Origin of the sequence: Paraburkholderia tagetis, assembly GCF_022213065.1 — a bacterium.
GTDB classification, from domain to species: domain Bacteria; phylum Pseudomonadota; class Gammaproteobacteria; order Burkholderiales; family Burkholderiaceae; genus Paraburkholderia; species Paraburkholderia tagetis.
The window spans coordinates 57,451-112,686 of record NZ_JAKLJA010000013.1 but is presented as its reverse complement, the minus strand read 5'-3'; the positions used below and the strand labels follow the sequence as shown (position 1 = coordinate 112,686).

Sequence of the window (55,236 nt, the reverse complement as noted above, 5' to 3'; positions counted from 1 at the left end):
TTAATGAGTCCAATCATACGCCCTGCACACGCATACTGCTCGCAGACGGTTGTATTCCTTCACTTCAACCGACAACCCGGCAACCCTCGAGGAGATCGACATGCCCCGCGTCAACATCGAAACTCAATTCGCCCCTTCCGCCAGCCAGCCCTTGCTTGCGCAAATCCAGCAAGCCTTCAGCGCAACGCCCAACATGTTCAAGGCGGTGGCGAACTCGCCGGCCGCCTTGCAGAGCATGTGGGCGGCCTTCGGCGCCCTGGGCAACGGCACCCTTGGCGCGAGACTCGGCGAACAGATCGCAGTGGCGATCGCCAACCGCAACCGCTGCGAATATTGCCTCGCGGCCCACACCGCGCTCGGCCGCAACGCAGGCGCCACTTCTGCCGAGATGGCGGCCGCTCAGGTGGGCGAATCCGCCGACGCCAGGACCGCCGCAGCCTTGGCCTTCGCGTTGAAAGTGGTCGATCAGCGGGCACAGATCAGTGATGCCGATGTTATTAATCTTCGGCAAGCAGGCTTCGGTGACGAGCAGATCGTCGAGATCATGGCTCATGTTGCCTTGAATCTCTTCACCAACTATATCAACGTCGCTCTGGACGTTCCGGTGGATTTTCCCAAGGTCGCTTTGAAGTGAAGCGGGGCGGGCCGGCTGTTGTGTATGCCCGGCGCGCATTAAAGGCCCCGCCGAAGCGGGGCAATGCGGCAAAGCACAGGGATGGTCAATCAATTGAAGTTTGGCTAGTCATCGACAATTGAAGAAAGATCATGCAGGAATTCATTCTGTTGCTTTCTCAAACCGTAGCGGCAACGTGCGGCCATAACATCATAAACCTCAATATGATTACGGTCTGCCCGCTCCTTCTTCGACGGATATGCGAGATTTATAGCAAGATCACAACTTTCCGAGGAATTTTTTTGGATTTTCATATATTTCAATATCCCCAATTTCGTCTCGCGATTTACGTGTGAACTATTTTTAATAGAATCGGCAACCTTGGTGCTATCGGGAATCAGCATTTTTGTATGCCGCTCGTAGCACTCGAAGTCGCCAAAACCCCCGCCGCCAAGATGCCGTAAGCAGTTTGAATCATCTATAGCCTGTGCAAATGTCGGCTGTGCGAGCAACGCTGATGAAACGATAGCTAACAGCGTCAATAGCCTATTCAATTGCAATCCCCTTTCCGTGTTGGGCGGTGTTCACTTTTTCTACCAACGCAGCAATCCCGCCGCGCGCGCCAGCATTAAAGGCGATACTGGCCAGAGCGTACGAATTGATCCGAACCGCCGAAGCGGGGCCGTCAATTCCCTTGCGTATGGTGTCGGGAATCAATTGTCGTTATGCAGCTTTAGCAGGTTATGCAATCGGGTATTTTGTGTTTTGCGCGTTTTGTAGATGCACCCCGCATATATTCCGTCCCACATGTTATAGCTATCTGTTGATGGAGACGGCTCCCAATTCGTACCCGCTTCCTTGTCAAGCAAGCAAAATTTCTCTGCTGCCGTCTGTGTCGTCATATACTCATCAAGCAATTGGCGAAACTTGCTACCGACGGGCATTGAGTTTCGAAGTTTCTCATAGACACGCTCCGAATCTTGCTCGACTTCTTTGGTCAATCCGTCATAGCAATCCACATCATAACTTGTGCCCCCTAGATGCTTTAAGCATTCTGGATTTGCTTTTGAAATCGCAGGAATATTAAAAATAGAAAGAAAAATAGCTAATGAAATGGCGCTAATGAGTCGCATCGTAAACCCCGCTTGCAAACATTTTCGCCTCAGTATAGCGACGGTATTTTAGGCCTCCGCCGGTTTGGAAATTTTTTATAAAGTCAAACATCTTATAGTATTCCCCGGTATTGACTTTCTTCACCAGATCGTCAATGTGACTATACGCGCCATTATTATATGCAAGGCTAACAAGCGCATCAAATTCGTATTGATGTAACGGGACCATAATTCTCCTGTTAATTCCATCAACCGCATCTTTGATATCATGGTTAGCCAATTCAATTGCACGCTGTCTAGTGATGGTTTGACCGACTTTTATGTGATCCCCGGGCTGAATCAAATGCCCCTTGCCGACCGTTGGATGCCCTTTGCTGTCCAGATATGCGGTAAGTATGAGTCCGTCTATTACCATATACCCCTGGAAGTTTATCCCGTTTAATGTGCCAGATTCCCAAACGCCAAGAAAGGAGATTAATTTGTCGGACGGCTTCCACGGCTTACAATATCGCGTGGTATAAACGTTGACGTTCGAGTTTGGGTTCGTATTAGTTATGCATTCGTAAAGAGCGTCAGGCATATGTTCTCCGTAATTTGAATTGCGATGAAGGTGAAAATTTATGCAGATTCGCAGTGTCCAAGGTAAAGACGGATGTACTGCGCTCCGTCCGTTGCGTGCCGCGCCGTGCGGCCCGCGCCGTCCGTTATCCCGTGAATCAGTTTGCTGTCCGCCAGGCACACGGTGTAATACGTCTCCGCGAGCACCCGGCCTTCGCTGTCCCTGAGCGTAAATTGTTCGTCATAGGCAGCGTGCGGCACGGATGCCGAACTGATTGGCGCTCGGACTGCTGATACATCGCCGCTGTAATCTTCATAAGTGCAGCTACGCGCGTACACCGCAACAACGCGCGGGTGTCGCTCGCATTTGCAGAGCACGATATCGCCGCTTACGGCTTCAAACGCTTTCAACCGATCGTCCCAGCCTCGCAGGCTTTCTTTGATTCCCGCACCGGCGAGGATGGGTCCGAAGGTCTTGCAAAGGCCGCACCATGCCTCTTGGCCGAGATGCGTTTGTCTGCGTAGTCGCCCATGCTGATCCTCAATGGTCGAATGATCCGCACCGCCGATAACGCGGCTATCGCTGCCGTTATCGAGCGGATCACCTTCAACAATCGCGTAGTAGACAGTCAATTACTTCTCCCTGTGCCCGAGATAAAGCGCTAGTTGCTGCGTACCATCTGTTTCGTATCGTGCAGTCCTGCCCGATGAATCAGTAACACCGTGGAGAAAATCGCCAGACGGCATGCGCACCGTGTACCACGTATTTGCAAGCGCGTTACCTGTGGCGTCAGTTACCGTGAACCTTTGGTCATAGGCGTGGCTTCGCCCGGGCGCTTCAGCAGCCGGTATGGCCTTGTCTTCGCCCCGGTCATGGATCTTCCATGTGCGCCCATACACTGCAATGATGCGGGGCGGCTCCGCGCACTTGCACAGGACAATATCGTCGCCCACTGCCTGACGCCGCCCGCCGTTGGCAAGATCATTCAGGCGTCTGCGTTCGTTTAACCCCGCGCCGTAAGCAATAAGGCCAACGCTATCGCATCTGGAGCAATATGCCTTGTCTCCGATAAAGGCCAGGCGCCGGCGCTTGCCGTCTTCGCCCTGGATCGTTCCGCATTGCTTGCTTGCATACACGTGACTTCCTGGGCCACTTGTCAATGGATCATCTTCGACTGCTGCGTAATAGATGCCAACCATACCGACCTCCCTTGAACACGAAATAGATTCACGCTCGCTCGATCAAAATCGACAAAATGTCGGTGACTACGACCGGCTAGCTAAACGGGCTTGTCTAGCCTGTTTAGGCGATATTCGTGCGGTATCGCGGAGTGCGATATCGGATTCGTCTTAAAAAAGGGAGCAAGCGCGTGCATGCGATTCATTACGCATGACGCAGGAACATTGGTTTGATACTCGACAGTTTGTCTAATGGCGAATTATTCAAACGGCTGCTGCCGCAAGACGCTTCGCCATGCATTTATCGCTACGATGCCGAACGGCCTTGGAGGCGTGTTCAAGCGCGAACGCCCAGGCCATAAGCGCGTAACGAAAAAGGGCCGCTCGTAATGAGCGGCCTTCCTGTTCGCGACCTCTACGGGCCTACGTTGTGCAGCGAATCAAGCCTCGCGATAAGTGCCCTTGGCCTTGGCCGCGTGCGTGGCCAGCACGTCCATCAGCGCCGGGCTGAGGCAATCGTAGGGCTCGATCCCCTTGTCGCGCAGGGTCTGCCGCACTTGCGCCATCTGCGAGGGCGGCGTGCCGCTCTCGATGATCGACGAAACGAAAGCCGCGAAACCAGGACCGTCCCAACCGGCGTCGCGGGACAGTTCGGTGTGGATGAAATCGAGTCCGTGAAACGGGTGGTCCTTGTTCTCGATGCGGCCGAACAGATGCGTGCCGCAAGCGGTGCAGGCATGGCGCTGGATGGGCGCCTTTTCGTCGACGACCTTCAGTTTTTCGCCGTGCGCGACGACAGTCACTTTCTCGCGCGGAACGACACCCACTACCGAGAACAGTGCGCCCGCCGGCTTCCAGCATTTCGTGCAGCCGCACGCGTGATTGAACAACACCTGTGAAGCGACCTGCACTTCAACTGGGTCATGACTGCACTGACAACGCAGCGTGCCGCCCGCGAAATTCTCGATGCCCTTTTTGATGCCTTGATCGACGCTCGGATGAAGTGCAATGGTCATGGTGTGTCTCCGTGATGGCGTGTTAGCAGTGAACAACCGTTGGAATCGACGTGCCGTTTTTCGGCTGACGAAAGCGGCAGCGCCAGATACTGGGGATGAGTATAGGTTAATACTGCTAGGGAGTATACGGTGAAATGTGTGCCGCAGCACTTCAGGCGGCGCATCGAGCAGCGCATCAAACAGTGTAGAACGTTTAGAAAAACTTAAGCATCGTGCATCGATAAACCCCTGTTCTTCGGCTTTTTGAGTTCATATGCTTGGGCCATCGTCGTTGTCGCCACCCCCACAGGCGACTTTTCCCAAACAGGACTTTCCATGATTGCCATGAACAAGATGCTGGTGTGCCTCGCGCTGTCCGTTGCGGCGTTCTCCGCTCACGCCAAAGCGTTAAACGAGTTGCGATTTGGTGTGGACCCGACCTATGCGCCGTTCGAGTCGAAAGCACCGGACGGCAAGCTCGTGGGATTCGAAATCGACCTCGGCAATGAAATCTGCCGACGTCTCCAGACGAAATGCGTATGGGTGGAAACCGCGTTCGACGGCATCATTCCGGCGCTACAGGGCCGCAAGTTCGACGCGATCATGTCGGCGATGTCGGTCACGCCCAAGCGCGAAGCGCAAGTTGCGTTCTCGACCATGCTATTCCGGACGCCGAGTGGCCTGATCGGGCCGCGAGGCTCCCGGCTGGAGCCGACGATCGCGACGCTGAAGGGAAAGAATATCGGTGTTGCACAAGGGTCCACTCAGGAGGCTTATGCGAAGGCTTATTGGGCGCCGGCCGGGGTTAATGTGGTCTCGTATGCGAATCAGGAACTGGTTTATACCGACCTGCGTGCGGGGCGGCTCGATGCGACTCTGACCGATATGATTTCCGGTAGCGATGGGTTTTTGAAAACACCGCAAGGGCATGATTACGGGTTTCTTGGCGCGCCGGTTAATGATGCGAAGACGTTGGGCGCGGGCGCCGCGATTGGATTCCGGAAGAGCGATACGGCGCTGCGCGCGATGATCGACCAGGCGATTGGCGACATGATCAAGGACGGGACTTATCAAAAGATCGAGCGGCGTTATTTCGAGTTCGATGTTTTGGGTGGTTGAGGGACGAACGTCGATATCAACTCCGTTAGTCGCTCGAAGCTGACGATGTAGCCGGCAACGGCACTCGCTGCAACCGGCTTCTATCCGTTGTCGCGGCCTGTCACGACGAGTGTCAATGGTTCAATTCCTCGAGACGCACGCCATTGGTTTTCGGTCCGAACATGCCGATCGAAACGGCTACTGCGAGCATGCATGCCGTGATGCCCGCAAACACCCCGGACACCCCGAAGTCTCTGAGCAGAAAAGCGATCAAAAAGCCCGACATCATGGCGCCAATTCGACTGGCCGAATACACAATGCCATTGGCCCGGCATCGCACGGCCGTGGGAAACAGTTCTGCCTGGTAAGCATGAAAGCACACGGAGATGGTCTGGCCGGCAAAGCTGATTAATACGCCAAGGACGATAAGCGGGACCACTGCTTTAACGTGCCCGAACAGTAGTCCGCATGCGATCACAATCAGGGCGCCCGCGACGATCAGGTACTTGCGTTGAATCCGGTCGGCAAAGGCCATTGCCAGCATCGGTCCAATGGGCATGGCGAACGCGATGATGAATGAGTAGAGCAGGCTCTTCGTGACCGTTATACCCTGACCGATGAGAAGCGTCGGCACCCAGTTCGCGAAGCCGTAGTAGCCAATCGCCTGGCAGAAGTTGAAGACGATCAGCATCATCAGGCGCGAGCGATACGGCGGCTGCCACAACTCCGCAAGCGAGGCGCGCCGATGCACAGGCTGTTCGATTACGGGCAGGGGCGAGGGCAGCGGTCGGCCGGACTGGCGCTCCACAATGGTCTCGATCGAACGCACGATGCTCTCGCTCGTCTCGATCTTGTCATTCATGGCCAGCCACCGCGGGCTCTCGGGCACCGCGCGCCGGATGAACCAGACGAGCACTGCGCCCGCCGATCCCGCCAGCACGACGATCCGCCATCCGTCGATACCCAGCACGGTTGTCGGGACCAGCCAGTACGAGAGGATCGCAGCGACGGGAGCCGCGGCAAACATGACGCACTGGTTGAAAGCCATCGCGCGTCCACGCATTTGCTGAGGGACGAGTTCGGTCACGTAGCTGTCGATGGTGATGATTTCGACTCCGACACCGATCCCGGTAATGAAGCGCCACAGGATCACGCCTTCGGCCGTCGTCTGAAACGCCATGATTGCCGAGCAGACGGAGTACCACAGCAGCGAGATCGTGAATACGGTACGGCGACCGTAGCGATCGGGCATCCAGCCCAATGCGAAAGTTCCGACGAAGAGACCGGCAAACGTGGCAGCGATAAACCCGGCGATCCCTGTGAAGCCAAAAAATGCATGAGTGGTCGTCTGGAGGAGCCCGCTCTTCACCATGCCTGGCGCAATGTATCCGGTGAAGATGAGGTCGTAGACCTCGAAAAAGCCGCCAAGCGAGATCAGTAAAACCAGCATCCAGAGATGCCGGGTGATCGGCAGCCGATCCATGCGCGCGGCAATCGCAGCACGGGGCGTTGCCTCGACGTCAATGACGGGCGGGACGAGCGGATGCGAATCCGCCGTGGCAGAGGGTTGCATAGGTGTCTCCTGAATACAGCGAATAGCGACGGCGTTTTTGTTTTCGGTATCCGTCTGTTGTCCTAAGGCGGATTCGCCAGGTGGCGGGGTTTTACCGCGGGCCGTAAAGCGTCATGGGAGTGCTCGCTTGCCAAGCCGTGAAAGAATCTCTTGCGTGTGTTCGCCGATACGGGCGAGCGCCTGGCGCACGCCTGGGCGGCGGCCCCCCATGGTCAGCGGAAGGAGCACGACGTCAGTTGTCGTGCCGTCCTCGGTCACCATTGGCGCGAGACCGCCGCTCGCCTTGAGATGAGGATCATCGAGCAGTTGCTCGGGCCGCGCGATAGGTGCATACGGGATGCCGGCCGCTTCCAGCTTCGGGGCGAGTTCGTCAGCGCGATGATCCTTAAGGACTGCTCCAAGAACTTCGAGCAACTCGGGCCGCACGGCCACGCGCAACGCGTTGTTGGCAAAGCGCGGCTCGGCTGCGATATCCGGGCGACCGAGCACGTCGCAAAGGGTGATGAACTGTTTGTCGCTCACCGCGCCGATGAACAACTGTTCATTCCCGGCGAGCGTGAATACGTCATAGACGCTCCACGCCGAGACGCGCGCGGGCATGGGCGGCGGTGCTTCCTTCGTCATCGCGTATTGCTGCATGTGCTGCGCGCTGAGGAACACGCAATTCTCGAAGAGGGCGCTCTGCACTTCCTGGCCGAGCCCGGTGAAGTCGCGTTCGCGCAATGCAGCGAGCACGCCGATCGCGCCGAACATGCCGCCCATGATGTCGTTGACCGAGGTTCCCGCGCGCAGCGGACGCCCCACCGGTCCCGTCATATACGAGAGGCCGCCCATCATCTGCACGACTTCATCGAGTGCCAGGCGCTTCTCATAGGGGCCGGGCAAGAACCCCTTGTGCGACACATAGATGAGGCGCGGATAGCGCTTCGCCAGCGTTTCGTAGTCGAGGCCGAGCTTCTGCATCAGGCCGGGACGGAAGTTTTCCAGCATCACGTCGCAGGTGCCGATCAGCTCGATCGCTGTGTCGATCCCTTCCTGGGTAGTGATGTCCAGCACCACGCTCTTCTTGTTGCGATTGAATGAGCGGAAAAAGCCGATGCCGAGGCCTGGAAGCGTGCGTGTCTTGTCGCCGCCGGGCGGCTCGACCTTGATGACCTCGGCGCCAAGATCGGCGAGGATCATGCCGCACGTGGGGCCCATGACCATGTGCGTGAACTCGACGACGCGCACGCCGTCAAGAGGAAGTCTTGTGTTGCTAGCCATCGTTAATCCCCTCAGGCGCTCAGCGCGCCGCTCGCCGCTTCGCGCGCGAAAGTTTTCGGCAGTCCTGCGCGCCAGAGTGCACCGTGCAGTGTTTCGCCCTCGAGCCAGTGCGCGACCTTGGCGCGCAGCCTCAGCAAGGCGTGAATGTCGATGCCGGTTTCGATGCCCATATCGGCGAGCATGAACGCGAGGTCCTCGCTCGATGCGTTGCCGCTCGCACCGGGCGCGTGCGGGCATCCGCCAATGCCGGCGAGGGTCGCGTCAAAGCGCGCGACGCCGGTTTCGAGGGCGGCGTAGACGTTGGCGAGCGCGAGTCCGCGTGTGTCGTGGAAGTGGCCGCACCAGAAGCGCTCACCAGCAATCCGGCGTGCCTTTTCGAACAGTTCGCGTACCGCGCGCGGGCACGCATAGCCGACGGTATCGGCGATGCTGACGCGGTCGGCGCCCGCATCGAGCAACGCCTGCATGCAGCGCAGGACTTCGCTTTCTTCGACGCGTCCCTGGATGGTGCAGCCGAACGCCGTGCCGATGCCGCCCTCAATGAGCGTTTTTGCCCCGGCGGCGTCACGTGCGGCACGGATCCGCGCCACTTCCGCCACGACCTCGTCCGGTGTCTTGCGAAGGTTGGCAAGGCTATGTTCGCGGCTGGCGGAAAGCGGCACGAGCAGCAGATCGGCACCCGATTCCAGCGCGCGTTCGGCGCCCTTCAGATTGGGCACGAGCACGGAAACGAGGAGACCGGGCAGCGTTTTGGCGAAGGCGACCAGCTCGGCCGTGTCTGCGAGTTGGGGCAACAGCCGCGCCGGTACGAATGACCCGACTTCAATCTCGCGTTGGCCCGCGGACCAGGCGTCGCGTATCCATTCGATCTTGCGTTCGGTGGACAGGGTGCGCTGAATGCTTTGCAGACCGTCGCGCAAGCCGACCTCGCGTATCACGACGTCGGTGGGGAAAAAGGACATGGTGTCTCCGTGAATTCGCCACTCGTTGAGCCGTTGGCGTTGTGATAACTTTAGGGCTTCCAGAAAAACATTAAAGCGGTATTTCGGAAGTACCAGGCTTCCGAACCGGAACGGCTGAGCGGAGACACAGTGCGTGATATCGATCTGAAAACGTTGCGCCTTTTTGCGGCGGTGTGCGATCACCGCAATATCGCGCGGGCGGCTGAGGAGGCTCATATCGAGCCGTCGGCGATCAGCAAGCGCATTGCCCAACTCGAAGCGGATCTGGGCGTGCCGCTCCTGTCGCGTTCGCGGCGCGGCGTGGAGCCCACAGGCGCGGGCCTTGTGCTGCTCGAGCACGTTCGCAGCGTATTGTTCACAGTCGAGCGCATTGAGAGCGACGTCGCAGCGTTTGGCGGCGGACTGAAGGGCCGCGTGAGCATTTTCGCGTCCGCATCGGCGATCGCGGAGGCACTGCTGGACGATATCGCGTCGTTCATGCGCGAGCCAGGGAACGCGAACATTCGGGTGGATATAGAAGAACGTCTGTCCTCGGATCTTGCGCGCCAATTGCGTGAGGGCGAGGCGAGTGTCGGCGTATGCTGGGACAACGTGAACCTGCAAGGCCTGCAGCACGTTCCGTATCGGCGAGACCGGCTGGCGCTCGCGGTGCATCCGGATCATCCCCTGGCGAACGAACCTGTGCTTCGCTTCGATCAAACGCTCGAATACGAGCACGTCGGGCTGTTGCCTACGACCGCCGTGCATATCATGCTCCAGCGGGCGGCGGCGAGTGCCGGCAAGACGCTGTCGTATCGCGTGATCGTGTCGAGCTTCGATGCCGCGTTTCGGGTCGTCGCGGCGGGACTGGGAATTAGCGTGGTCCCGGTCGAAGTGGCCGAAACCTACCAACCCGCGCTCGGCGTAAAGGTCATCAAGCTCACCGACGAGTGGGCGGAACGCCGGTTCGTCGTGTGTTTCAGAAACCGCGAGTCATTGCAGCCGGCTGCGCAAAGGCTTGTCGATTATCTGGCAGGTCGCGCGTAACGACCGATGGAGAGCGATGGATCGTCTGGAAAGATTCGAATAACTAATTACTCAGACGCTATATCCCGAATCGCGCATCAACTGGCGCGCCACCTCGCTGCCTTGGCCTTGCGCGTCGAATTGCGCGCGAAGACTCGCATCTGCGCGGCGAGTCACGCCGCGGTGCATGGCTACAATTAAGGCCAAAAGGGCGACGATAAACATCGGTATGCCATTCATCACTTGCTCCTTTCTCGATTGATCCTGACTGATCCTGATTGATCCCGATTCGATCCCGCGATTCGATCACGATAAGGCGCATAGTCCGCGCCCGAATGCGTTCGAAACTCATGAGTTTCGAACGTTGCTCGAGCGGCGACCTCCAGGTTCGGGGCACACCCGACGAAATGGCGGCGCTTGCCAAACAGCAAGCGATCCAATGGGTTGAGCACAACCGGCGTGGCATTCGCCCCTGGCCGGATGTCGTCATCTGATCAATGCCTTTTTTCCAAGCTCATCCAGCAACTCCGCGATTTCCTCGGGGCGCGCGGGCTTGACGATATGGCGGTCAAATCCCGCCTGCCGCGTTCGCTCGATATCGTCCGGCAGCCCGTACCCCGTCAGCGCGATGAGCACCGGTAGCGTGTTCGCATCGTCCTCACCCTTACGCCCGGAAAGTCGTGTCGCGACTTCGTAGCCGCTGATATCCGGCAAGTCGAGGTCGAGAATGACGACGTGGGGCCGAAGCTCGTCCACCATTTCGAGTGCGTCTTTCCCGCGGTTTGCCGTGTGGACGTCATGTCCATCCAGTACTGCTGCCAGCGAACTCGCGGCGTCGTAGTTGTCGTCCACGATCAGCACGCGAAGACGCGCGCAGGGCCCGTCGTCGGCGGGCCGGGACGGCGCCGTGGTGCCGGTGGCGGGTTTGTCGCAGACGGGCAGCGTGACCACAAACTGGCTGCCTTTGCCGCGCCCCTCGCTGGTTGCGTCGAGCGTTCCACCATGCATCGCCACCAGCGACCTGGCCACCGAAAGGCCGATTCCCAGCCCGGATTTTCCTGCCGTGGTGTCTTCCGTGGCCTGCTCGAACATTTCGAACATCGCAGGGATCGTGTGCGGTTCCATCCCGATGCCGTTGTCCTCCACGCACACGCGTACCTCCCCGTCGGTCTCTTCGAGGCTTAGCCGGATGTGTCCGCCGTCGGCGGTGTACTTGGTGGCGTTGTCCAGCAGGTTTGCCAATACCTGTGTGAGGCGCGTGGGGTCGCCGCGGATGAATATCGGCAGGCTGTGCGCAATTCCGTCGATTTCCAGCCGGTGGCCATGACGGGCCGCTGCCGGTGCGTTGATTTCGATCGCGCGCTCAATGGCGGCCCTGATGTCGAACACTTCCTTGCGCAGGCGGATTTTCCCCGCCGAAATACGCGAAAGATCGAGCAGGTCATCGATCAGCGCGGCCAGGTGCTTCGCCTGGCGCTCGACGACACCCTGCAGCCAGCGCAACTGCAACGCCGAGATGTTGCGCCGCCGGAGAAAGCTCGCCGCGTTCAGGATAGGGGCGAGCGGGTTGCGCAACTCGTGCGCCAGGGTTGCGAGAAATACGTCCTTGCGCCGGTCTGCCTCCTTCAGCTTTTCTTCGACCTGCACGCGGTCGGTAATGTCGGCCAGGGTTCCCACCACCACCTGCCTGGTCCCGGTCGAGTCGGGCAGAAAGCGCGCGGAGATTTCCACATGGCGGTGTTCCCGCGTCCGCAGTTTGCGCATTTCGAAACTGGCATGCATCTCCCGGCGCCCGGCCGACGCCGCATCGAGCGCTTCGTACAACCCCGCCAGATCGTCCGGGTTCACGAGGAGGTCCGAGAACTGTCGTGCGCCGAGCGGCCCGGCCTGGGCGAGTTGACCGGTGATCTCGAACATCCGGTCGTTTTCCCAGACGGCACCGTCGGTTTGGGGGTCCCATTCGAAGATGCCAATACCGGCTGCCTCGGTGGCGATGCGTAGTCGCTCCTCACTGCGGCGCTGCGCGGCGAGGGCCCTGTCACGCTCGCCGAGCGCATCGCGCACGCGCCGATCCGCCTGGGACTGGAATTGCTCGATGACTGTCCGGGTTGCATCGCCGAAAAACGCTTCGATCGCTTCGTGAATGCCGGCCTGCCCCTCGGGCGGCGGTGCGCTCACAAAGTATTCCCTCACCGAAGCCTGAACGCACCGATGCAATAGTTCTAGCTCGACATATAACTCATCGAGCGCAAACCCCTGTCGCCAGCGTTCTTGCGCATGCTGGCGGGCGTCATGTTCGAGCCGTGTCTCCGCAGCGTGCGAAGGTCCGTCCGAGCGCAGCATGACGCACAGTTCTTCGAAGATCTGCGGCAGTTGATCGATCAGGCCGACAACGGCCTCACGGGTGATCGGCTTGACGCGAATCTGTTTGCGAACCGCGCGCAGCCAGTGTCGTGTCAACTGGCCGCGGCGAGCGTTGAGGTACGCCGCCACCCTGATGCCCAAGTCCTGATCGTCGCTCATCGTCAGACCTCCGACGCCCAATACCGCGCCATCCAGTACGAGCATTTGGCGCGCCGGCCGTAAGGGGGCAACTTAGTGAGTGCTATAAGCGACAGACGATGGCGGATTATCGTTCTTCCCGGCGTCGGCCAACTGCGCCGCGATGGCGCGTGAGAGCAGCTTCCTTGCGGTGCGGCTCGATGCATCGACACGCAGAGCGTACGCAGCGTTATCCCTCGCGCAAGTCCACTGTCCTTCGCGTGCGCATAGCCGGGCGTAGGCAAGCAGGTATCCACGCTCGTGTTCTCGCGAAACCAGTTCTGCGCGTATTCGCTGCGCCTTACGATTGCCGGGCTGTGCGGCAAGCGCCGCTGCGATGTGTTTGTGCGCTTGCGAAAGGTTGTGCTTGTCGAGATTCCAGCGCGCATGGCGCAGACTGTCGGCTGCGCGGTTACGCGCGCTTATGCCGGGTGTGGGCGTGTCGCCAGGTGCGCCTTGCAAAGCGGCGTCATGCTCGGCGCCAGGCGCGTGTGCGGCATGGAATTGCTCCGCCAACGGACGGTCATGCAGTATCGCTGCAAGCAGCGGTTGTTCGATGTCGTCCGGCTTGCCGGCAGGGACGGCGAACACGTGCAGCTCCATGGGTACTTGTACGGCCACGACTTTAGGTGCGCTTTCCTCTTCATGGCGCAGCGAAAGCCCCAAAGCGGCAAGCACGAGTGCAAAGGCGGCGGCGCAGGCGAAGGCGTAATACGGCGTGCCCGAGAGATGCGCGGCGGCTTCGTGCAAGCCCGCGGCCAGCGAATTCGCGCCACACGCGGGACAGAATTTCACAGGCCCGTTGAGTTGGGCTCCGCAACGAGGGCACACGGTTGAATCAAGGGCATCTCGGCGCGCTACGTTGGACAAGGGAACGCTCCGAAGGTAGATAGCTGCAACAGCCCGCTCGATGCGCGCATATCGTAGCCAATGATCAGGATCACTAACAGCAGCTATCAAACATATGAAGAACAGTCACGCGTTATAGCCGCCTTTAAAGGGCAGTATAGGAGTCACGCCGCCGACGCACGCTGTCCGTAACGATCAGGTTTCGAACAATTCCTCGGCCGCCCTCTGGTCTGATGAAAGGGGCGCCGACGGCGATCTCGCGGGCTCTACCTGATGGCTATTCGAAGTCGCGAGTTTCGAGCTCCACGGATTGCGCGGAGTTTTTCTCGAGTACCTCACGCGCCGCACGCTCGATTGTCGGGCGGTTGGCGTCGAACGTGCTCACCAGCGCATGAGCCGAGACGCCCGAATTGCCAAAGCGGTCGTTGAGTGCATCGAGCGATACGCTGCACCATACCGCGCGGCCGTCGACCCTGGCTTCGAATGCAACGCGTGAAGCTGAAACGGCGTGACGGCGATTCGTGAATTCAATCCTCATTGCGTTCCTCCCTCATCTTTGTCTGAGCGAACCGGGCCTTGCGGCTCCAGGCTCACGATGACGTCGGTGTGTTTGCCGTCGCGTTCCGGGACATCCACATAGGCGCGCACCTCGACGTGATAGCCGGGCAGCGTGCCAATGCGCGGCACGGTTGCGCTCGGCGTTTCGCATTCAGGCCTCCTATACATGTACACAGTTGCGATATGAATGAGCCGCATCGCGCGTTCCGCGCTTGGGCGCGAGTTGCGGTTCGCAAAGGCGGTTCGCAGAGGCACGCGGCCTGCTGCAATGAGTGGGCGCGGCGCCGCGCTTCGCCCCTGCGCGCAGCGCCCGGCTAACCGCGCCTTGTCAAAGGAGGACAAACATGAACAGCACGCTGGACCCCGACAACGACCCGTCACAACAACCTGCCGCGCCAGGCCACGACACCGAGTCGTTGGGCCCGGGCGACTCGTCCGATTCGGGCAGCGACAGGGTGGGCGCGAAGCGCCACGACTTCGACCGCGACACGGAGCTGGACAATCACGCGCTGGAAGCCGGCCCGGACGAAGCCCAGAGCGATACCGACAGCAGCGGCACCGGTGAGCGCGCGTCCGCCGATGGCGACGAGTCGCTACGCCCCGACAGCGACGTGCTGCCGGACGAAATCGAAGAAGATGTGCAGGAAGGCGCGGACGAAGACGAAGATGCGCAAGAGGGCGCGAACGAGGACGAAGGCCAAGACGAAGACGAAGGCAGGACCTGAGGCCGGACCCAGGCGCGGCTCATCGGCAGCCCAGCAAGGCGTGCGCGATTTCCGTTGCGACCGGTTCGCGCATCTGCTCGATCAACCGCGCCGTTTCGCGCTCGTAGCCGCACGCGAGCACGGCCTGCACGCGGCCAAGACGCGAATAGACGGCGCAGAAGCGTTCATCGGCGAGGGTGCCCGAGACGGTGATGTCGTCCCATTGCGTGGCGAGTCCCAGCGCGTCGATGCGCTTGCCGTAATGCACTGTCCAGAAGTAGGGCACGCCCTCGTAGCGCGCCTCGTGTCCGAGCATGTTCAGCGCGGCCACGCGCGCGTGCTGCTGGGCCATGCGCCAGTGCTCGATGCGCACGGTTCGCGGCACGCCCGAACCGTCGCGCAGCGCAAAGCGCGCGATGTCGCCCGCCGCATAGATGCCGGGCGCGGCGCGCATGGAGGCATCGACGCTCACGCCGCCGTCCGCGTCGAGCGCAAGCCCATCGACGAACTGCGTGGCCGGGCGCACGCCCACGCCGACGATCACCGCCTGCGCGGGCAGCGTCGAGCCGTTGTCGAGCTGCACGGCCTGCACGTCGGACTCGCCCTCGAAGCGCACGGCGGTGGCGCGATGAAACTCCACGCCATGCGCCTCGTGCCAGTCGCGAAACAGCACGCCCATGCGTGCGCCAATCGCGCGGCTCAACGGCACGCCGGTGCGCGAGACGATGCTCACGCGCACGTCGCGTTTGCGTAGCGCCGAGGCGGTTTCGAGCGAGATGAAGCTATCGCCGATCATCACGGCATGCTCGCCTGGCGAGAGCGCATCGAAGATCGCCTGGGCGTCGCGCACGTTGCGCAAGGTAAAGACGCGGCCGAGATCCGCGCCGGGAATTTCGAGGCGTTGCGGCACCGATCCGCTCGCGATCAGGACCGCGTCGAACGATGCTTCGCGGCCGTTCGGGAGCGTGATCTGCCTGAGCTGGGTATCGAGCTTCGCGACCGCCACGTGCTCCATTTGCAGGCGTGGACTGCGCGCCCACAAATCGGGCAGCAGGCCCGGGACTTCGCTGGCCGACATCTCGCCGGCGGGTACGAACTTGCTCAGGCAGGTGCGATCGTAGGGGGCTTCGGATTCCTCAGTATAAATATGCAGTTCGCCGTCAAAGCCGCTTTCGAGCAGTGTCGCGGCCGCCGCCGCGGCCGCTGCGCCGCCCCCCACGATGGCGAAGCGGCGCAGCGCGTTGCGCTCGCGCAGACCGGGCGCGGGCGCCGGGGCCTGCAAATCGACATAGACGTCCGCGCCTTCGGTCTTCACCGGATACGCGCGCAGCCCCGCGAGCGCGGGCGGTTCGAGCACGGCGCCGCCATCGAGCGCGAAGACCGACTTGTGCCACGGGCAGACGATGCGGTCGTTGCAGAGCGCGCCCCGTTCGAGCGGCGCGCCGGCATGGGGGCAATCGGCGGCGAACGCGTACAGGCGTCCGCCAGAACGCGCGAGCACGATGTGGTGGCCTTGCGCGCCCACATGCTCGACGCGCCGCATCCCCGATTCAGGCACTGCCGCGAGCTTCGCGGCCTTGGTCCATTCAGTCATCGTCAGGCTCCCGAGTGGCGCTCCATGCGTTCCATGCGTTCCATGCACTCCATGCACTCCATGCACTCCATGCGCGCCCTGCCCGCCGCGCCGCAAGCCGCGTGCCGCATGCCGTGGGAAGGCCTGGACCGGAAACAGGCGCGGGGAGGCGGCACTATCCTTGCACATTCATTCAGTAACAAGATCAATGGGAGGGCTTCGGAGATGAACGACATGTCAGTGGTTGTCGTGATGAGGGAAGAAAATCCTCGCACCTTTGACGCGCGCGCGATGCTCGACGAGTTGAGTGCCACGCTCGCGCTCTATACCGGGGATGGCGCGCAGTCGCGGTTCCGCATCGAGGACGTGCAGAGCTCGCGCAGCGTATTCGTGGTCGCGCGCACCATCGATGGCCATGCCATTGGCTGTGGGGCCTTGCGGCGGCACTCGTTCGGAATCGCAGAGCTGAAGCGAATCTACCGGCGCCCGGAATGGCCCGGGGCGGGATCGGTCATTCTGCGATTTCTGGAAGGCGTGGCCGTGTCGATGGGTTACCGCCGCGTCATACTGGAAACGCGCCAGGCCAACAGCCGTGCCGCGGCCTTCTACCAGCGGCACGGCTACGAGACGGTCGAGCCGTTCGGCGAGTACATCAGCATGGAGGGCGTGCGCTGCTTCGGCAAAGCGCTCGCGCCAGCACCGAGCGGGTAATGCAGGGCTGTGGATCGCGCCTGCATAAAGGGACAATTACGGGGCAATCGCGGCGCATCGATGCGGTGTTTCGATGCAGCGTTAATGGGGCGTCGAGGCGTCGTCAATGCGGTGTCCAGGCGTCGTCAATGCGGCATGGCCTGCGCAGGCATATGCACCTCACATTGCACGCCGACTCTCGCACCATACTTGGCGAGCCACGTCTCGAAGCGCTCGTGGCTGAGCGCGGGCGGCGGCTGCGTCTGTGGGCCGAGTTGCGCGAGTGCCTGCCCGAAGCGCACGAACGTGGCAAAGTCGCGCGGATAGCGCGCGGGGTCGACACCCGCAAAACGTCCTGTCGTTGCCGCACGTTCGAGCAGCGCGCGCCAGCGCGAGATGGGCGCGAGCCCGATGCTTTGCACGCCGTGCGAAAACAGCATCATGTCGATCTCGTCGAACGCGGGTTCGTCTTCGAGAAAGCGCTGTAACGCGGCTGCCGAGGGTTCGACGCCGAACAGCAGCCAGAACGGCACTGCGTGCAGCCTCAGGGTCGTGAGCGGGTCCATCAGCAAGAACGAATCGACGAGCAGATGGCGCGACTCGATGCCCGCGTCCTCGTACCAGCGCCGGTACACCTGTGCGGCCGCGAAGCTCAACGCCTCGGGCTCGCGGAAGCGGATCGTCACGATGCGCCAGTCCATCCCGGCCGCGAGTCTTTCGAGTTCCGCATACAGCGCGGCGTCGAACCCCCATTCGGCTTCCGGCACGCGCATATCCGCTGGCGGCGGCTCCCAGCGAGTGCGGGCACTGCCGTCGCGCTGGAGGAGCGCGCGCACGCGCTCACCGCCTTGCAGATACTCGTCTTCGGTTGCGCCGCCCGTCGCGCCGAACTGAAAATACGATCGGTCGCTGGTGCGCGTGACGGGCCAGTCGCGCGTGCAATCCACGACGTACAGCGTGGCGCCGCGTTCGAGATTGCCCAGCAGGAACTCGCGGTACGCGAGCGGCAGGCGGCGATGCTTGACGCGGAAATAGCGGATCGAATGCAACATCAGCCGGTCCTGGTTGGGATCGTGCATCTGATGCACGGCAATCCGCCCATCCGCCGCGAGCATTGCGTCCACGATGCGGCGGCTCGCGCTGAAGCTGTGCTCGACGTCGTCGGGGTCGCTAAAGGGGGCGCGCACCGGGCACAGGAAAGTCTGCGGCAGCCAGGGCGCCCCCAGCGCGGCGGCGAGATGGATCATCGCGCCATTGGACGATCCCACGAAGGCGCAGCTCGCGGGCTCGCGCGGATAGAGGCCGGTGATCCATCCGGCAATGCGCTCGATGTCGAGCCGCCCGGCGTCGCCCGGGTCGATCCCCTCGCTCATGCCGCCAACGATGTACGCCCATTCGCGCGGGCGCGTCGGCAGCGCGTTGATGGCGGGCATGAGCCGATCGAGCATCGGCGACTGGCTGGGGCTCGCAAAGGGTTCGCCGTGCAGCGCGCTGGCGAGCGCCTGCGCCATCGCGGCAGCGGAATCGAAACGGGCGATACCTGGCGGCGGTTTGCTCATCGTTGGTTCTCCTGAGGTTGTGTGGCTGCCTTGGCCTCTGCCTGTGCCTCCGCTTGCGCGTTTGCCGGCGCGGCTTTCAGGAACGGCGCAATGGCGAAGGCGAACGCATGCGGCGACGCGTAGTTGAGCGTATGCGTGCCGCCTTCGATCATCGACAGCGTGCCGTGAGGTAGCTGACGCGCGACCTGCGCGGCCCAGTCCGGCGGCGAAACGGGATCGCGCGTTCCGACCACCACGAGGGTGGGCGCCGCAATGTGCGCGAGACGCTCGCTGAACGGGTCGCGCACCAGCATGCGCATCGTCGCGAATGCGCGCCAGAGGCCCGCTTTTGCGTAGTCGATGCGGCCCACGGCGATGGGCGAGTGAGGCTGCTCGCGCCGCCCGTTGACGAAAGCGCGCCATGCCTGCTGGTACAGCGCACGCGCGCGCGGATCGGGCGTGGGCGCCTGAAGCACGAGCCGCGTGACGGCCTGCGGATAACGGCTCGCGAAGTCGGCGAGCACCTGGCAGCCGAACGAATTGCCGACGAATGCCGCGCGCTCGATTCCGCAAGCGCCGAGCCACAGATGCAGCGCGTCGGCGAGCCCGGAGATGCTCAGGACGTCGCGTGCCCGCGCGAGCCGGCTTTCGCCGAAGCCCGGCAGGTCGGGCGCGAACACGTCGAAGTCGCGGGCAAGGATCTGCGCGAGCGGCTCCATGTAATGGCTCGACACGACGAGGCCATGCACGAGAACGACGGGCACGCTTTGCGCGGTGGACCCGGCCGTCGCCCGCGCGAAGCGGAAGAACATCCGGTAGGGGCCCGCCTGCACGTTGGCGCCTTCGAGGCCTCTGCGGCGGCTCGAATCGTTGAGCGCGGGTGTGCGCTTGAGCTTGCGCCACTGCGCGCCCGACCAGACGAGTGCGATGACGCAGGCGAGCGCGCCCACATAGAAAGCGGTCGGCATCGTGGACGTCTCCTGCGAAGGCCATGGAGACGGCCGGCAATGCGAAACGCGCGCGTGAACGCGACCAGGCATTGGGGCCATCACCCTTTTATAGCAAGGTCCGTTCCGCACCCGTGGCGAGCGCGCGGCGCCGACTGCGCGATGACAAAAGCGCTCTGGCGCGCCCCATTTCATGTCTTACATGTAGGCCTTGCAACCGGGCCTGCACGGCTGGAGCCTCGGCGATTCACGGACTTTGGCATAGCCGATGCGCGTTTCATGGTGCAGGCCGATTTCCTCCAACTGAAGAAGGAGCAACCATGACCACGATCGCAGAAGTCATGACACGTGACGCCGAAGTGCTGACACCCGAGGCCTCGCTGCAAGAAGCGGCGCAAGCGATGGATCGCCTCAACGTGGGTGCGCTGCCGGTATGCGACGGCACGCGCCTCGTAGGCATGCTGACCGATCGCGATATCGTCGTGCGTGGCGTTTCGGCGGGCGCGGCCCCCGAAGCGTCCGTGCTGGAAACGCTGAGCGACACCGTCGAATGGTGCTACGAGGACGAGGACGTAAGCGTCGCCGAGCACAAGATGGCCGAGCGCCAGATCCGGCGGTTGCCGGTCGTCGACCGTAACAAGAAGCTGGTCGGTATCGTCTCGCTTGGCGACCTTGCAACGTATGGGGATGGCGGCCTTTCGTCGACGCTGGGCGCGGTGTCCTCGCCTTCGCAGCCCGATCGCGGGCGCTGAGTGTCTGTGCTAGTGAGCGGCTAGTGGCCGCTCATGAGGGCGTGCGCCCGGCGCAGGACTTCCACCATCTGCGCGCGGGCGCGCTCGCGGGCGTCGGGGTCGGGCGCGCGCAGAACGTAAGACGGGTGCCAGGTGGCGAGCACGGCGAGCCCGCCGGCATGCGTGGTGCGCTCCATATGCGCGTTCAGGCGCGCATGCGGATCGTGCAGCACGGCGCGCAACGCCGTGGCGCCGAGCGCGACCACCACCTTCGGCTTGACGTGTGCGAGTTCGCGCTCGAGCCAGTACGCGCATGCCTCGACCTCGCGCTGCGCGGGCGTCTTGTGAAGGCGCCGCTTGCCGCGCAGTTCCCATTTGAAATGCTTGACTGCGTTGGTCACGTAGACCATTTCGCGGCCAATGCCCGCCGCTTCGAGCACGGCGTCGAGCAATTGCCCCGCGGGGCCGACGAACGGCAGGCCGGCCTGATCTTCCTTGTCGCCGGGTTGCTCGCCTACGAGCATCAACCTGGCCGGTGCGCCGCCCGCGCCCGGCACCGGCTGGGTGGCGTTACGCCAGAGGTCGCAGCGCCGGCAGTCGGCGAGCGAGCCGGGTTGCTGGTGCGGATCGGTGTCATCGGCGCCGGATGGAGCCGAGTGAGCCGGTGAATGAGCGGGGCGCTTCGTCATCGGGAGGACTCCATAGCGATTCTTCGATGCCGGACTTGCGGCGCGTCGTGTGCGTGGCGTCACTGCCGCGCCGTATCGACATCGAGCGCGTTCCTCACTGCCGCGACGCCGTCTACGCGGCGCACGACGTTTCCCGCTTCGTCCTTCTGGCGGAGATCGGGAATCGCGCCGCTCAACGTCACGGTGCCAGTTTCGGTGCTCACGTGAACATTGCTGGAGTCCACGCCGCTTGTGCCAACCAGCGCGGCCTTCGCCTTGGCCGTGATGAACGCGTCGTCGATCTTTTGACGAAGCGATTCGGTCGAGCTTGCATGAGTGGTGGTCTGCGTCGTCGTCGCGGTGGACGACGCTGCGCCGGGCGTTGGCGGATGGGCGAGTGTCTGGGCCGCCGCGCTCACCTGGGCAAGCGCCGCGCACGCGGCCAGTACGAAGCTGCAGCGTTTCATTGTGCCTCCCTGGGCCTCGCTGTGCCTGATTGTGGACATGGCGCGTGACCTCCTGACCCTACTGCGCTTGCCTGGCCGGCCACCGCGCAACCCACGATGCGCAATGCCCATACCGCATGCCCAGGCGGCGCGACGATCCGGAACGAGCCACGTGCGATCCAGGGACGTGCCAGGCGCGATCCAGGTATAACGCGTGCAGCCACGACAGTGACCGAGCGAACAGGACGAAGGCCTCCCATGCGCATTGCCCAGGTTGCCCCGCTATACGAACGCGTGCCGCCGCAGGGCTATGGCGCCACCGAGCGCATCGTCCACTATCTGACCGAAGGACTCGTGGAGCGCGGCCATGACGTGACGCTCTTCGCCAGCGCCAACTCACTCACCTCGGCCAGACTGGTGCCGTGCTGTCCGCTGCCGCTGTGGCAGGACCGCGAGGTGGAGGACACGCTCGTGCATCACGTGGCCGAACTGGAGCGCGTGGTCGATTGCGCCGCGCGGTTCGAAGCGCAGATGCGCCCGCTGCTTTCGCGGCATGCGCAGAGCGTGGAGTATTTCGGCGAGGCGGGCGGCTCGCTGCGCACCGATCTGCTGAGCCACGCCGAGGCGCTGCTGATGCCGATCGCCTGGGACGAGCCGTTTGGCCTCGTCATGATCGAAGCGCTGGCGTGCGGCACGCCGGTAATCGCATACCGGCGTGGCGCGGTGCCCGAAGTGCTCGAAGACGGCGTGAGCGGCTATCTCGCGAGCGAACTTGACGAAGCCGTGCGCGCCGTCGAACGCCTGCCGGCGCTATCGCGCTCGCGCTGCCGGGCCGAGTTCGAGCGCCGCTTCACGGCGGCGCGCATGACTGGCGATTACGTGCACGTCTATCGAACGTTGCTGGAGCAACGGCATACAGCAGGACCGAACGCGCCGCTGCCATCGCGCGACCGGGACGGGCGAACTTCGTGACGCCCAGATCCAGCCCATCCAGTCGAGCCAGTCCGCGAGCGCGCGGCGTGTGTCCTCGACGCGCGCATCGACCGCATGATGGGGTATTACGCGCCCTATGCCACCTCGCACGACGCGCTCGATGCCGACGAGCGCTTGCATGAGGAAGTGGCGAACGTCGCCCGCGCCGTGGCGAAAGCGGTGGCGGCGCTGCGGGCTGGAACGCTGCATCGTGCCGATGAAGGCATCGAGCCGCCGCGCGCGAAGTGAGCGTGCGAGTCTTCGGCTTAGCCCTTCGCGAGCCGGTGCAATGGTGTCCGAGGCAGGCCGAACGGCGGTTGTAGAAGGTACGCGTAAGCCGTGAAGCGGCGTGCGGCGGAATGGGGGCGTGCGGCGCTTGCCATGCATGGGTTGAACAAGGGTTGCCGCATCGGTGCCTGACGCTCGTGGGCCTGGCGCTTGCAATAAGCGGGCGTGTCGCTTGCTTGCGGAGGATCGCATGCCGTACCCGCTGTCGCCATGGGTTCACGCGGCCCGCGATGGAGCATTGCCCGCGCCGCGCCACCTGCCGCGTCTCTTCGTGGTCTCGCCGCATCTCGACGATGCCGTGCTCGGCTGCGGCAGCCTGCTCGCGACGTTCGGCGGCTCGGTGGTCTGCACGGTATTCGCGGGCGAGCCAGCCATCGCGAGGCGAACGCCATGGGACGAAGCGAGCGGCTTTCGCGATTCGCACCAGGCCATGCGCGCGCGCTACCGCGAGGACGAATGCGCGCTGGCGTGTTGCGGCGCGCGGCCCATCCGGCTCGCATTTCTGGACGCGCAGTACGGCGCGATGGAGGAGCCGGAAGCCATCGCCGAAGTGCTGGCCGATGCACTCGAACGCATCGGCCGCCAGGGGCATTATCTGCCCGTGTTCCCGCTCGGGCTCTGGCATCACGATCACGAACGCGTGGGCGCGGCTTGCAGGCTGCTGCTGCGCACGCGGTGCATCGCCGAATGCATTGCTTACGAAGATGCCATCTATCGCGCCATGCCGGGCGTGCTCGACGAAGGGCTGGCGCGCATCGAATCGGCGCGACTGCGCGCGAGCCCGTGGCTGCCACGCACGCTTGGCGCGTGGCCTGGGCGGCAGGCTGCGGCGATCAAGCGGCGCGCCATTCGCGCGTACCCGAGCCAGTTGCGCGCGCTCGGACCGTTCCCGGCCGATGTGGCGCGTGCGGAGCGCTACTGGCGCATCGAGATCTAGTTTTGCTCCAGGTCGCAAGACGGCGGGAAAGCATGCATGCGCTCGGCTTCGCCCACGGCCCTGCGCATTCGGAGCACCCGCGCGGCGACCGGGCGGCGCTGGTGCGCGGCCCAGCCGATGCCGAGCAGGAGCGCGCGCAGATCCTCGCTGGGGCGCGCGCCCCGGCATGCGCTCTGCAAAGCGCGCCATGTGGCGGAAATGGCTTCGCCGCGCGGCAGCCGCAGCCAGGCGACGAGCGCGGCGTTACGCGCCAGCAAGCGCCTGCGCAGAGCGCTGTCGCGCGAGAGCGAAGGACGGTGATGGACCTCGAGCGAGGGCGCATAGGCGATGTCGTAGCCGGCCTGGAGCACATCGAGCGCGAGCAGCGCCTCCTCTCCGCCGATAAAAAGCCGCGGCTCATACCCGCCCAGTTCGCGAAAGAGCGCGGTACGAAATACCGCCGCGCCTGCCATGAATCCGGTCAGCCGGCGCAGCGGATGATCGGTGGACCCAAGCGGGCTCGCGGCCATGCGCTCGCAGGTGGGGTCGAGCGTGCGTCCGTCGCCCACCACTACACGCGCCGATAGCACGCCGATGCGCGGATACCGTTCGAGCAGTTCGACCGCTTGCGCGAGGGAGCCGGGCTGCCAGTCGGTGTCGTCGTCGCTGAAGGCTACATAGTTTGTGGCGACGCGCGACACGCCCACATTGCGCCCGGCAGCGCCTAGATTGGCTGCGCTGCGCAGCACGCGCAGTCCGGGGTAGGCATGGGAGAGCAGTTGCGGCGTGCCGTCGGTCGAGCCGTTGTCGATCACAATGATCTGCGGGCGCTCCGGTAGATGCAGCAGCGAGCCCACCGTGCGCATCGCCTCCGTGCGTCGGTTGCGGGTGAGCATTACTATGCTGATGTCGGGGTTCAAGAAGCCGGGCTGCTGCACTCGCGCCTCCGCCGGAATTGCTGGATGTAGGTGGTGAGCAACTGGTATGCCTGGGGCCGCTTTCGCGGTTCCTTGTTTGTCGCGTTTCCTTGTTTTCGTGTCGGTCTGCTAGCGTTGCCCCTGTGCGGGGCGGCACCTACTTTTCTTTGCAGCGGCAAAGAAAAGTAGGCAAAAGAAAGCCGCTCAAACCGCCAGTGTTACGCAGTACACCACTTGCCCATTATCGGAGCGGTTCCGGAGCGTCTGTCACCACGCGCCGTTTTTCGGAGTGACAAAGGGCTCATTCCTCCGGCAGCGCTGCGCGCGCCGTGGGGCATAATCCAAAACAGTCAGGATGCCTGTGGATCGGTGCTGTGCTTGCGCCTTCGAGTGCCCAAGCAGAACCCTTGGTTTCCCCTGCAGACCCGACCGCTGCGCGCGTAGCGAGCAGCGGGATGTGCGGGGCCTTTGTCACTACGTTTAAAGGTGCGAGGTGACGGATGCTCCGGAACCACTTCGATTAAAGGCGAGTGGTGTACTGCGTCACACTAGCGGTGTGAGCCGCTTTCTTTTGCCTACTTTTCTTTGCGGTTGCAAAGAAAAGTAGGTGCCGCCCCGCACAGGGGCAACGCTAATAGACCACCGCGAATACAAGGAAACGCGACAATAGCCACCGCGAATACAAGGAAACGCGACAACAGCCACCACGAACACAAGGAAACGCGAAAAACATCCGCACAACCAAAAATAAATCACAAAGCAACCCCCACCCGCAAACAATCCCCATCAAAACGTTCCCCTAGCCGCCGAAAATAACCGATCGTAGCGCTGAGCCCATCATCGAGCCCGGTACACGGCACCCACCCCAACAGCGCGCGCGCTCTATCTATCGACGGACACCGTCGACACGGATCATCAACAGGCAACGGCATGAACACAACACCCGAGTCCGATTGCGCGAGCGCGATCACGCGCCGGGCGGCATCGAGCATCGATATTTCCTCAGGATTACCAAGGTTCACCGGCCCGTCCGGCACCACATCCAGCGCCATCAACCGCACAAGCCCCTCAACGAGATCATCCACAAAGCAAAAGCAGCGCGTATGCGATCCATCGCCGTAAACACTGAGCGCATCGCCCGCGAGCGCCTGCGTCACGAAGTTCGAGATCACGCGGCCATCGTGCGGACGCATTCGCGGCCCATACGTGTTGAAGATTCTCGCGATGCGCACATTGAGCCCATGCTGGCGGCGGTAATCCATGCACAGCGTCTCGGCGCAACGCTTGCCCTCGTCGTAGCATGCGCGCAATCCCACGGGATTCACGTGCCCCCAATAGTCCTCCGTCTGCGGATGCCGGCGCGCATCGCCATAGACTTCGCTCGTCGAGGCCTGCAGGAGTTTCGCATGCAGGCGCTTGGCGAGTCCCAGCATGTTGATCGCGCCGTGCACGCTGGTCTTGGTGGTCTGCACCGGATCGCGCTGGTAATGAATCGGCGAGGCCGGGCAAGCGAGGTTGTAGATTTCGTCCACTTCGACGTAGAGCGGGAAGGTGATGTCGTGCCGCATGATCTCGAAGTTGGCGTTGTCGAGCAGATGCGCCACGTTGCGCTTCGAGCCCGTGTAGAAGTTATCGACGCACAATACGTCGTGCCCCTGCGCGACGAGGCGCTCGCACAGATGCGAGCCCAGAAAGCCCGCACCTCCGGTCACGAGGATGCGTTTGCTGTTCGATTCCTTCTCCATGTCGGCTCCTTTGCGTGTAGGCCGGACGCGCTCGCGCTTCAAGCACCGGATCACGTCCGGATTCACGCCCCGAATCACGTCCGGATTCACGCCGCGACCTCGCGCAGCGCAAGATCCCAGTCGCGGCTGAAGCGCGCGATGCCAAAGCGCTCGCGCGCGGTGCGGCGCGCGGCGTCGCCAAGCTGGCGCGCCAGCCCGGGTTCGTCGATGAGTGTGCGCATGCACTGAACGAGGCGTTCGACGCGCGTGTCGGCAAAGCCGTTCTCGCCGTCGCGGATCACGCTCGCCAGCTCCGTCGTCGCGAGTCCGACGATGGGCAGTCCCACGGTCATGGCCTCCACGATCGCGAGGCCGAGGCTCGTCCAGCGGATAGGGTTGAAAAAGAAGCGGTAGCGCGCCATGAACGCGGGCAGTTCGGGATTGGCGATTTCGCCCATCCCGCCGAGGCTCTGCGCATCCATGCCCGCCAGATCGAGCGGGACTTCGCGGCGCACGGTGTCGAAGATGTCCGCGCCGAGGCGTCGTCCGCGCTCGCGCAGATGATTGACGACGACAATGCCGCGCGGCGTTCCACCCGTATAGCGCGCCTGCTCCGGCACCAGCACGCCGTGCTCGATCACGCGTGTGGGCGTGGTGCCGCTATCCCACATCAGCTGGTTGAACGAGGTCACGTGCACGAGCAGTGCGTTGGGATCGTCCACCCAGTGGCGCTGCGCAAAGGGCGCTTCCTGCGGCGGGTCGTGCTCGATATAGATCTGCGGCAGACGCCGCTGCGCTTCGCTCAGCAGTTGCAGGCGATCCGCTTCCCAATGGCTGCGCTGCTGGTAGACGATCACGTCGAATTCGCGCGAGGCGACTGCTTCTGCGCTCACCTCGTGAACGTTGTCGCCCCACGGCAGCACGCCCGCGCGCCCCGCATAGCCGGGCGGCCGCCCGGGCCGGGTCACGACGTGGAATTCGTGAGGCGCCTGCGTGAGGTAGTAGAGGTAATTGCCGTGGACGTGCCATGTGAGCACGCGTAGCGGCCTCGCGTGACGCATCAGCATGGCGGGATTCTCCTCTCGGGGCGCGGGCTCGTGGCGTGGCGCTGTGGCGCGTTCGCGCGGCTCCCAGTGCTCCCAGTGCTCTCAGTGCTCTCAGTGCGCTCGCTGCTCTCAGCGCGCTGGCCGTTGCGCTCGCTCATGGGCTCCGCAAAGGCGTCCACCGGATCGCGCGCCGGCCGCTCCAGTTGCGCGAGCGCGATGGCCGCAACGTCGCTGCTCGCGATATTGAGCGCGCAAGAATGGTCATAAGGGCAGCGATGGAACATGCAGGGCCGGCAGGCGGGCCAGTCGGCGATCACGCGGTGAAGTTCGTGGTCGAGCGGCGCCCAGCGCCGCGTGTCGCTGCCCGACGCGATCACCACGCTGGGCGTGTGCAGCGCCGCTGCCACGTGCGAGATGCCCGTGTCGTTGCACACCACGAGCCGCGCGATGCTCACCAGCGCCGCCAGCGCGCCGAGCGAGGTGTTGCCGGCGAGATGCTGCGCCGTCTGCGTCATCGCGCCCAGTACGCTCGCGGTGAGCGTGCGCTCGCGTGAGGTGCCGGTCACGGCGATCTGCCAGCCTTCGAGTGCGAGCGCATCGGCCACGTCGGCGAAGCGATCGGCGGGCCAGCGTCGCGAAGGCATCCGCGCGCCGGGATGGACGAGCACGAGGCGCGCAGGATCGAGCCTGTAGCGGCTCACGATGGCCGCGCACGCGTCGTGGTCTTCGTCGGCGAGCGGAAACCAGAGCGCGTCGTCGCGCAATGTCCGGCCCCTGACGCCTGCCGCGTGCAGCAGCGCGAGATAGCGCTGCGGCTCGGGCAACACGTCTGGCCATGGCAGAAAGCAGCCCGGCGGCGGCGTTTCGCCGGGCTGACTGAAGCCGGCTATCGCGCGGGCGCCGAATGCGTGCACGAGCGCGTTCGCCACGCCGCCGCTGCCATGAAGCTGGATCGCGAGATCGAAATGATGCGCGCGCATCGCATGGACGAACGCGGGCAAGTTGCGCTCGTCCTCGGACTGCTCGGGAAAGCCGCGCGCGCCCGGGAAGACGATGAACTCGTCGAGCAGCGTCGGATAGCGGGCGGCGAACGCACGCGCCCACGGCAGCCCGACGAGCGCGATATGCGCGTGCGGGCAGGCCGCGCGCAAGGCGCGCAGCGCGGGTACGCAGCAGAGCATGTCGCCGAGCTGCAAGGCGCGAAAAACGACGATGCGGCGCGGGCAGAGCGTTTCGATGAAGGTCGTCATTAGAGGAACCACGCACGGTAGCGGACGGCCCCGTGAAGCCGCCAGTAGATGGAAAAGAAAGGAATCCAGAACGATGTCCAGATCATTTCCAGTACGTGTTTCGGATCGCGGCGCGTCGTGCGCAGCCGGCGCGCGCAGAAGACGCCAGTGAGCGCGAGCCACGCGGCGAGGCTGGCGAGCGCGGCGCTGCGCGCGCCCGTTGCGAGCGAGACCAGCAGCGCGAGCACGCAGGCCAGCACGGCGTAGTAGAGCAATGGAGGCCGTGCGCCGATCCGTTCGCGATAGAGCGCGGGATGCTTGCGAAACAGCAGTGCCTCGAAGCGGCTCTTGCGCTGTTGCACGAGACTCACGCCCCAGCGCGCGGGACGCACGGGATGCACGACCACGGCGTCGTCGGCGCGGGCGATCTGTGCGCCGGCACGGATCAGCGCGAAATGCAGATCCGAATCTTCGCGCCAGGCGCTCGTGAAGCGTTCGTCGAAGCCGCCGACCGCAGCCAGCGCATCGCGCCGCACGAAGGCGTTGGCGGTCGCGAACTCGGCGTGCGCGAGGCCGCTCGCATCGCGCTCATAGTCGCTGGGCGACGCGTCGAGCGGCACGACGATGCGGCCCGCAACGGCCTGCGCGTGCGTGCGCGAGAGCGCGGCAAGACCCGCGCGCAGCCAACCGGGCTGGGGCACGGTGTCGTCGTCGGTGAAGGCGAGGCAGGGCGCGCGCGCCACGCGCCATCCCGCGTTACGCGCGGCGGCCGGCCCCTGGGTTTCGCGTACCGCCGCGTAGCGGATCGCAAGGCCGCGCCGCGCGTGCAGTGCGGCCGTGCGCTCGACCGATGCGCGCGTTGCGTCGTCGGGGCCATCGTCGCAAACCACGATCTCATAGTCGGTGGGCTCGAGGTCCTGCGCGCACAGCGCGCCCAAGCACCGTTCGAGCAGCTTCGGGCGCTGGCGGGTCGGCACGACCACTGTGATCTGCACATGCGCGAGCAGCGCGCCGGGATAGCCGTCGAACGCAGGCTCGCCCGCGCCGATGGGCCGCGATTCGCGCAGTTCGACGTCGGCGGGCTTCATGGCCTGGCTCCGGTTTGCGTGGCGGCGCTACCGCCATCCTTGAGCACGAGAAACGGTCCGATCACGAGCGCATCGAGCGGCGAGGTCCAGAACGATTCGAGCGCGTCGCGCGGGGAATTCACCATGGGCTCGCCGCGTGTGTTGAACGAGGTGTTCACGAGCACCGGTACGCCGGTGCGTTTGCCGAATGCCGCGATCAGGTCGTAGTAGAGCGCGTGTTGATCGCGATTCACGGTCTGCACGCGCGCGGTGCCGTCCACGTGGCGCACGGCGGGAATGCGCTCCGCCTTGTCGGGCTGCACGTCGAACACGAACAGCATGAACGGCGCGCGCCGTGCGTTCACGAACCACTGGTCGGCGCACTCTTCGAGCACCACGGGCGCAACCGGGCGGAAGTCCTCGCGGTCCTTGATCTCGTTGAGCTTCGCTTGCATGCCGGCGTCCACGGGCGAGGCGAGAATCGAGCGTGCGCCCAGCGCACGCGGGCCGAATTCCGAGCGGCCCTGATACCAGCCGATCACCTTGCCATCGGCGAGCAGTTGCGCGGCTTGTTCGGCCACGTTGTCGAGGCGCCGGTAGGGCGTTCTCGACCAGCGCAGGAAGTCTTCGATAGTCTGGTCGTCGAAGGCGGGGCCCAGAAACGCATGCTCCATTCGCCAGCGCCGTTCGGCGGGCCCCGTGGTGCGCTCCGTGGTGCGCTCCGTGGTGCGCTGCAAGTCAGCGCTGCGCAGCCGGTAGTCGGTCCACAGCGCGGCGCCGAGCGCGGTGCCCGCGTCGCCGGCGGCGGGCTGCACCCAGACCTCGTCGAACGGGCCATGGTCGCGCAACACCGAATTCATCACGCAGTTGAGCGCCACGCCGCCGGCCATGGAAAGCGCCCGGAGATCCGTCGCGTCGCGCAGCCATTGCGCCATCTTCAGCACGGTCTCTTCGAGTGCGCGCTGTAGCGACGCCGCAATGTCGAAGTGACGCTGTTCCAGCGGACCGCCGCGCTCGCGCGGCGCGCCGAAGCGCTCGACGAGACGCGGGTCGGCCACCGTGTAGTGGCCGTCGCCACGGTACTGGAGGATTTCGCGGAAGTCGTCGAGATAACGTGGCTCGCCGAACGAGGCGAGCGCCATGACCTTGTACTCGTCGGATGAGTGCAGAAAGCCCAGCCAGCCCGTGACCGCCTCGTAGAGCAAGCCGAGCGAATGCGGCAGCTCGACTTGCGTGAGGCGCTTGTAGATGCCGTTGCGAAATTCGCCGAGGCTCGTGGTGACGTTTTCGCCGCGTCCGTCCATGGTGAGCACGGCGGTGTCGTCGAAGGGACACGCGAGAAAGGCGCTCGCTTCGTGCGCGAGATGGTGTTCGACGTAGTGCCAGGCGAAGCCATGTTCCCGGTCCACGCCTGCAAAGCGCTTGCGCAGATGGTGGGGCGCGCCATCGAGCAATTGCGCCTTCGCGTTCGTCACGTAGGCGAGGAACAGCGGGTCCCAGGGCGATGCGTTCGACTCGATCTGCGCGCGCGTGGGGTCGAGCGGCAGCGCGATGGTTTCGGGCGTTCGCGCGGGCATGTCCGGAAAGCACGCGGGGTCATACGAGTAGGCGACGTGATCGACCTGCGCGAGCGTGATGCCGGCTTCTTTCAGGCACGCGTCGATGGCGTCGAAGGGCAGTTGCCATGTCGAGAACGGCACGGGCCGCTTCGCATGCTTGACGTGCGTGAAGCGCTCGTCCTCGGCGGCGGCGATCACGACCCCATCGCGCACCAGCGCGGCGGCACTGTCGTGATAGACGGCGTTGATTCCCAGTGTGTACATGAGGGCTCCCCTGGCGGAATGCGGCGGGTTGGCTAGCGCGGTGCGGGTGGTGAAGACGATGGGGGCGGCGCGGCGCCCGCTGGCCCGAGCAGCTCGCGCGCGGCCTGCGCGACATCGCCGGGCGGCACGCCGCGCAGGCACGCGTGATGGCCTTCGGGGCAGTCGGCGCGATAGCACCAGCGGCATGGCACGTCGCGATAGAGCACGCGGTGCGGCGTCATCCACGGCGTGTGCTGCGGGTTCGTGAGTGCATAGAGATCGACCACCGGCGTGCCCAGCGCGGCGGCCAGATGCACGGGACCGCTGTTATTGGCGATCAAAAGCGATGCCGAATCGAGCAGCGCGATGAATTCGCCCAGCGTGAGCGTGCCCGCGAGATCGACGAGCCGTGTATCCGCAGGCGCGCGCACGAAGCTCGCCACGCTGCGTGTGAGCGCGCATTCGCGCGCGCTGCCACTCAGAAGAACAGGATCGCTAACGAATGGCGCGAGCAATTCGAGCGCTTCGGCATAGAGCGCGGCAGGATAGCGGCGCAGGATAGCGGCGCGACGCGGCGCTCGCGCCCGGATGCACGACCACCGGGTGGCAGGCCGGGTCCACGCCGCGTTGGCGCAGCTTCTCGGCGAGCGTGGCGCGTGCCGAGGGATCCACGCGCACGCGCATACGTGCGTCGTCGTCGTCGATTTCGGCGCCCACGCTGCGCACCAGGGCAAGCTGGCGCTCGACTTCGTGGCGCACGTCGGCAAGCGGCTCGCGCTCGGGCAGCCAGTGCGTGAGGAGCGCGTAGGGATTCTCGCGGCAGTGTGCGAGGCGGCGCTCGATGCCGGCGAGAAAGCACAGCGTCGCGGCGGGCAGCGGATTCTGGCTGTAGACCGTGAAGATGGCCGCCGCGTCGAAGCGGCCGGCGCGCAGTCGCGCGAGCAGCGCGGCGTCGGCGGGCTCGGCCCCGGCCGTGCTGCGCGCGTCGCTCGTCCACGGGGCGTCGTATTCGATCACGTCGTCCACGTCGGGCAGATGGCGCGCGATGGCCGCACCGGTTGGCGACGCGAGCAGCGTGATGTGCCGCGTCATGTGCCGCGCGCCGGTGCCGGAGCGCAGCGCGTGCAACGCCGGCGTGGTCATGAGCACGTCGCCGAGATGGTCCAGACGCACGGCGAGGATGCGCTTCACCTCGCCGTTCCACGGCTCGGATGCGCGGTGTGCGCGAGGGCCGCGGGCGTGCGCGTCGCGCGGCGCAATGGCGAAGGCGGTCCCGTTCATGGTCGCACCGCTTGTGCGTAGCACGCGTGGCGCGCGTGGCGGGTTTCGACTGCGTGACGCTCGACGATGATCTGCGCGGCCTGGTGCAGGTTCGCGACGATCGCGTAGGGCTGTCGCTCGGGCGCGCTGTGCCATTGGTTCTCGTTGCCGCAATCGGCGAGGATCGCGCGGCAGCCGGCGCGGTTGCCGGCCTCCACGTCATCGAGGATGTCGCCGACCATCCAGCTATGTTCGAGATCGATGCGGTACTCGCTGCTCGCGCGCAGCAGCAGACCGGGCTCGGGCTTGTGGCAATCGCACCGGCACGCGTAGGGCGCGACGCTGCCCTCGGGATCGTGCGGGCACCAGTAGGCGGCATCCAGCGTGGCCCCGCACTCGGCGAACATGCGGCGCAGATGCGTTTCCACGCGCAAGAGCGCCGCGCGCGGGAAATGCCCGAGCGCGACACCGCGCTGGTTGCTCACGACGATCAGACGCAAGCGCGTGCGCCCAAGGAGCGCGAGCGCCTCGGCCGCGCCGGGGGCGAAGCGCATGTCTTTCGGATCGACGTTGTAGGGCACGTTTTCGAGCAGCGGGCCGTCCTTGTCGAGAAAGACAGCGGGCCGCAGCGGATGTCGTGAGCGGGCTTGCATGGGCGTCTCCCTTGCCGTTCAGGCCGACGTTGAGCCGATGTTCAGCCGACCGCGCGAAGCGCCACGGCGCGCGCATTCGACTCGGCCTGTTGGTGTTCGCGTTGCTCGCGCTGCTGGTGCTCGTGCTGGTGCTCGTGCTCCCCGGCGGGCACGGCGGCCAACTGCGCGTAAAGCGCTTCGAGTTGCAGGCCGATCTGCCGCCACGTGAAGTGCGCCTGAGCGCGTGCGCGGCCTGCTTCGCCCATCGCGCGCGCTCGCGCGGGATCGGCATGAATGTCGCGCAGACGGTCGGCGAGCGCGGCGGGGTCGCGCGGCGGCACGAGCCAGCCGGTCTCGCCGTGGCGCACCGAGTGGCGGATGCCGCCCACGTCCGCGCCGACCACGGGCCGCGCGCACGCCATCGCTTCCACGGGCGTGATGCCGAACGGCTCATACCACGGTGTGGTGACGAACACGTCGGCGGCGCAATAGAAGTCGCGCAGTTGCGCCCGCTCGCGCCGGCCGACGAAGCTCACGCGCTCCTCGATGCCGCAGCGGTGCGCCACGCCGCGCAGCCGCGCGATCTCGGGCGTGGCGATTTCGTTGGGCGTTTGCGCATCGCCGCCCACCACGTAGAGATGCGCGCGCACGCCGTGACGCGATTCGAGCGCGGCCACGCCCCGCACGACGTTGTCGATGCCCTTGCGCTCGACGAGGCGGCCGAGTTGCAGCACCGCGAATGCATCGTGCGCCCAGCCGAGGTGGCGCCGCGCCTGTGCCTGGTCGAGCGGCGAGAATTCGCCGGGATCGAACCCACAGGCGATGGTGGCGATGCGAGCGGGATCGGCGCGGTAGTGCTCGATGAGATCGTCGTGGTCCGCCGGGCATTCGGCCACGATGCAGTCGGCGCGCCGCACGAGTTCATCCTCGATGGCGAAGCGCTCGGTGGGGAAGCCGTCGCTCGCGCCCTGATGCAGACGGCGCACGCGTCCGAGCGCATGGAACGTCATCACGAGCGGCACTTGTAGCGCGTCCTTGACGGCAAGCGCGGCGAGCCCCGACATGAAAAAGTTCGCATGTATGACGTCATAGGGTTGCAGCTCGTTGCGGCAGAACGCCACGAGAAATTGCGCGAACGCGGGCATGTGAGGCAGCAGCAGCTCCTTGGGCAACTGCATGGGCGGGCCGGCCGGAACATGAATGACGCGCACGCCGTCCATGTGCGAGATGGGCGGCAGGAGCGCACGGTCGCGCCGCGTGAACACGTCGACCTGGTGACCGGCGCGTTGCAACTGGCGCGCGACATGTGCCACGTAGATGTTCTGTCCGCCGGTATCCACGCCGCCTGCCGGCGCGAGCGGCGATGCATGTTCACTGACGAGTGCGATCTTCATGAGGTGTCCTCGCGAGGAGTAGGCAGCCGACGCTTCGCCGACCTGCGCTGCAAATGTTGCAGCGGGTGCAACATGCCATGCATGTGCCGTGCCACTGGTTTCGACTGCGAAGCATCTGGTGCGGTGGTCAGACGTTGATCTGGCGTGCAGGGCTTCGGGGCATGGTCGGGGTCGTGCGAGGCACTACCCGTTGTTGCGAGGCATTGCTACTTTTACAAGCGCATGTAAGGGCGTCTCATCCGATGGCGCGTATTTCATGGGTCCGGCGCTTGTTCAGACGCTTGTCCAGACACGCGTCAGCGCGGCGGGTGAGACGCGAAGTGCCGCAGTTCCGCCGCAGTTTCGCCGCAGTTTCGCGGCTCAAATCGCAGCGAGCGCGAGCCGCGCGTTGATCTTGAGCGGCGCGACGTCGTCGCGCCAGGGCGGCTTGGGCACAAACTCGCGAATCACATCCGGCTGAAAAATCAGACAGTACGTGCTGCCGCCATACTGGAAGAAGCCAAGCTCGTCGCCCTTGGCGACGTGCTGCCCCGTCAACGCGACGATGCGGCACGAGGACACCTCGGCCATGCCCACGAACACGCAGGCGACCATGCCGATGGCGGGCGCGTCCGCCTCGATCACGATCACGGCGCGCGCCGCGACGGCGGTCGTATAGCCCTGCGAATCGTTGAGGCCGCGCGCATCGGTGCCTTCGGCTTCGAGCCCGGAGTAGTAGGTGCCGTCCACGTTGTAGGCCTGCACGATCGTGCCCGCGACCGGCGCGTGCCAGCGGTGATAGTTGAATGCGCTCAAATATCCCTGATAGACGGAGCCGCCGGCGAAGCGCTTGACGCACTCCAGTTCGCTGCCGGCGAGGATTTCGCGCAGCGAATAGGGCTGCGCTTTGACCCAGAAGCGATCATGGAGCTGGCAGTCATCGCGGATGTCGTAGGGCGCCGCTTCGCACGCGTTGACGATTCCCGCAGGATTCCCAGGCTCGTCGACGGGCCGCGCGCCCGCGCGCAGCCGGCGCGTGAAGAAGTCGTTCCATGAGGCGAATCCCCAATGAGGCTGCGAGCGGTCGCAGTAGTAATCGTCGAGGGACATCCTGCGCTGCGCGGCATCGCAGAACCAGCCATGCGGCGCGTCGGTGGTGAGGTGCACGCGCGAATGCGGTCCGCAGAGAAAGCCGCACCAGTACTCGAGCACGCGCCGCAATTGCGCATTGAATGCGGGGTCGCGAAACACGGCATAACCGGACGGCATGCACATCGGCCAGTCGAGCACGAGGTTGAGCGGCGTTGCCACCGGCACCTCCAGATCGAAAGGCGGCGCATAGCTCGCAAGGTAATCGACGACGATCATCAGCTCGTCGATATTGGTGTAGCCGAGCTCGAACCCCGCGCCCAGCGCTTCGTCGATCGCGCGCGAGAGATTCATTCGCAGCACCGTATCGCTCTGGACAAGCTCCGCAAGCTCCCGCACGACCTTGGCTGTGGGTGTGCTGCGCGCGCGTTCGTATGCGGCGGAGGCGATCTGCAGGCGTGCTTGCGCAGCGGCTTCCTCCTTTTGCGGCATCCAGTTGCCCAGACGGCGCTTCGTGGGCGGCCGCGTGGCCGGACTCGTTGGACGGGTCGTGCTCCTTGTGCTCATGGCGGATTCCTCCTGGTGCCTCCTGTTGGACGGGTGGCGGATGGCGGATGGCGGTGGCGCGGGTCACGAACGCGCCCCGTCTCATGCAGCAATGGCGATGCCACGGCATGTCCGCAAGCGAATCCAGGCGGACAGGCCTGAAACAGCACGATTTGCGCGCCGTGGCGAAGATCTGGCACGACTCCCGGCGGGGCGGTCACTGCACGAGGCACGAGCATTGCGGAACAGTGGGCGTGACCATGCAGAGCATGGGTCCGTGCGCAATGGCGGCAGACTTTACCGACCCGTTGCGGCGGCCGTGCCATTCAGGAGCCGACAATGCTTTATTACGCCGTCGTGTTTTTCATCATCGCCGTGATCGCGGCTATCTTCGGGTTTGGTGGCATCGCTGCCGGAGCGGCGAGCATCGCGCAGATCCTGTTCATTATTTTCGTCATCCTCTTCATTGCCAGTCTGCTGTTTGGCGCTCTGCGTCGTTAGCGGCGTTTCTGTCTCGATCAACGATCAACGAACGATCAACGGCGTCGCTGGCGCAGCGCGAGCGCGCCCAGCGCACCAATGGCGGCCACAGCAGCCACGCCCGCAGCGACCTGAGCAACCTGAGCGACCTGAGCGGGCGTCACCTGCGCAGCGGGATCGAGATAGCGCCGCTCGGTTAGGCCGATGGAGGCGTCGGCGCGTCGCTCCAGTGCGAGCGCAACGACCTCGGCGGGATGCATGGCCCGGCGGCCCGTGCCATCGCGAATCTGGTGCCGGCAGCTAAAGCCATCGCTGATCACGAGCGTCTCGGGCGGCGCCTTTCGCACGGCCGGCAGCAGCACCTGTTCGGCGATGGTCTGCGAGACGTCGTAGTGCTCGCGTTCGTAGCCGAACGACCCTGCATGTCCGCGATTAGTATGCATTCCTCTGGTTTTGGATTATGCCCCACGGCGCGCGAAGCGCCGCCGGAGGAATGAGCCCTTAGTCACTCCGTTGTACGGCGCGTGGTGACAGACGCTCCGGAACCGCTCCGATCACGGGCAAGAGGTGTACTGCGTCACACTAGCGGTGTGAGCGGCTTTCTTTTGCCTACTTTTCTTTGCCGCTGCAAAGAAAAGTAGGTGCCGCCCCGCACAGGGGCAACACTAATAGACCGACACGAACACAAGGAAACGCGCCAAACATCAGCAGCGCACCAGCACCAGCACCAGCAATCACATCACAGCATATCGCTGAGCATCAGCGCGACGCAGCACGAGCCCACAACCAGGTCGCGTAAGATCGGGCGCAATCCTGCCGCGCTTCAAGCGCGGCGCCCCATCAAACAGCATCGCCTCGATACGCGCATGATCATGAAACCACTCGATATGCTGCACGCGCCTGGCCGCGCAAGCCGGATGCAGATGCAGCGCGGGAGCGCAGTGCGCCGAGAGCGGCCGATGCCACGCATCGCAGAGCGCATCGGCCTGGAGAAAACCGGAAATACCGCAACAGCGCGACGCATCGGCCTGCAGCACGTCCACCGCATGCGTTTCGAGCAGCGCGCGAAAGTCGTCGGCGGTATAAGCGTATTCGCCCGCAGCCAGCGACATCGCAGGCGGCAGCACCGCACGCAGCGCCGCAAGACCGCGCCGGTCGTCCGATGAAACGGGCTCTTCGAACCATTGCACGCCCTGGGCATCGAACAAGGCCGCAAGCCGCTGCGCTTCCTTGAGTGCATACGCACCGTTGGCGTCGACGAACAGGCCCGCGTCGCCTATCGCGCGCCGCGCCGCCTCCACGCGCCCGGGATCGTCGGCGGGCTGCGAGCCGACTTTCATCTTCACCCACTGGCAACCGTCCTGCTCGATCCAGCCGCGCAACTGGCACGCAAGCGTGTCGAGATCGTAGCTCGTGAAGCCGCCGCTGCCGTATACCGGCACGCTCTCGCGCTGGGCGCCCAGCAGCGCGACCAGCGGTACGTCGAATACCTTGGCCTTGAGGTCCCAGAGCGCTGCATCGACGGCGGAGATCGCACAGGCCGCGCTGCCAGGTCGTCCGATATTGCGCACGGCGCGCTGCATCGCGAGATTGATGCGGCCGATGTCGTGGAGATCGTGCTGGCGGACTTCGTCGGCGAGCACGCCGGCAATGAGCGCGGCTGCGTTCGCATGCGCATAGGTGTAGCCGATGCCGGTTTTACCGAGCGCGTCGATTTCCACGACCACGAGCGTCGTGGCGCGCCATGCGATCGTGCCGTCCGCCTCGGGGCGATCGGTGGGAATGGTGTAGGCCTGCGCGGTGAGACGCGTGACGGGCGAGGGTGTCATGGCGCGCTGCCTTCAGAGCAGTTTGTCCAGCGTGATCGGCAATGCGCGCACGCGTTTGCCCGTGGCGTGCCAGATTGCGTTCGCCACCGCCGCGGCCACGCCCACCACGCCAATCTCGCCCACGCCCTTGGCACCGAGCGGATTCACGAACTCGTCGTGCTCGTCGACAAACAATACGTCGATGTCGCCGATGTCGGCATTCGTGGGCACGAGGTAGTCGGCCAGGTTGTGATTCATGATGCGGCCCAGCGTGTGATCGAACTGCGCGCGCTCGTGCAGCGCCATGCCGATGCCCCAGACCACGCCACCCGCGATCTGGTTTGCCGCCGTCGCGGGGTTGATGATGCGCCCGGCGGCCACGGCGCTCACTACGCGCGCGACGCGCACCTGGCCGAGCGATTCGTCCACGCGGACCTCGGCGAACACGGCGGAATGCGTCGCCATCGAGTAGCGCTCGCGCACGGCGTCGGGCTTGAGCGTGACCTGCTCCTCCAGTGTTTTCATGCCCGCCCGGGCCAGCAGGTCGGCGATGGCGATGCGCGTTGCCGCTCCTGTATCGCGCGCGCCTTGCGTGTTGCCGCTGCGCAGGCATACCTCGCCGTGCTCGATCACGAATGCTTCGCTCAGCGTATCGGCGTCGAGGTTCGCGAAGCCCACGCCGCCATGCTCGACCAGCAACTGGGCGAGCCGCGCGCGCAACTGCTTGCAGGCGACCGATGCCGCGCTGCCCACCGACGCCACCGTCCACGACCCGCCTTCGATCGGCGCGTCCGGCAGCGATGTGTCGCCGAGCGTGAAGCGCACGTCCTCGATTGGCATGTGCAGGATGTCCGCGCCGATCTGCGAGATCGCGGTATAGGTGCCGGTGCCGATATCGGCGGTGGCGCTCGCGAGCGCGAGCACGCCGTCGGCGTCCAGCGTGGCGCGCACGCTGGCGCCGGTTTGCAGGGCCTCCCAGATGCCGGTGGCCATGCCGTAGCCCACCAGTTCGTGGCCCTCGCGCATCGAGCGCGGCGCGGCAACGCGTGCGCCCCAGCCGAAGCGCTCCGCGCCCTGCGCGTAGCAGTCGAGCAGCGCCTTGCTCGAAAACGGCCGCTTTTTCTCGGGGTCTTCGGTCGAGTAATTGCGGATGCGCAGTTCGAGCGGGTCCATGTTCAGCGCGACGGCCAGTTCGTCCATCGCGCATTCGAGTGCGAAAAGCCCTTGCGCTGCGCCGGGCGCGCGCATGTCGATGGGCGTGTAGACGTCGAGGCGCGCGAGCTTGTAGCCGAGTTGCACATGGTCGGCACGATAGAGCTGGCCGGCCCAGTTCACGACCACGTCCGTAAAATCTTCGAACTGCGAAGTTTCGCCTACGGCTTCGTGGATGATCGCTTCGAGTCGTCCGTCACGACGCGCTCCGAGCGCGACATGCTGGATCGAAGCTGGCCGGTGGCCGAAGGTGAACATCTGCGCGCGCGTGAGCGACACGCGCACCGGACGGCGCAAGCTGCGCGCGGCCATCATGGCGAGCGGCAAGTGATACTGGGGCCGCAGGCCCGAGCCGAACGCGCCGCCCACGAAGGGCGAGACCACGCGCACGCGGTCTTGCGGCAGCGCGAACACCTTCATCAGGTATTGCTGCGTGTTGCGCACGCCCTGGGTTTTTTCGTAGACGGTGAAGCGGCCGTCCGCCGAGGGCACGACCGTACAGCCATGCGGCTCCATCGGCTGGTGGAACTCTACGGGCGTGGAGTAGAACGCGTCGGTGCGCGCATCGGCGCGTTCGAGCGCCTGCCAGGCGTCGCCGCGCGGTGCGGGCGGCGGCTCGAAGCCGCCTTTTTCGAGCGAGGGCATGACCGCGTCTTGCAGCACGGGGCCGAGGTCGGTCTGATGCGGCTCGCTGTGATAACGCACGCGCACGAGCGATGCCGCGTGTGCGGCAAGCTCGGGCGTTTCGGCCACCACGAGCGCGACGGGCTGGCCCGCGTAGCGGATGCGCGCATCGCCGAGCGGCCGGAACGGCTGGCCGCCCGGCGCGATCTGGTCTTTCCAGGCGGCGTCGTCTTCGGCCAGCGCCGGGCGGTTTTCGTGCGTCAGCACCAGCAGCACGCCAGGCAGCGCCTGCGCGGCGGAGGCGTCGATGGCGATGATTTTGCCGCGCGCGATTGGCGCGTTCACGACCGCGCCATGCACGAGTCCGGCGGCCGGAAATTCAGCGGCGTAGCGCGCGGAGCCCGTGACCTTGGCGCGGCCATCCACGCGCGGCAGCGGTGCGCCGATGCGTGCCTGGGTGCGTGCCTGCGTAGGTGCGTGGGTAGGTGCCTGGCTTGATGCCTGGCTTGATGCCTGGGTAGGCGGCGCGGAAGTCTTCGCGGCTTGTGCGCCACCGCGGCGGGATTCGAAAGCGGTGCTCATGCTTCGTCCTCCTCGGCGTCTTGCGCCGATTGCGCCGATTGCGCCGCGAGCGCGCGCTCGAAGGCGCGCACGATCGCGCGGCGCGCGAGCTCGACCTTGAAGGCGTTGCCGGGGCGCGGGTCGGCGCGCGCGACGATCATCCCGGCGAAGCGGGCATGCGTACGCGTATCGTGCGCCGCGCCGCCGATGAGCAGCGCTTCCGCTTCACGATCGCGCCACGGCTTGTGCGCGACCCCGCCGAGCGCGCAGCCCAGCGCGCGTATCATGCCGTCCTCCACGCGCAGGCCCAATGCGACCGACACCAGGGCGAACGCATACGACTGGCGGTCGCGCACTTTCAGATACGTGCAGTGCTGCGCATAGCCTTCGGCGGGCAGATCGATGGCGGTGATGAGCGCCTCTTCGGCGAGCGCGGTCTCGCGATGCGGCGTATCGCCGGGCAGGCGGTGCAGCGAGTCGAACGGCAGCACGCGCGCGCCGTCGCGGCCCGCTATCTGGACGCTTGCATCGAGCGCCGCCAGCGCGACGCACATATCGGACGGATGCGTCGCGATGCAGTGCTCGCTCGCGCCGAAGATCGCATGCATGCGGTTCACGCCATCGAGCGCGGCGCAGCCGGAGCCGGGCGCGCGCTTGTTGCAACTGCTGGCCGGATCGTAGAAGTACAGGCAACGGGTGCGCTGGAGCAGATTGCCGCCGACCGTGGCGGCATTGCGAATCTGCGCCGAAGCCCCCGCGAGTATGGCCTGCGCGAGCATCGGATAACGCTCGCGCACACGCGCGTCCCAGGCGAGCGCGCTGTTGCTCACGAGCGCGCCGATGCGCAGGCCGCCGTCCGGCGTCGGCGCGATGCCGCGTAGCGGCAGCCGTGTGATGTCGATGAGCGCGGCGGGCTGCATGACGTTTTCGCGCATCAGATCGACGAGGTTGGTGCCGCCCGCGAGAAACTGGGCATCGTCGGTGAGCGCGTGCAGGCGCACCGCCTCGGCGACACTGTTCGCGCGCATATAAGAGAAGCGGTTCATGGTGCGTCCTCTTGATCCTCTTTGTCCTTTTCGTCCCCTTCGTCCTCTTTGTCCTCTTTGTCCTCTTCGTCCTCTTTGTCCGTCTGCGCGAGGCGCACGGCCTCGACGGCGTTCGTGATGTTGACGTACGCGCCGCAACGGCAGAGATTGCCGCTCATCTGCTCGCGCACGTCGTCGCGGCAATGGGCGTGATCTTCGGCAAGCAGGCCCACCGCGGAGCAGATCTGGCCTGGCGTGCAGTAGCCGCACTGGAACGCATCGTGATCGATGAAGGCCTGCTGCACCGGATGGAGCGTCTCGCCTTGCGCGAGACCTTCCACGGTCATGATGGCCGCGCCGTCGTGGGCAACCGCGAGCGCCAGGCACGCGTTGATGCGCACGCCGTCCACGAGCACCGTGCAGGCGCCGCATTGGCCGTGGTCGCAGCCTTTTTTCGTGCCGGTCAACTGGAAGCGTTCGCGCAGGAGGTCCAGCAGGCTGGTCCATGGCTCCAGCGTCAATGCGTGGCGCACGCCGTTGATCGTCAGGGCCACCGCCACCGTGCCGGGGGTGGGCGAGCTGGCGACGTCGTGCGTTCTGGTACGGGTAGGGGTGTGCATGACTTCCTCGTGACGGTCCGGGTCCAGCCGGTTCCAGGCCGCTTACGGCGACCGCAGCGATCCGGGAGTGGGCGCGACATGCGGCTCATGGGCGGCTCGTGGGCGGCGCATGGGCGGCGCATGGGCGGCTCATGGGCGGCGCATGGGCGGCTCGTGGGCGGCTCACTCGCGCCGCCACGCCCACAGTGCACCGCAGGCGAGACCCAGTCCCACCGCCACGCCCAGCGCCGCGAGCGGGTTCTCCGCAATCGTCTCGCGGGTGGCGTGCGCGGCGTTGTTGGCGAGCCGTTGCGATTTCCCGCACAACGCCTTCACTCTGCCGGAGACCTGCATATCCGCGTTACCGAGCAGATCGCCGGCCATTGCCTGGGCGCCGCCTGCCATCTCGTGAATCATGCCTTTCGCCTCAGTCCGTTCCATGATCGTGCTCCTTGCGGTGTGGGTGGTGTCCTGAAGCAGCAGTCGTCATGCCCGTGTGGTTATGTGGTCATGCCGATGTGGTCGTGCCCGCGTGCCGCGAACGTTCGCCACGCGACCGAAGCCATTGCAGCCCTCGGCGCGCGAAGCAAAAGCAGGCAGGCCATGAAGTCGATGGACGGCACGGTTAACGGCAAACACGGCAAACGCCCCTGGCCCCGCTGGGTGCAGCGGAGCCAGGGGCGTTTTCGAGGATGCCGGATTTCAGACCTGGCGCATCACCTCGCACACAGCCGCGAGGCACATGAACCGGTCATGCGTCTCGCGAGCGGCACGCGCACGCCATCAACGCGCCGGTTCAGCGCTTCGTGGCCTGCACCACCGGTTCGACGACTTGTTTTGCCGATTTCGTCGCGGTGGCGGTCGCTATGTCGATCTGGGTCTGGGCGACTTCGACGGCCTGTTGTCCGGTTTGCTGCAGCGACCCGTATAGCTGGTTAGCGGCAGTGATGGCCGAATCGATCGCGGCCACAATGGGCTCGGAGCCTTGAGGCGCGCTTTTCGCGAAGTCCTTCAGCAACGCCCGGGTGCGCTCGCCGTATTCCTCGACTTGTGCCTGGGTGCAGCGGGCAAAGGTGGCCTGGGTCGCCGCCGCAAGCTCGAGCAGACGGCGGTTGTAGTCCTGAATTTGTCCGGCGGCCGGGGCGATGAATGCATTGTGTAATGTCAGCCATTCAGAAGGACCCTGGGTGGACAGCGCCTGTTGCGAGAACTCGCGCGTGGTGTCCAGGATAGTTCGGGCGGCCTCCATGTTGAGGTGTGCGAGTTTGTCCATGCCGTCGGCGAATGCGTTACCCAGTTCGGTGAACAGCGTGGCGTTGGACTGTTGCGTGGCGGAAATCATCTCCCGGATTTGCATGATGAAACTCCAATGGGCAAGCAACACGGATAAATTGGGCAGGTGCGCAATCAAGCGCAGGCGAAGCGACGGTGGCGGACCGTGCGCGCAACGGGACTCAGTGGTACTCGCGCGTGATGCTCCGAAGCAGCGACTTCCCGTCGACGGTCAGGCAGGGACGAGAGATACCGGAAGCGAGTTGTTCCATTGCAACCAATTGGTGTTCGAGCAGGACGTCGAATTCCTCGCGAGTGAGATCGAGCTGGTCGGGTGCATCCTTGACTAGCATCAGGGTCGCGAATTCGTGGGGGCTGAGCATGTCTGTCTCCAATATGTATTTAATAGGCAAGGGAAGTCGAGATGCTGGATAAGTCTCGTTGCAAGCTTGTGTGCAGCACATTGCATGACGATCAACTGAAAGCGTCTGGCAAGAAACATGAAACTTCGCCAGCGCGGGCAAAGCGGTGAGGCGGTGAGGCGGTGAACGATGAATCACGACCGGACTGAGCGAGGTCGCTTGCGTGAGCGACCAGGCTAACAGGGCTGGAACCGGGGCGGCGTTTCGAACAGGAGATGCATCTTCGTTCCCCTGAAGCAGGCGGTTTGAAGAGGAGCGCACGGGGAGTGTCGCGGAATCATTATGCAACAGCCACAGCGCGTGGCGTCCGTTCATATGTGGACAGATACGGACAGTACAGGGCGCTCAACGATGCGCTTCCTGCACGGTGGATCGGAAGCCGGTTGAATCAATTCCGCTGTCGGGATTGCCGTCGGGATTGAGTCGATGGATAGGTATCCGATGTATTTATTTCCGAAAGATACCCAGGTAGTTTCCCTTACGACCATGCGGTGCGGTTGCTTCTCGAAAACCCCCGTGGGGCCGGTGGGGCCAGATGGACTCGATGGAATTCCACTGAATCACGATCTGCCGCATCTACGCGTTGCTAGATCACCCAAGCACGGTTGACGAAAAAAAATATAAGGTTGACAATCGGCACGCGTAAGGTTGTCAAAGGTGCTATATGACCAGCAAGGTTCGAGAGAAAGGTGAATTGGTGCGCCGATTCATAGTGGAACATGTCGAGGGCCATAACGGCGACATCGCCGCACTGGCTGCGGACAAGTTTGGGATCAGCCGGCAGGCGGTGAACAAGCACCTTACAAGACTGCGCGAGCAAGGCACGATCACGAAGGAAGGAACGGGACGAGCATCGAGATACAAGCTCCTCCCGATTTTTCAGCAGACCTTTTATTTTCAGATTTCAGATTCGCTCGCAGAGGATGTCGTTTGGCGGCAAAACATCAAGGACACGATCTCGCCATTACCCGACAACGTCCTGAATATCTGGCATCACGGATTTACCGAGATGTTCAACAACGCGATCGACCACTCGGGGGGCACAACGATTGCCGTTCAAGTCACAAAAACTGCGAATTCGACGGAAATCGTTGTTTCCGATGACGGTGTGGGAATCTTCAAGAAAATTCAAAGCGAACTCGGTCTGCTAGACGAGCGTCATGCGATCTTCGAGCTCTCGAAAGGGAAGTTGACTACCGATCCTCGTAACCACTCCGGCGAAGGCATCTTCTTCACTTCTCGAATGTTCGACAAATTCGATGTTCTTTCCGGTGGCTTGTACTTCAGTCATGAGCGAGGCAAGCCGGAGGACTGGTTACTCGAACGCTCGAAGGCACACTCCGGCACTGCTGTTTTCATGGAATTGAACAACCACACGGCAAGGACCACGAGGAAGGTTTTCGACGAATTTACAGAGAGCGACGACTACACGTTCGACAAGACGATTGTTCCGGTGAATCTGGCTAGATATGGCGCCGACGAACTTGTGTCCAGATCACAGGCAAAAAGATTGTTGGCGCGAGTTGAGCTTTTCAAACACGTAATTTTTGACTTCGAGGACGTCGACTCTATCGGGCAAGCATTCGCGGACCAGATCTTCCGGGTTTTTGCGGGAGAACATCCGGAGATCAAGCTTGTGCCCGTGAACACCAACGCCGAAGTGAAAGGCATGATCAAGCGCGCGATAGCGGCGAGGGACTAGACAATACCTTGCCGGGACGAACGACGTCGATACGGACAGGCTCTTCAGTGTCGCTCCGATTTCCCGGAGGCATCTTCCGCGGGAAGAACGAACAGGCGTTCATGCCACAGGACGGGCTGCGGTTCGGATACGGCGATCCTTGCAGCGTCCGGATGAGTGGGATTCACGAGGGCATTGGCTTCGGCCCGCGCGACGACCGAAGGCACAATCAGGATTGCGGAGCGGCATTCGTCCAGCCAGCGGTTGCCGAATTCACGTGCGACTTCCATGGATGGGCCGTCCCATCCATCCGGGAGCGTTTTTGCAGTGTGTGTTTCGACCGCTACGCTATCGGGAACCTGCGCCTCGACCCAGACGTGGGTCTTTGGCACCTTGCCGATCCTCGCGTGAACCAGGACCTCCAGCATGGCGCCCGCGAACGTGAGCGCGCCATAGATCACAGGACGGCCGGGGCTGTTGAACCGAGCGCCGACCAGCATGGCGCCGGTGCCGTTCCAGACCGGATGGCGCCTGTCCGCAATACGGAAGATTCTCATCAGGCCGGGAGCCCGTAGAAGAGCTTCCAGAGCAACTCTTCCACGCGACGCGCGCCCAGTTCAGTCAGCGCGACCTCGAGCGGCGCGCGGCCCTCCAGCAGGGGATGCGGTGCCGCAAGGAAGTCTCGCGCATCGGCGGGATCGTCCCAGACATACGCCGCAGTCGCGTAAACCCGTGCAAGCCGCTCGGTCTTTTCCGATTCGTCCGGGGTCAGCCTGTCGCGACGGCGTTTGTAGGTGGCTTCGGGAACAATGCGCGCCTGGAGCGCGCGCCGGGCCTCCGCAGTCAGTGCAATCTGCTCGACGCCGTTTCGCAGCGCGGATTTGGGCAAGCCTTCCGCGACCTGCGCCTCCAACTCGGCAATCGAATGCGGTATGGGGCTGAGGCCCATTACCGCGGCGATTTTCTCGGGAGAAACGAGTTGCATGGCAGGCCCCGTTTTGTTGATCAAATGAGCCACCATTATAGCTCATTTGATCCCGGGTGTTGCTCACTGTCGGGCCCGCCTGTTGCAACGCTTCAACGCGCCTTCCCTGGCACTTCATGGCCGCGCAGCGAGCAACCGCGCGTCTCGATCACGAAGAACAGTGCGACAGCCCCCACCGCGCAAGCGGCCATCATGTAATACGCCGGAACGAGCGCGCTGCCGGTCTTGTCGATGAGCCAGTCGCTCACGATGGGCGCGGTGCCGCCGAACAACGAGGTCGAGAGGTTGTAGGCGATCGCCATCCCGGCATAGCGCACATGAGTCGGGAACATCGCGGGAAACATCGCGGAAATCGTCGCCAGTTGCGGCACATAAAGCAGCCCGAGCACCGCAAAGCCGATCAGCGCACCGGCCACGCCATGATGCATGAGCTGGAACATCGGCACGGCCGCCACGAACAGGCCGACGAGCGAGAACCACCAGAGCGACTTGCGGCCCATGCGATCCGAAAGATGGCCCGCGAATGGCAGCAGCGCCATCATCGTGAGCATGCCGATCAGCGGAATCAGCAGCGACATGTTTTCACTCACGCCGAGTTCCTTGTGCATATAGGTCGGCATGTAGGCGAGCAGCACGTAGTTCACGACATTGAGCGCCACCACGAGGCCGGCGAGCAGCACGAGCGGCACGCGGTGCTCGCGCAGCAGCGTGCGCAGCGAGATGGCAGGCCGTGCGTGCGCCCGCTCTTCGAGTTGCGCTTCCATTTCGCGGAACACCGGCGTGTCTTCGATGCGCGAACGCAGATAGAAGCCCACGAGGCCGAGCGGCGCCGCGACGAGAAACGGCAGACGCCAGCCCCATGAATGCATCGCGTCGCTGCCGAGCAGCAGCGATGCCGAGAGCATGAGCAGGGCGCCCAGCGAGAAGCCGGCGAGCGTGGCGAATTCGAGGAAACTTCCGCAGAAGCCGCGCCGCTTGTCGGGCGCGTATTCGGCCATGAAGGTGGCCGCGCCGCCATATTCGCCGCCCGTCGAGAAACCCTGGATCATGCGCAGCACGATGAGTGCGGCGGGCGCGAGCCAGCCGGCGCGCGCGTAGGTGGGCAACAGGCCGACCAGCAAGGTCGCGCCCGACATCAGCAGCACGGTTAGCGCGAGCACGCGCTTGCGGCCGAGTTTGTCGCCGAGCGGCCCCCAGAAGAGGCCGCCGAGCGGGCGGATCAGGAAGGAAATGGCGAACGTGCCAAGCGCGAACAGCGTGGCGCTGGCGGTGCTGCCGGGAAAGAGCGCTGCCGAGATATAGGCGAGACCGTAGGCGTAAATGCCGTAGTCGAACCACTCGGTTGCATTGCCGAGCGCGGCGGCGGCAATGGCCTGGCGGGGCAGCGTATGACGCTGTCCGGCTTGCGGTTTGGGCTCATGGGACTCCTCGGCGTCCCAGGGGGACGGACCTGTGGAGTGGGTGGGCCAGGATTCGGCGTATCGCATAAGAACGTCCTTAATCTGGAGTCGCGGTCCGAATGGCCCGCAGGAGTGATCAAGGTAGCCCGCCCAAATTGGTTTCCCGATGTCATAGGACGATTTCGTATTGGTGATTTCCCTGCCCCGGCGGGCGGCGGCTTGTCCACGTGCGCCGACGCATCTTTTGGGCCTGGCGTGGGCCTGGCTTGCACCTGGCGTGCACCTGTCGGTATGGACCGGAGATGCGGCCTCAAGCAGTCCTTTGGACTCCTGTGCGCCAATGCAGTGCGCTATACCTCGAGCGTGGCTGGAAACACCAGCGTGACGGCGAATCCGCCGCTTTCAGGAAAGCCGAAATCGACGCGCCCATGGTGCGCCTTCATGACTTCCTGAACGATCGCGAGCCCGAGGCCGGAGCCGCTGCGGCGCGGCGCGCCATCGGGCTCGAAGCGTTCGAACGGGCGCAGAGCAGCCTCCCAGTGCTCGCGCGGAATGCCGTGGCCGTTGTCGGTCACCGTCAGCGTGAGTGCGTCGCCTGCGGTGGCTACGGTGGCCACGCGCACGACGATCTCGTCCGCGTTGCCGTGCAGCAATGCGTTGTGCAGCACGTTCGACAGCGCCTCCTGGAGGCTGATCGGATCGCCGGCGATGGAGGCGTGCGGCGCGTCGCTTTCGAACGCCACCTGCACGTCGCGCTCGCCCGCCAGCGGGATCGTGCGCCCGATCGCCTCGCGCGCGAGCGCGACCAGGTCCACGGGTTGCAGCGGCACCGCTTCGGTGCGATGAATCACCATCGCGTGATTGAGCAATTGCCCCGTGAGCCGCCCAACGTCGGAGCAGGTCGTGCGCAGCGCATCGAGTCCCTGCGCGTAGCGCGCGGGATCGGTCTCGCCGCTGAGCAGCTCGATCTGCGCGTCGAGCCGCGCAATAGGCGTGCGCATCTGATGCGCGGCATCGGCGATGAAGCGCTGCATCGCCGTCATGCGTTCCGCGAGACGGCCAATGAGTCCGTTGATGGCGCCGATGATCGCGTTGATTTCGCTGGGCGTATCGTGCTCGACGGGCCGCAGGTCGGCGGGGTCGCGCGCGGCGATGATCGTCTCGATGCGCGCGAGCGGCCGCAGGCCGCGCCGGATCGCCAGCCCGCTCGCGCCGATTGCGAGCACGCTCATCATCAGAATGAGCGTCCACACCTTCAAGCTCATGTCGTTCGTCAGTTGCTGACGCGCGTTCGTTGTTTGCGCAACGGTCACGATGGCCCAGCCGGGTACGCGCTCTTCGGGCATGTAGCGCGCGATGGTGGCCGTGCGGATGCGCTGGCGCTGGTAGGTGCCGTTCGCGAACTCGGTGCCTTGCCGCCCAGCCGTGATGCTGGCCGGACTGGGGAGGTTGCCGTAGCCCGCCACCACGACGCCGCGCGAATCGACCACCTTGTAGTAGACGAGGTCGTAGCGCGAGAGCGAAGACAGCGCCGCCACGGGCGGATTGAGCGCGAGCACGCCGCCTTGCACATAGAGATTCTCGGCCACCTGAATGGCGGCGCCAGCGAGCAACTGGTCGTAAGCGCGCTCCGAAGCCACGCCTGCGTAGTAGCGCGCGATGACGGCGAGCGCGAGCGCGCCCGAGGCCACTACCAGCGCGATAAAGAGCAGCGTGCGCCCGAGCAGCGTCTTGCGGAACCAGTCAAAGCGCAGCAATTTGATATCCCATGCCGCGCGCCGTGCGGATTTCGACCGAACTGCCTTGCAGCTTCTTGCGCACGCGCGTGACGTATTGTTCGACGGCGTTCGCGCTGGGTTCGTGGCCGAAGCTGAACAACTGGTTCAGCAGATCTTCCTTCGAGTAAATGCGCTGCGGGCGGCTCGCGAGAATTTCGAGCAGCGCGAATTCCTGGCGCGAGAGCGAAAGCGGTTTGCCGTCGAGCTCCGCGAGCCGGCTGCTGCGGTCGATGGCGAGTCCGCCTACTTTGACGAGGTCGTTGGCATGGCCGCTATTGCGGCGCAACAGCGCCTGCACGCGCGCTTCGAGTTCGCGGTAGTCGAAGGGCTTGACGAGGTAGTCGTCGGCGCCGAGCCCGAGGCCGCTCACGCGGTCGTCGATGGCGGAGCGCGCGGTCACGAGCAGCACCGGCGTCGTGGAGCCCGCCGCGCGCAGATTGCGCAGGACCGCGAAACCGTCCATCGAAGGCAGCATCACATCGAGCACGACCAGATCGAAACGCTCGACGCCGAGCAGGCTGTTGGCCATTGCGCCATCCACTTCGAGATCCACGGCGTGCCCGAGTTTCGTTAGCCGGTTGCGCATTGCCGCGCCGATTTGCGCGTCGTCCTCGACTACCAGAATGCGCATGATGCCGTTCCTGCCGTCTTGTTCATGATGGTATTTGCGGGTTTTCCCGAGGGGGCTATCTCAGCATTTTCTCAGACTCGCCCGGTAATCTCACGCTCCATGAACGATGCCGCGACCCAATGATTAACAGAACGCGAGGAGACGACACAATGGGGCAGCGCCCGCGCGCCGCGCGCGAAAGCACGGCGCCTTCGCTGCGCCGGCGCGCGCTCGTCGCGGCGGGCCTGAGCGCCGCGCTCGCGCAGGCTCTTGTGCCGGCGCTTGTGCCTGCTCCTGTGCGGGCTTCCGTGTTATCGAGCCCGCGCACGGTGCGCATTTCGAAGGGCTACGGCCTGCTGTATCTGCCGTTGCTCGTGATGGAGAAGCAGCGTTTGTTCGAGCGGCACGCGGCGCGCCAGGGCCTCGGCAATGTGAGCGTGGACTGGACGCTGCTCGACGGCGGCAACTCGGTGGACGACGCCATGATGGCGGGGACGCTCGATTTCGCGGCCGTGGGCGCGCCCGGCTTCATCGAGTTGTGGGCGAGGGCGCGCGGCATTCCGAACGTCGAGGTGATCGGCGTGAGCGGGCTCTCCACCACGTCGCTCTCGCTGAACACGAACCAGCCGCGCATCGCCACGCTGGGCGACTTCACGAGCACCGACCGCATTGCGGTGCCGGGCATTCGCACCTCGCTCTCGGCGGTGGTGTTGCAGATGGTGGCGAGCAAGCTGCTCGGCCCGAAGCACTTCGCGCAGCTCGATTCGATCACCGTGAGCGTGCCGCATCCGCAGGCGGTGCAGTCGCTGGTCCGGCACGAAAACGGCATTACCGCGCATTTCGCATCGCCGCCGTTTTCCGCGCTCGAATTGAAGCATGCGGGCATTCATCGCGTCGTCAATTCGATCGACGTGCTGGGTTCTCTGACGCTCGATGTGGTGTACGCGCCCAAGCGTCTCGTCGACGCCGAGCCTGCGCTCGTGCGGGCGTTTCTCGGCGCGCTCGACGAGGCGAACCGGCTGATCGCGCAGGACCGGCAAGCGGCAGCGGCCATCTATGTCGCCGCTTCGGGGCTCGACGTTTCGCACGACGGCGTCATGCAGATGCTCGCCGCGCCCGAGACGCGTTTTTCCGTGTGGCCCGAGCAACTGATGCAGTACGTCGATTTTCTTTACATGGTCGGCACGATCAAGTCCAGACCGCGCGCATGGAACGAGATGTTTGCGACCGCGCTGGGCGAATTTCGCCCGTCCTGACAAAACCACAAGGAGTCCATAGTGAACGCCGCTTCAACCCTCGAACTCCAACCCGCGGAGGAACGGCTCATCATGTCGAAGATCGCGCGGCGCCTGATGCCGATCCTCGTCGTGATGTTTCTGATTTCCTTCATCGACCGGCAGAACGTCGGCTTCGCGAAGCTGCAGATGGTGCATAGCCTCCATATGACGGAGACGGCGTTTGGTCTCGCGTCGTCGCTGTTCTTCATCGGCTATCTGCTGTTCGAAGTGCCCAGCACGCTCGCGCTGCATCGCTTCGGCGCGCGCGTGTGGCTCGCGCGCATCATGTTCACGTGGGGCGTCATTACCGTGCTGATGGGCTTCACGACCTCGATGAAGGTGTTCTGCGGCCTGCGCCTCGCGCTTGGCATCGCCGAGGCCGGTTTTTATCCGGGCGTGATCTATTACCTCACGCTGTGGTTTCCGCAAAGCTATCGCGCTCGCGTGCTGGGCGTGTTCACGCTCGGCAGCGCGCTGGCGAACATGCTGGGCTCGCTCGTCGGCGGCTGGCTGCTGAGCCTGAACGGCGTGTGGGGGCTCGCGGGCTGGCAATGGGTGTTCATCGCCACGGGCCTGCCCGCCGTGCTGGTGGCCGTCACGGTGTTCAAGCTGCTGCCGGCTTCGTATCGGGAGGCGGGCTTCCTGAGCGCGCACGAGAAGGACATCGTCGCGGCTGCGCTCGAACGCGAACAGCCCGAGCACGCGGAGCATTCGCAGCCCTGGAAGGCGCTGCTCGATCCGCGCGTGATGCTGTTTGCCGCGACCTATATGCTGATGTCGACATCGCTTTACGGCGTGACCTACTGGCTGCCGACGCTCGTGAAGTCGTTCGGCGTATCGAGCAGCACGAACGGCATGCTGAGCATGCTGCCGTGGGCGCTCTCGGTGTTGCTGCTGCTGTATTTGCCGGGGAAACTGCGCCGCGCGAAAAGCATTTTGCGCGCCATCTCCATTGTTGCCGCGCTGGGTGCGTTGGGCTTTCTGTTGAGCCTCTTGCTGCCTTCCACGTCGTTGCGTTTTATCGCGCTCGTGTTCGGCGGCGCGTGCATTCCGCTGCTTTATCCGTGCTTCTGGTCGATGCCGCCGCGCTATTTCACCGGCGCGCGTGCGGCGGCCAGCGTCGCGGCCATCAACTCGATTGGCAATCTTGGCGGGTTCTTCGGCCAGAATCTGATGCCGATTGCGGGCAAGGTTACCGGGACCGCATTCGGTCCGATGATCGTGCCGATTGTTTGCCTCGCGGTGCTCGGTATGGGGGCGCTCGTTGCGTGGGCTCGGTTCGAGCGTATGTATGGTGGTGGGGCTGGCGCCTCGGTGGGAAGTTAAGGCGCGGCGGCTGTCGGACGTTAGAGGTGCCTGGTTTTTCGCGGTTGCTATTGTCGCGTTTCCTTGTATTCGTGTCGGTCTATTAGCGTTGCCCCTGTGCGGGGCGGCACCTACTTTTCTTTGCAGCGGCAAAGAAAAGTAGGCAAAAGAAAGCCGCTCACACCGCTAGTGTGACGCCGTCCACCCCTTGCCCATTATCGAAGTGGTTCCGGGGCATCCGTCACCTCGCACCTTCAAACTGAGTGACAAAGGACTCATTCATCCCGCTGCTCGCTACGCGCGCAGCGGTCGGGTATGCAAGGGAAACCAGGGGTTCTGCCTGGGCACTCGAATACGCATGCGCTGCATCAATTCGTATGCATTCCTCTGGTTTTGGGTTATGCCCCACGGCGCGCGCAGCGCCGCCGGAGGTATGAGCCCTTAGTCACTCTGTTGTACGGCGCGTGGCGACAGACGCTCCGGAACCGCTCCGATTAAAGGCGAGTGGTGTACTGCGTCACACTAGCGGTGTGAGCCGCTTTCTTTTGCCTACTTTTCTTTGCGGCTGCAAAGAAAAGTAGGTGCCGCCCCGCACAGGGGCAACGCTAATAGACCACCGCGAATGCAAGGAAACGCGAAAAAGCAACACGAAATACAAAAAAAACCACAGTGCAGGCCGCCACGATTCCCCCGCTCCTGGCGGCCAGCACAAACCGACTCTAATAGTGAACGACGGTGCGGATCGACTTGCCTTCGTGCATCAAATCAAACGCTTCGTTGATGCCCGTGAGCGGCTTCGTATGCGTAACGAACGGTGCGAGCTGGATCTTGCCCGCCATGGCATCTTCCACCATGCCCGGCAGTTCCGAGCGGCCCTTTACACCACCGAAGGCCGTGCCCAGCCAGCGGCGGCCCGTCACGAGCTGGAACGGGCGCGTGGAGATCTCCTGGCCCGCGCCGGCCACGCCGATCACCACCGACTGGCCCCAGCCGCGATGCGCACATTCGAGCGCCGCACGCATCACGTTGACGTTACCGATACATTCGAAGCTGTGATCGACGCCCCAGCCCGTCATCTCGACGATCACCTGCTGGATGGGTTTTTCCGAGTCCTTGGGATTGATGCAGTCCGTTGCCCCGAAGGCACGCGCCAGATCGAATTTGCCGGGATTGGTGTCCACGGCAATGATGCGGCCCGCCTTGGCAATCTTGGCGCCCTGGATCACAGCGAGGCCAATGCCGCCGAGGCCGAACACGGCAACCGTGTCGCCTTCCTGCACCTTGGCCGTGTTCTTCACCGCCCCCAGGCCCGTGGTCACGCCGCAGCCCAGCAGGCAGACTTGTTCCGGATTGGCTTGCGGGTTGACCTTGGCGAGCGAGACCTCGGCCACCACGGTGTATTCGCTGAACGTGGAGCAGCCCATGTAGTGATAGATGGGCTGGCCGTTGTAGCTGAATCGGGTGGTGCCGTCGGGCATCACGCCCTTGCCCTGGGTGGCGCGCACGGACACGCACAGGTTGGTCTTGCCGCTCTTGCAGAACAGACACTCGCCGCATTCGGCGGTGTAGAGCGGAATCACATGATCGCCGGGCTTCACGCTGGTCACGCCTTCGCCCACTTCAACGACAATGCCGGCGCCTTCGTGGCCCAGCACGACGGGGAAGAGGCCTTCCGGATCGTCGCCGGAAAGCGTGAAGGCGTCGGTGTGGCAAACGCCCGTATGCGTGATCTT

56 protein-coding genes and 2 pseudogenes (1 of these 58 only partly in view) are annotated in these 55,236 nt (G+C 64.2%); 14 read left to right on the top strand and 44 right to left on the bottom strand.

Annotated features, from left to right (window positions below):
• Positions 1-100 precede the first annotated feature (100 nt).
• Entirely contained in the window at positions 101-634 is a 534-nt protein-coding gene (locus L5014_RS17560) for a carboxymuconolactone decarboxylase family protein (RefSeq protein ID WP_238465004.1), read from the top strand.
• A gap of 104 nt (positions 635-738) precedes the next feature.
• Here the strand turns inward: L5014_RS17560 and L5014_RS17555 are convergent, their stop codons facing one another.
• From L5014_RS17555 to gfa, 7 genes are all read right to left on the bottom strand, one after another.
• Positions 739-1,167 (bottom strand): hypothetical protein, encoded by a 429-nt coding sequence (locus L5014_RS17555; protein WP_238465003.1) that lies wholly within the window; start codon positions 1,165-1,167, stop codon positions 739-741.
• Positions 1,160-1,330 carry a hypothetical protein gene (locus tag L5014_RS17550; RefSeq protein ID WP_238465002.1) on the bottom strand — a complete coding sequence of 57 codons (171 nt, stop codon included), beginning with the start codon at positions 1,328-1,330 and terminating at the stop codon, positions 1,160-1,162. Before L5014_RS17550 ends, L5014_RS17555 begins: the two co-directional genes overlap by 8 nt.
• Complete coding sequence (locus L5014_RS17545) at positions 1,327-1,746, bottom strand: hypothetical protein (RefSeq protein WP_238465001.1); 420 nt, start codon at positions 1,744-1,746, stop codon at positions 1,327-1,329. Before L5014_RS17545 ends, L5014_RS17550 begins: the two co-directional genes overlap by 4 nt.
• Complete coding sequence (locus L5014_RS17540) at positions 1,733-2,305, bottom strand: lysozyme (protein WP_238465000.1); 573 nt, start codon at positions 2,303-2,305, stop codon at positions 1,733-1,735. The genes L5014_RS17545 and L5014_RS17540 overlap by 14 nt, the downstream gene beginning before the upstream one ends.
• A gap of 38 nt (positions 2,306-2,343) precedes the next feature.
• Positions 2,344-2,916, bottom strand: a complete 573-nt coding sequence (locus tag L5014_RS17535) for a PAAR domain-containing protein (RefSeq protein ID WP_238464999.1) — start codon at positions 2,914-2,916, stop codon at positions 2,344-2,346.
• Positions 2,917-3,483 (bottom strand): PAAR domain-containing protein, encoded by a 567-nt coding sequence (locus L5014_RS17530; protein WP_238464998.1) that lies wholly within the window; start codon positions 3,481-3,483, stop codon positions 2,917-2,919.
• A gap of 419 nt (positions 3,484-3,902) precedes the next feature.
• Positions 3,903-4,478, bottom strand: a complete 576-nt coding sequence (gene gfa, locus L5014_RS17525) for an S-(hydroxymethyl)glutathione synthase (protein ID WP_238464997.1) — start codon at positions 4,476-4,478, stop codon at positions 3,903-3,905.
• Between the two features lie 324 nt (positions 4,479-4,802).
• Here gfa and L5014_RS17520 point away from each other — a divergent pair, with 324 nt between their 5' ends.
• Positions 4,803-5,576 carry an ABC transporter substrate-binding protein gene (locus tag L5014_RS17520; protein WP_238465076.1) on the top strand — a complete coding sequence of 258 codons (774 nt, stop codon included), beginning with the start codon at positions 4,803-4,805 and terminating at the stop codon, positions 5,574-5,576.
• Between the two features lie 112 nt (positions 5,577-5,688).
• Here L5014_RS17520 and L5014_RS17515 read toward each other — a convergent pair whose 3' ends face one another.
• The 3 genes from L5014_RS17515 to L5014_RS17505 all read right to left on the bottom strand — a co-directional run bounded on the left by L5014_RS17515 (position 5,689) and on the right by L5014_RS17505 (position 9,353).
• Complete coding sequence (locus L5014_RS17515; protein ID WP_238464996.1) at positions 5,689-7,128, bottom strand: MFS transporter; 1,440 nt, start codon at positions 7,126-7,128, stop codon at positions 5,689-5,691.
• A 111-nt stretch (positions 7,129-7,239) separates the two neighbouring features.
• Positions 7,240-8,391, bottom strand: coding sequence for a CaiB/BaiF CoA transferase family protein (locus L5014_RS17510; protein ID WP_238464995.1), 1,152 nt, complete (start codon positions 8,389-8,391; stop codon positions 7,240-7,242).
• 11 nt (positions 8,392-8,402) lie between these two features.
• Entirely contained in the window at positions 8,403-9,353 is a 951-nt protein-coding gene (locus L5014_RS17505) for a hydroxymethylglutaryl-CoA lyase (protein WP_238464994.1), read from the bottom strand.
• A gap of 129 nt (positions 9,354-9,482) precedes the next feature.
• Here L5014_RS17505 and L5014_RS17500 point away from each other — a divergent pair, with 129 nt between their 5' ends.
• A complete protein-coding gene (locus L5014_RS17500) occupies positions 9,483-10,379 on the top strand; it encodes a LysR family transcriptional regulator (RefSeq protein WP_238464993.1) in 897 nt (298 codons plus the stop codon).
• A 51-nt stretch (positions 10,380-10,430) separates the two neighbouring features.
• Here L5014_RS17500 and L5014_RS17495 read toward each other — a convergent pair whose 3' ends face one another.
• Positions 10,431-10,598, bottom strand: coding sequence for a hypothetical protein (locus L5014_RS17495; protein ID WP_238464992.1), 168 nt, complete (start codon positions 10,596-10,598; stop codon positions 10,431-10,433).
• A gap of 110 nt (positions 10,599-10,708) precedes the next feature.
• Here L5014_RS17495 and L5014_RS17490 point away from each other — a divergent pair, with 110 nt between their 5' ends.
• Entirely contained in the window at positions 10,709-10,852 is a 144-nt protein-coding gene (locus tag L5014_RS17490) for a hypothetical protein (protein WP_238464991.1), read from the top strand.
• On the opposite strand, the gene L5014_RS17485 is transcribed toward L5014_RS17490, so the two are convergent.
• From L5014_RS17485 to L5014_RS17470, 4 genes are all read right to left on the bottom strand, one after another.
• Entirely contained in the window at positions 10,845-12,881 is a 2,037-nt protein-coding gene (locus tag L5014_RS17485; protein WP_238464990.1) for a hybrid sensor histidine kinase/response regulator, read from the bottom strand. The two genes, L5014_RS17490 and L5014_RS17485, sit on opposite strands and share 8 nt — an antisense overlap.
• 72 nt (positions 12,882-12,953) lie before the next feature.
• Positions 12,954-13,730 (bottom strand): zinc ribbon domain-containing protein, encoded by a 777-nt coding sequence (locus tag L5014_RS17480; protein ID WP_420800089.1) that lies wholly within the window; start codon positions 13,728-13,730, stop codon positions 12,954-12,956.
• A 295-nt stretch (positions 13,731-14,025) separates the two neighbouring features.
• Entirely contained in the window at positions 14,026-14,286 is a 261-nt protein-coding gene (locus L5014_RS17475; RefSeq protein WP_238464988.1) for a DUF1488 family protein, read from the bottom strand.
• Positions 14,283-14,474, bottom strand: coding sequence for a hypothetical protein (locus tag L5014_RS17470; RefSeq protein ID WP_238464987.1), 192 nt, complete (start codon positions 14,472-14,474; stop codon positions 14,283-14,285). Before L5014_RS17470 ends, L5014_RS17475 begins: the two co-directional genes overlap by 4 nt.
• Before the next feature lie 176 nt (positions 14,475-14,650).
• Here L5014_RS17470 and L5014_RS17465 point away from each other — a divergent pair, with 176 nt between their 5' ends.
• Positions 14,651-15,031 carry a chemotaxis protein gene (locus L5014_RS17465; RefSeq protein ID WP_238464986.1) on the top strand — a complete coding sequence of 127 codons (381 nt, stop codon included), beginning with the start codon at positions 14,651-14,653 and terminating at the stop codon, positions 15,029-15,031.
• A 19-nt stretch (positions 15,032-15,050) separates the two neighbouring features.
• Here the strand turns inward: L5014_RS17465 and L5014_RS17460 are convergent, their stop codons facing one another.
• Positions 15,051-16,604, bottom strand: coding sequence for an FAD-dependent oxidoreductase (locus tag L5014_RS17460; protein ID WP_238464985.1), 1,554 nt, complete (start codon positions 16,602-16,604; stop codon positions 15,051-15,053).
• Between the two features lie 24 nt (positions 16,605-16,628).
• Here L5014_RS17460 and L5014_RS17455 point away from each other — a divergent pair, with 24 nt between their 5' ends.
• On the top strand, positions 16,629-17,294 hold the full coding sequence (locus tag L5014_RS17455) for a GNAT family N-acetyltransferase (protein ID WP_238464984.1): 666 nt from the start codon (positions 16,629-16,631) through the stop codon (positions 17,292-17,294).
• A 125-nt stretch (positions 17,295-17,419) separates the two neighbouring features.
• Here L5014_RS17455 and L5014_RS17450 read toward each other — a convergent pair whose 3' ends face one another.
• Positions 17,420-18,832: a hypothetical protein gene (locus L5014_RS17450; RefSeq protein ID WP_238464983.1), complete on the bottom strand. Its 1,413-nt coding sequence runs from the start codon at positions 18,830-18,832 to the stop codon at positions 17,420-17,422.
• The gene (locus L5014_RS17445; RefSeq protein WP_238464982.1) at positions 18,829-19,779 is read right to left on the bottom strand and encodes an alpha/beta fold hydrolase; all 951 of its coding nucleotides are present in this window, start codon (positions 19,777-19,779) and stop codon (positions 18,829-18,831) included. Before L5014_RS17445 ends, L5014_RS17450 begins: the two co-directional genes overlap by 4 nt.
• Positions 19,780-20,078: 299 nt before the next feature.
• Here L5014_RS17445 and L5014_RS17440 point away from each other — a divergent pair, with 299 nt between their 5' ends.
• Positions 20,079-20,510, top strand: coding sequence for a CBS domain-containing protein (locus L5014_RS17440; RefSeq protein WP_238464981.1), 432 nt, complete (start codon positions 20,079-20,081; stop codon positions 20,508-20,510).
• A gap of 20 nt (positions 20,511-20,530) precedes the next feature.
• Here the strand turns inward: L5014_RS17440 and L5014_RS17435 are convergent, their stop codons facing one another.
• Both L5014_RS17435 and L5014_RS17430 read right to left on the bottom strand, forming a co-directional pair.
• Positions 20,531-21,178: a UdgX family uracil-DNA binding protein gene (locus L5014_RS17435; RefSeq protein ID WP_238464980.1), complete on the bottom strand. Its 648-nt coding sequence runs from the start codon at positions 21,176-21,178 to the stop codon at positions 20,531-20,533.
• Positions 21,179-21,237: 59 nt separating this feature from the next.
• Positions 21,238-21,624, bottom strand: coding sequence for a BON domain-containing protein (locus L5014_RS17430; RefSeq protein WP_238464979.1), 387 nt, complete (start codon positions 21,622-21,624; stop codon positions 21,238-21,240).
• A gap of 237 nt (positions 21,625-21,861) precedes the next feature.
• Between L5014_RS17430 and L5014_RS17425 the strand changes: the two genes are divergently transcribed.
• The 3 genes from L5014_RS17425 to L5014_RS17415 all read left to right on the top strand — a co-directional run bounded on the left by L5014_RS17425 (position 21,862) and on the right by L5014_RS17415 (position 23,800).
• Positions 21,862-22,575, top strand: coding sequence for a glycosyltransferase (locus tag L5014_RS17425; RefSeq protein WP_238464978.1), 714 nt, complete (start codon positions 21,862-21,864; stop codon positions 22,573-22,575).
• 75 nt (positions 22,576-22,650) lie between these two features.
• Positions 22,651-22,824, top strand: coding sequence for a hypothetical protein (locus L5014_RS17420; protein ID WP_338019299.1), 174 nt, complete (start codon positions 22,651-22,653; stop codon positions 22,822-22,824).
• 229 nt (positions 22,825-23,053) lie between these two features.
• Positions 23,054-23,800 carry a PIG-L deacetylase family protein gene (locus L5014_RS17415; RefSeq protein WP_238464977.1) on the top strand — a complete coding sequence of 249 codons (747 nt, stop codon included), beginning with the start codon at positions 23,054-23,056 and terminating at the stop codon, positions 23,798-23,800.
• Here the strand turns inward: L5014_RS17415 and L5014_RS17410 are convergent.
• The 10 genes and pseudogenes from L5014_RS17410 to L5014_RS17365 form a co-directional block, all read right to left on the bottom strand.
• Positions 23,797-24,717, bottom strand: a complete 921-nt coding sequence (locus L5014_RS17410) for a glycosyltransferase family 2 protein (RefSeq protein ID WP_338019298.1) — start codon at positions 24,715-24,717, stop codon at positions 23,797-23,799. The two genes, L5014_RS17415 and L5014_RS17410, sit on opposite strands and share 4 nt — an antisense overlap.
• A gap of 731 nt (positions 24,718-25,448) precedes the next feature.
• Positions 25,449-26,441: a UDP-glucuronic acid decarboxylase family protein gene (locus tag L5014_RS17405; RefSeq protein ID WP_238464975.1), complete on the bottom strand. Its 993-nt coding sequence runs from the start codon at positions 26,439-26,441 to the stop codon at positions 25,449-25,451.
• Positions 26,442-26,527: 86 nt separating this feature from the next.
• Positions 26,528-27,481, bottom strand: a complete 954-nt coding sequence (locus tag L5014_RS17400) for a glycosyltransferase family 4 protein (RefSeq protein ID WP_420800088.1) — start codon at positions 27,479-27,481, stop codon at positions 26,528-26,530.
• Positions 27,481-28,716 carry a glycosyltransferase family 9 protein gene (locus L5014_RS17395; RefSeq protein WP_238464974.1) on the bottom strand — a complete coding sequence of 412 codons (1,236 nt, stop codon included), beginning with the start codon at positions 28,714-28,716 and terminating at the stop codon, positions 27,481-27,483. The genes L5014_RS17400 and L5014_RS17395 overlap by 1 nt, the downstream gene beginning before the upstream one ends.
• On the bottom strand, positions 28,716-29,783 hold the full coding sequence (locus L5014_RS17390) for a glycosyltransferase family 2 protein (protein WP_238464973.1): 1,068 nt from the start codon (positions 29,781-29,783) through the stop codon (positions 28,716-28,718). Before L5014_RS17390 ends, L5014_RS17395 begins: the two co-directional genes overlap by 1 nt.
• Positions 29,780-31,585 carry a carbamoyltransferase family protein gene (locus L5014_RS17385; protein WP_238464972.1) on the bottom strand — a complete coding sequence of 602 codons (1,806 nt, stop codon included), beginning with the start codon at positions 31,583-31,585 and terminating at the stop codon, positions 29,780-29,782. The genes L5014_RS17390 and L5014_RS17385 overlap by 4 nt, the downstream gene beginning before the upstream one ends.
• A 200-nt stretch (positions 31,586-31,785) precedes the next feature.
• Positions 31,786-32,755, bottom strand: a pseudogene (locus L5014_RS38805) (glycosyltransferase family 9 protein); the annotation flags it as partial.
• Between the two features lie 86 nt (positions 32,756-32,841).
• A complete protein-coding gene (locus L5014_RS17375) occupies positions 32,842-33,477 on the bottom strand; it encodes a D-glycero-alpha-D-manno-heptose-1,7-bisphosphate 7-phosphatase (RefSeq protein ID WP_238464971.1) in 636 nt (211 codons plus the stop codon).
• A 41-nt stretch (positions 33,478-33,518) separates the two neighbouring features.
• Positions 33,519-34,850: a glycosyltransferase gene (locus L5014_RS17370; protein WP_238464970.1), complete on the bottom strand. Its 1,332-nt coding sequence runs from the start codon at positions 34,848-34,850 to the stop codon at positions 33,519-33,521.
• Positions 34,851-35,210: 360 nt separating this feature from the next.
• Positions 35,211-36,485 carry a phosphatidylserine decarboxylase family protein gene (locus L5014_RS17365; protein WP_238464969.1) on the bottom strand — a complete coding sequence of 425 codons (1,275 nt, stop codon included), beginning with the start codon at positions 36,483-36,485 and terminating at the stop codon, positions 35,211-35,213.
• A gap of 318 nt (positions 36,486-36,803) precedes the next feature.
• On the opposite strand from L5014_RS17365, the gene L5014_RS17360 reads away from it, so the two are divergent.
• Positions 36,804-36,965, top strand: a complete 162-nt coding sequence (locus L5014_RS17360) for a DUF1328 family protein (RefSeq protein WP_238464968.1) — start codon at positions 36,804-36,806, stop codon at positions 36,963-36,965.
• Between the two features lie 35 nt (positions 36,966-37,000).
• On the opposite strand, the gene L5014_RS17355 is transcribed toward L5014_RS17360, so the two are convergent.
• The 8 genes and pseudogenes from L5014_RS17355 to L5014_RS17320 form a co-directional block, all read right to left on the bottom strand.
• Positions 37,001-37,387: a hypothetical protein gene (locus L5014_RS17355; RefSeq protein ID WP_238464967.1), complete on the bottom strand. Its 387-nt coding sequence runs from the start codon at positions 37,385-37,387 to the stop codon at positions 37,001-37,003.
• Between the two features lie 291 nt (positions 37,388-37,678).
• Positions 37,679-38,773: an enolase C-terminal domain-like protein gene (locus L5014_RS17350; protein WP_238464966.1), complete on the bottom strand. Its 1,095-nt coding sequence runs from the start codon at positions 38,771-38,773 to the stop codon at positions 37,679-37,681.
• Between the two features lie 12 nt (positions 38,774-38,785).
• Positions 38,786-41,170 (bottom strand): xanthine dehydrogenase family protein molybdopterin-binding subunit, encoded by a 2,385-nt coding sequence (locus tag L5014_RS17345; protein ID WP_238464965.1) that lies wholly within the window; start codon positions 41,168-41,170, stop codon positions 38,786-38,788.
• A gap of 113 nt (positions 41,171-41,283) precedes the next feature.
• Positions 41,284-42,177, bottom strand: a pseudogene (locus L5014_RS17340) (FAD binding domain-containing protein); the annotation flags it as partial.
• Between the two features lie 14 nt (positions 42,178-42,191).
• Positions 42,192-42,794: a (2Fe-2S)-binding protein gene (locus tag L5014_RS17335; RefSeq protein WP_238464963.1), complete on the bottom strand. Its 603-nt coding sequence runs from the start codon at positions 42,792-42,794 to the stop codon at positions 42,192-42,194.
• 162 nt (positions 42,795-42,956) lie between these two features.
• Complete coding sequence (locus L5014_RS17330) at positions 42,957-43,214, bottom strand: CsbD family protein (RefSeq protein WP_238464962.1); 258 nt, start codon at positions 43,212-43,214, stop codon at positions 42,957-42,959.
• A gap of 355 nt (positions 43,215-43,569) precedes the next feature.
• Positions 43,570-44,130 (bottom strand): TIGR01841 family phasin, encoded by a 561-nt coding sequence (gene phaP, locus L5014_RS17325; protein ID WP_238464961.1) that lies wholly within the window; start codon positions 44,128-44,130, stop codon positions 43,570-43,572.
• A 97-nt stretch (positions 44,131-44,227) separates the two neighbouring features.
• Positions 44,228-44,428 (bottom strand): hypothetical protein, encoded by a 201-nt coding sequence (locus tag L5014_RS17320; RefSeq protein WP_238464960.1) that lies wholly within the window; start codon positions 44,426-44,428, stop codon positions 44,228-44,230.
• A 703-nt stretch (positions 44,429-45,131) separates the two neighbouring features.
• Between L5014_RS17320 and L5014_RS17315 the strand changes: the two genes are divergently transcribed.
• Complete coding sequence (locus L5014_RS17315) at positions 45,132-46,169, top strand: STAS-like domain-containing protein (protein ID WP_238464959.1); 1,038 nt, start codon at positions 45,132-45,134, stop codon at positions 46,167-46,169.
• A gap of 44 nt (positions 46,170-46,213) precedes the next feature.
• On the opposite strand, the gene L5014_RS17310 is transcribed toward L5014_RS17315, so the two are convergent.
• From L5014_RS17310 to L5014_RS17290, 5 genes are all read right to left on the bottom strand, one after another.
• Positions 46,214-46,705, bottom strand: a complete 492-nt coding sequence (locus tag L5014_RS17310) for an RES family NAD+ phosphorylase (protein ID WP_238464958.1) — start codon at positions 46,703-46,705, stop codon at positions 46,214-46,216.
• Positions 46,705-47,133, bottom strand: coding sequence for an antitoxin Xre/MbcA/ParS toxin-binding domain-containing protein (locus L5014_RS17305; RefSeq protein WP_238465074.1), 429 nt, complete (start codon positions 47,131-47,133; stop codon positions 46,705-46,707). Before L5014_RS17305 ends, L5014_RS17310 begins: the two co-directional genes overlap by 1 nt.
• 92 nt (positions 47,134-47,225) lie before the next feature.
• Positions 47,226-48,620, bottom strand: coding sequence for an MFS transporter (locus tag L5014_RS17300; RefSeq protein ID WP_238464957.1), 1,395 nt, complete (start codon positions 48,618-48,620; stop codon positions 47,226-47,228).
• 263 nt (positions 48,621-48,883) lie between these two features.
• Positions 48,884-50,290, bottom strand: coding sequence for a sensor histidine kinase (locus L5014_RS17295; protein WP_238464956.1), 1,407 nt, complete (start codon positions 50,288-50,290; stop codon positions 48,884-48,886).
• On the bottom strand, positions 50,277-50,942 hold the full coding sequence (locus L5014_RS17290) for a response regulator transcription factor (protein WP_238464955.1): 666 nt from the start codon (positions 50,940-50,942) through the stop codon (positions 50,277-50,279). The genes L5014_RS17295 and L5014_RS17290 overlap by 14 nt, the downstream gene beginning before the upstream one ends.
• A 149-nt stretch (positions 50,943-51,091) precedes the next feature.
• Here L5014_RS17290 and L5014_RS17285 point away from each other — a divergent pair, with 149 nt between their 5' ends.
• Together L5014_RS17285 and L5014_RS17280 are read left to right on the top strand one after the other, a co-directional pair.
• Positions 51,092-52,177: an ABC transporter substrate-binding protein gene (locus tag L5014_RS17285; RefSeq protein ID WP_238464954.1), complete on the top strand. Its 1,086-nt coding sequence runs from the start codon at positions 51,092-51,094 to the stop codon at positions 52,175-52,177.
• A gap of 21 nt (positions 52,178-52,198) precedes the next feature.
• Positions 52,199-53,524, top strand: coding sequence for an MFS transporter (locus L5014_RS17280; protein ID WP_238464953.1), 1,326 nt, complete (start codon positions 52,199-52,201; stop codon positions 53,522-53,524).
• 698 nt (positions 53,525-54,222) lie between these two features.
• Here L5014_RS17280 and L5014_RS17275 read toward each other — a convergent pair.
• On the bottom strand, positions 54,223-55,236 hold the 3' portion of the coding sequence (locus L5014_RS17275; RefSeq protein WP_238464952.1) for an S-(hydroxymethyl)glutathione dehydrogenase/class III alcohol dehydrogenase. The gene runs 96 nt beyond the window's last position; the window shows 1,014 of its 1,110 coding nt (coding positions 97-1,110); its start codon lies off the right edge, out of view; the stop codon is at positions 54,223-54,225.

What these genes read in the sequence shown, in the direction of transcription:
- L5014_RS17415 (WP_238464977.1), top strand. Translation starts at nt 23,054, where the DNA reads ATGCCGTACCCGCTGTCGCCATGGGTTCACGCGGCCCGCGATGGAGCA.
- L5014_RS17285 (WP_238464954.1), top strand. Translation starts at nt 51,092, where the DNA reads ATGGGGCAGCGCCCGCGCGCCGCGCGCGAAAGCACGGCGCCTTCGCTG.
- phaP (WP_238464961.1), bottom strand. Translation starts at nt 44,130, where the DNA reads ATGCAAATCCGGGAGATGATTTCCGCCACGCAACAGTCCAACGCCACG.
- L5014_RS17515 (WP_238464996.1), bottom strand. Translation starts at nt 7,128, where the DNA reads ATGCAACCCTCTGCCACGGCGGATTCGCATCCGCTCGTCCCGCCCGTC.
- L5014_RS17495 (WP_238464992.1), bottom strand. Translation starts at nt 10,598, where the DNA reads ATGAATGGCATACCGATGTTTATCGTCGCCCTTTTGGCCTTAATTGTA.
- L5014_RS17355 (WP_238464967.1), bottom strand. Translation starts at nt 37,387, where the DNA reads ATGCATACTAATCGCGGACATGCAGGGTCGTTCGGCTACGAACGCGAG.
- L5014_RS17400 (WP_420800088.1), bottom strand. Translation starts at nt 27,481, where the DNA reads ATGCGTCACGCGAGGCCGCTACGCGTGCTCACATGGCACGTCCACGGC.
- L5014_RS17445 (WP_238464982.1), bottom strand. Translation starts at nt 19,779, where the DNA reads ATGCCGACCGCTTTCTATGTGGGCGCGCTCGCCTGCGTCATCGCACTC.
- L5014_RS17330 (WP_238464962.1), bottom strand. Translation starts at nt 43,214, where the DNA reads ATGGAACGGACTGAGGCGAAAGGCATGATTCACGAGATGGCAGGCGGC.
- L5014_RS17430 (WP_238464979.1), bottom strand. Translation starts at nt 21,624, where the DNA reads ATGAAACGCTGCAGCTTCGTACTGGCCGCGTGCGCGGCGCTTGCCCAG.
- L5014_RS17465 (WP_238464986.1), top strand. Translation starts at nt 14,651, where the DNA reads ATGAACAGCACGCTGGACCCCGACAACGACCCGTCACAACAACCTGCC.
- L5014_RS17300 (WP_238464957.1), bottom strand. Translation starts at nt 48,620, where the DNA reads ATGCGATACGCCGAATCCTGGCCCACCCACTCCACAGGTCCGTCCCCC.
- L5014_RS17345 (WP_238464965.1), bottom strand. Translation starts at nt 41,170, where the DNA reads ATGAGCACCGCTTTCGAATCCCGCCGCGGTGGCGCACAAGCCGCGAAG.
- L5014_RS17315 (WP_238464959.1), top strand. Translation starts at nt 45,132, where the DNA reads ATGACCAGCAAGGTTCGAGAGAAAGGTGAATTGGTGCGCCGATTCATA.
- L5014_RS17310 (WP_238464958.1), bottom strand. Translation starts at nt 46,705, where the DNA reads ATGAGAATCTTCCGTATTGCGGACAGGCGCCATCCGGTCTGGAACGGC.
- L5014_RS17475 (WP_238464988.1), bottom strand. Translation starts at nt 14,286, where the DNA reads ATGAGGATTGAATTCACGAATCGCCGTCACGCCGTTTCAGCTTCACGC.
- L5014_RS17560 (WP_238465004.1), top strand. Translation starts at nt 101, where the DNA reads ATGCCCCGCGTCAACATCGAAACTCAATTCGCCCCTTCCGCCAGCCAG.
- L5014_RS17425 (WP_238464978.1), top strand. Translation starts at nt 21,862, where the DNA reads ATGCGCATTGCCCAGGTTGCCCCGCTATACGAACGCGTGCCGCCGCAG.
- L5014_RS17485 (WP_238464990.1), bottom strand. Translation starts at nt 12,881, where the DNA reads ATGAGCGACGATCAGGACTTGGGCATCAGGGTGGCGGCGTACCTCAAC.
- L5014_RS17510 (WP_238464995.1), bottom strand. Translation starts at nt 8,391, where the DNA reads ATGGCTAGCAACACAAGACTTCCTCTTGACGGCGTGCGCGTCGTCGAG.
- L5014_RS17375 (WP_238464971.1), bottom strand. Translation starts at nt 33,477, where the DNA reads ATGCAAGCCCGCTCACGACATCCGCTGCGGCCCGCTGTCTTTCTCGAC.
- L5014_RS17360 (WP_238464968.1), top strand. Translation starts at nt 36,804, where the DNA reads ATGCTTTATTACGCCGTCGTGTTTTTCATCATCGCCGTGATCGCGGCT.
- L5014_RS17350 (WP_238464966.1), bottom strand. Translation starts at nt 38,773, where the DNA reads ATGACACCCTCGCCCGTCACGCGTCTCACCGCGCAGGCCTACACCATT.
- L5014_RS17450 (WP_238464983.1), bottom strand. Translation starts at nt 18,832, where the DNA reads ATGAGCAAACCGCCGCCAGGTATCGCCCGTTTCGATTCCGCTGCCGCG.
- L5014_RS17305 (WP_238465074.1), bottom strand. Translation starts at nt 47,133, where the DNA reads ATGCAACTCGTTTCTCCCGAGAAAATCGCCGCGGTAATGGGCCTCAGC.
- L5014_RS17395 (WP_238464974.1), bottom strand. Translation starts at nt 28,716, where the DNA reads ATGACGACCTTCATCGAAACGCTCTGCCCGCGCCGCATCGTCGTTTTT.
- L5014_RS17320 (WP_238464960.1), bottom strand. Translation starts at nt 44,428, where the DNA reads ATGCTCAGCCCCCACGAATTCGCGACCCTGATGCTAGTCAAGGATGCA.
- L5014_RS17390 (WP_238464973.1), bottom strand. Translation starts at nt 29,783, where the DNA reads ATGAAGCCCGCCGACGTCGAACTGCGCGAATCGCGGCCCATCGGCGCG.
- L5014_RS17530 (WP_238464998.1), bottom strand. Translation starts at nt 3,483, where the DNA reads ATGGTTGGCATCTATTACGCAGCAGTCGAAGATGATCCATTGACAAGT.
- L5014_RS17455 (WP_238464984.1), top strand. Translation starts at nt 16,629, where the DNA reads ATGCGTTCCATGCGTTCCATGCACTCCATGCACTCCATGCACTCCATG.
- L5014_RS17290 (WP_238464955.1), bottom strand. Translation starts at nt 50,942, where the DNA reads ATGCGCATTCTGGTAGTCGAGGACGACGCGCAAATCGGCGCGGCAATG.
- L5014_RS17335 (WP_238464963.1), bottom strand. Translation starts at nt 42,794, where the DNA reads ATGCACACCCCTACCCGTACCAGAACGCACGACGTCGCCAGCTCGCCC.
- L5014_RS17520 (WP_238465076.1), top strand. Translation starts at nt 4,803, where the DNA reads ATGAACAAGATGCTGGTGTGCCTCGCGCTGTCCGTTGCGGCGTTCTCC.
- L5014_RS17405 (WP_238464975.1), bottom strand. Translation starts at nt 26,441, where the DNA reads ATGGAGAAGGAATCGAACAGCAAACGCATCCTCGTGACCGGAGGTGCG.
- L5014_RS17470 (WP_238464987.1), bottom strand. Translation starts at nt 14,474, where the DNA reads ATGTATAGGAGGCCTGAATGCGAAACGCCGAGCGCAACCGTGCCGCGC.
- L5014_RS17505 (WP_238464994.1), bottom strand. Translation starts at nt 9,353, where the DNA reads ATGTCCTTTTTCCCCACCGACGTCGTGATACGCGAGGTCGGCTTGCGC.
- L5014_RS17365 (WP_238464969.1), bottom strand. Translation starts at nt 36,485, where the DNA reads ATGAGCACAAGGAGCACGACCCGTCCAACGAGTCCGGCCACGCGGCCG.
- gfa (WP_238464997.1), bottom strand. Translation starts at nt 4,478, where the DNA reads ATGACCATTGCACTTCATCCGAGCGTCGATCAAGGCATCAAAAAGGGC.
- L5014_RS17420 (WP_338019299.1), top strand. Translation starts at nt 22,651, where the DNA reads ATGATGGGGTATTACGCGCCCTATGCCACCTCGCACGACGCGCTCGAT.
- L5014_RS17490 (WP_238464991.1), top strand. Translation starts at nt 10,709, where the DNA reads ATGAGTTTCGAACGTTGCTCGAGCGGCGACCTCCAGGTTCGGGGCACA.
- L5014_RS17545 (WP_238465001.1), bottom strand. Translation starts at nt 1,746, where the DNA reads ATGCGACTCATTAGCGCCATTTCATTAGCTATTTTTCTTTCTATTTTT.
- L5014_RS17435 (WP_238464980.1), bottom strand. Translation starts at nt 21,178, where the DNA reads ATGACGAAGCGCCCCGCTCATTCACCGGCTCACTCGGCTCCATCCGGC.
- L5014_RS17460 (WP_238464985.1), bottom strand. Translation starts at nt 16,604, where the DNA reads ATGACTGAATGGACCAAGGCCGCGAAGCTCGCGGCAGTGCCTGAATCG.
- L5014_RS17540 (WP_238465000.1), bottom strand. Translation starts at nt 2,305, where the DNA reads ATGCCTGACGCTCTTTACGAATGCATAACTAATACGAACCCAAACTCG.
- L5014_RS17385 (WP_238464972.1), bottom strand. Translation starts at nt 31,585, where the DNA reads ATGTACACACTGGGAATCAACGCCGTCTATCACGACAGTGCCGCCGCG.
- L5014_RS17370 (WP_238464970.1), bottom strand. Translation starts at nt 34,850, where the DNA reads ATGAAGATCGCACTCGTCAGTGAACATGCATCGCCGCTCGCGCCGGCA.
- L5014_RS17440 (WP_238464981.1), top strand. Translation starts at nt 20,079, where the DNA reads ATGACCACGATCGCAGAAGTCATGACACGTGACGCCGAAGTGCTGACA.